Source organism: Arthrobacter tumbae (assembly GCF_016907495.1).
GTDB classification, from domain to species: Bacteria; Actinomycetota; Actinomycetes; order Actinomycetales; family Micrococcaceae; genus Arthrobacter_D; species Arthrobacter_D tumbae.
The window spans coordinates 459,813-516,443 of record NZ_JAFBCC010000001.1 but is presented as its reverse complement, the minus strand read 5'-3'; the positions used below and the strand labels follow the sequence as shown (position 1 = coordinate 516,443).

Genomic DNA, 56,631 nt, shown 5'->3' with positions numbered 1-56,631 from the left:
CTTCAATGCTGCTCCTGACCGGTACCGGACGGTGGGGAATGTGTGCCTCGGTATCGCGCCATCGCGGGTGAGAACTGACCCCAATAGTAGTGCAGAGCCCTGCCCTGCATTCGAATGGACAGCTTCGCGACCTAGTGTGAAGGTCAGGCGATTTTGAGCACGCATCATCCGAACCGGAGAAGGAGCAGGACATGAGCCACCACAAACAAGACGGGAACCAGTATGTGGTTCGATAACTGGTCAGACGTTCTTCGGGTTCTGCTGGTTGGCTCTGCCGCCTACGCCCTCCTGGTCGTCGTCCTTCGTCTGTCGGGTAAGAGGACACTCAGCCAGCTCAATGTCTTCGACTTCGTGGTTACCGTTGCGTTCGGATCCACGCTCGCGACCATCCTGCTCAGCACGGACGTCTCCTGGACGGAAGGAGCCTTCGCGCTCGGGCTGCTGGCCGGGCTGCAGTTCCTGGTTGCGCTGGTCTCCTCACGCTGGCCACGGTCCAGGAAGGCAATCGCATCCCGTCCTGCCCTTCTGTTCAGCAATGGCCGGATCCGGGAAACAGAGCTCCGGCGGAACCGGCTCACGGAATCTGAACTACTCCAGGCGGTCCGCATGCAGGGCAGCGGTGATCTTTCGCAGATCGCCGCCATCGTCCTCGAAACCAACGGAAAGATCAGCATCATCTCCGGGAGCAAGTACGGCAACGGATCTGCGCTGGAGGACGTCCTGGGGTCAGCGCATAATTGACAGGTGCCGATCCTGAACAAAGACATGGTCCTGTGTATCTCCCTGGCCGCGAGGCCCAGCAACATTGGAACCCGCTTCCACAACTGGCTGTATGACCAGCTCAACTTGAACTACATCTACAAGGCATTCACCACTACTGACCTGCCGGCAGCCATCGGCGGCGTCCGGGCGCTGAGGATTCGTGGATGTGCCGTGTCGATGCCGTTCAAGGAAGACGTCATCCCGCTTGTGGACCGCATGGACCCCTCCGCGCTGGCGATCGATTCGGTCAACACCATCGTGAACGACGGCGGCGTCCTGACCGCCTATAACACTGACTACCTTGCGGTCGCAGAACTGATTGGACAGCGCTCGGAGGTGTCGCCGTCGTCGTCGGTTTTGTTGCGTGGATCCGGAGGAATGGCCAAAGCCGTTGCGGCAGCGGTACGGGATGCAGGCTTCACGCAGGTGACGATCGTCGCGCGGAACGAGGAGGCCGGCAGGCGCCTGGCGGGGCTGTACGGGTTCGAGTGGCAGGCCGAGCCGGGAGACTCCACCGCGGACCTGCTCATCAACGTGACACCGCTTGGTATGGCCGGGCATGACGAGGATGTCCAGTCGTTCAGCGACGAGGCGATTGCCGCGGCGTCGCTGGTGTTCGACGTGGTTGCCTTGCCGTCGGAGACGCCGCTCATCCAGGCCGCCCGGCGCGCCGGCAAGCCCGTGGTCAGCGGTGCTGAAGTGATTGCGCTCCAGGCGGCCGAACAGTTTGTCCTCTACACGGGCGTGCGTCCATCGGCTGAACAGATCCGCGAGGCGGGGGAGTTCTCGCGGCTGCCTGCGTAGGCTTCGTAGTCAGCCCAGTACCGGGTCCAGCCCAAGTCTGGATTAGCCCAGTACCGGATCGACAACGACGGCGACGCGCTCCTCGCCGATCCGCGTCAGTACCAGCGTGGCCTTGTTCGTTGCCTTCTTCGAGCCGGCGAGAAGCTGCTTGCGCAGCTCTTCGGGCGTGACGGAGGTTCCGCGTTTCTTGATGTCGAGGACGCCGATGTCACTGGCTTTGACCCACGCTTTCAGCGCTTTGACGTTGTAGGGCATCACCTCAAGGATGCGGTATGGCCGGGCGAACGGGGTTTCCACCAGGGTCGGTGCGCAGATGTAGGCGATGTGCGGGTCAACCAGATGCCCGCCGACGGAGTGGGCGACGTCGGCCACCAAACCGGCCCGAATCACGGCGCCGTCCGGCTCGTACAGGTACCCTTCGACCGCGCCTACGGGGGCGCCGTCGTCCCCGCCGAAGTCGGTGTGGCTGGTCAGCTCCGTGGCGCCGTCGGTGCCGATGAGCAGTGCGCTGCGGCGAACATTGTTCCGGCGGAGGGCGTTGAACCAGAGCACTACTTCGGCGACGTCGCCGTCAACGCTCACCCACTGGGCCTCACAGTTGGGCGGGATCGCGTCATGCGGAATCCCGGGCCCCAGCTTCACACCGACCGGCATGCCGGTGTCGGCGAGGCTTTCCACGAAGGACAGGGGAGGCGAGAAAGCTTCCGGGTCGAAGAGGCGCTTCGTGCCTGAGCTGGAAGTGGTGCGTCGGGCGGGGTCCAGCCACACGCCGTCGTACTCTGTCAGGTCAAGGGAGGAGGCATCCGCGCTGACCACAGTCGCGTTTGCCCACGGCAGCAGGTTCATGGTGGCGGCGGCGGCGGTGGTTTCGTCGAGTTCGACGGCGGTGACGTCGCGTTCCAGGGTGGCGAGGGCCATCGAGTCCGCGCCGATTCCGCAGCCAAGGTCTGCGACCTTCTGAACGTTGGCAGTGACATAGCGCTGGGCGTGGCGCGCGGCGACGTTGAGGCGGGTGGCCTGTTCGAGGCCGGCGGGCGTGAAGAGCATCCGGGCGGCGAACGGACCGAACTTCACCTGTGCCTTGGCGCGGAGCCGGGACTGGGTGAGGGCCGCGTTGACGACATCGGGGGAATGTCCTGCCGCGCGAAGCTGTTCGTTGAGCCGGAGGCTGTCTGCTTCGGAGTAGGGTCCGAGCGAGTTGAGCAGCTCCCAGCCCTCGGGAGTCAGGATGGGCTCAAGGAGGTTCTGGGTCACGGTGTCGCTTTCAACTGGAGCTTTCGGCGAGGGGCTGTCGGCCAGAGCAGTCGGTCAGGGGCTGGGCCGGGCTCTCCAGTCTAAGGGCTCCGTGGCATCAGGGGCGTTTTCCTCGCGTGGACATCCGCGGTTGAATCGTTTGATGATCAGTGGAACGGGCTTCGACTCGGTTGACGTTCAGGGTGCCCTCGCTTCAGCGCTGCCGTATGGCACCGTCCTTTTCGGGATCGACGGCGTGGACGGCTCAGGCAAGACGACGTTCGCGGACTCGCTCGCGCGGTACCTGCGTGGAACGGGGAGATCGGTCATCCGGATAGGTCTGGACGATTTCCATAACCCGCGGTCGGTTCGCTATCGACGGGGGCGCACTTCTCCCGAAGGTTTCTGGCTCGACTCGTACGACTACGAACGCTTTCGCGAGTGGGTGGTGGAGCCGCTTTCCCTGGGCGGCAATGGCCGTATCAGGACGGCCTGCCACAACGTTGAGACAGATCGCAGGATCAGCCCCGCTGAGGTGGAGGCGCCGCCCGATTGCGTCGTCATTGTGGACGGCATGTTCCTGCACCGTGCCGAGCTCGATGGGGTGTGGGCGCGCTCTGTCTTCCTCGACGTGCCGTTTGCTGAGACAGCTCGACGCATGGCTTCCCGAGATGGATCGCCTCCCGATCCGGATCATTCGAGTCTTCGACGGTACGTGAACGGCCAGCGGCTGTACATCGCGGAGCGCGACCCGGCGCGGAAAGCGGCCTTTGTTGTCGATAACTCCGACTTCCACCGGCCCCGGTTGATCAACGCTGATTCGGTTTCCTACCGTCGCTGACCGAAATCCCGACGATTCCGTGCAGGTTTCGTTCCAACAACGACCCTTTGCTCGGCGTGTTGGAACCGACACGCCGCCGGCGCGTGCCAAACCTGCACGGAATCGCCGCGGAAAGCCCAGCAAGGACTGCGAAGGCGCCCGCCTCTGGCACTCACCTTGACCGAGTGCTAACCGTTGCATAAAGTCAGACTTGGCACTCTCACTATGAGGGTGCTAATCCTTCGAGGATGCGCCAACCGGCACCGCGACGACGGTCAGCGCCTGCTCGATACCCAAAGATTCATTCAAACCAAGTGAAGGAGAGGTCCGAGTGTCGGTCTCTATCAAGCCTCTTGAAGATCGTATTGTCGTCCGCCCGCTGGAAGGCGAGCAGACCACCGCATCCGGTCTGGTCATCCCGGACACCGCCAAGGAAAAGCCCCAGGAGGGCGAAGTCGTCGCAGTAGGCCCCGGCCGCGTTGACGACAATGGCAACCGCGTTCCCGTCGATGTTGCCGAAGGCGACGTCGTCATCTACTCCAAGTACGGCGGAACCGAAGTCAAGCACGGTGGCCAGGAATACCTGGTTCTTTCCGCCCGCGACGTTCTGGCGATCATCGTCAAGTAGTTGTGCAGAAGAACCCCGGTCATTTCAGGCCGGGGTTCTTTCCTGTCAGTACACATCCCTGCACAAGCCTGAAAGGAACGAAACAACATGGCAAAGCAGTTGGAATTCAACGACGCCGCCCGACGCAAGCTCGAAGCCGGCGTTGACAAGCTGGCCGACACCGTCAAGGTGACGCTCGGCCCCCGCGGACGCAATGTCGTCCTCGACAAGAAGTGGGGCGCCCCCACCATCACGAACGATGGCGTGACCATCGCCCGTGAGGTTGAGCTGGACGATCCCTACGAGAACCTTGGCGCACAGCTGGCCAAGGAAGTTGCCACCAAGACCAACGACGTCGCCGGTGACGGCACGACGACGGCTACCGTCCTCGCGCAGGCACTGGTCAAGGAAGGCCTGCGGAACGTTGCGGCAGGTGCTGCCCCCGGCGCACTGAAGCGCGGCATCGAAGTCTCCATCGAGGCTGTTGCTGCCCGCCTGCTGGAAAACGCCCGTGAAGTCGTCGGAAAGCAGACCGCAAACGTTGCAGCCATCTCCGCCCAGAGCCAGGAAGTCGGCGACCTGCTCGCCGAAGCTTTCGAGCGGGTCGGCAAGGACGGCGTAATCACGATCGAGGAATCCTCGACCACCCAGACCGAACTCGTCCTCACTGAAGGAATGCAGTTCGACAAGGGCTTCCTGAGCCCCTACTTCGTCACCGATGCAGAGCGTCAGGAAGCCGTCCTCGAAGACGCGCTCATCCTGATCAACTCCGGCAAGATCTCCGCCCTGCAGGAGTTTCTGCCGCTGCTCGAGAAGGCGCTGCAGGCAGGCAAGCCGCTGTTCATCATCGCCGAAGATATCGAAGGTGAAGCACTGTCCACCCTGGTGGTCAACAAGATCCGCGGCACCATCAACGTCGTGGCAGTCAAGGCTCCCGGGTTCGGTGACCGCCGCAAGGCCATGCTCCAGGACATCGCCACCCTCACCGGTGCGCAGGTTGTTTCCCCGGATCTCGGCCTGAAGCTTGACCAGGTCGGCCTTGAAGTTCTGGGCTCTGCCCGCCGCATCACCGTGACGAAGGACAACACCACCATCGTTGACGGCGCAGGCAGCGAGCAGGATGTTGCGGACCGCATTTCGCAGATCCGCGCTGAAGTTGAGCGCACCGACTCCGACTGGGACCGCGAGAAGCTCCAGGAGCGCCTCGCGAAGCTGGCCGGCGGCGTCGGCGTCATCAAGGTCGGTGCAGCCACCGAAGTTGAGCTCAAGGAAAAGAAGCACCGCATCGAGGACGCAGTGTCCTCCACCCGCGCAGCCCTCGAAGAGGGCATCGTGGCAGGCGGCGGGTCCGCACTGATCCACGCTGCGAAGGTCCTCGACGAGGATCCGAGCGTCCTCAAGCTCGAGGGCGACGCCGCTACCGCTGTCGGCCTCGTCCGCCGCGCTCTGGTCCAGCCGCTGCGCTGGATCGCCGAGAACGCGGGCTACGAGGGTTACGTTGTCATCGACAAGGTGAGCCAGCTTGAGGTCGGCCACGGCTTCAACGCGATCACCGGTGACTATGAAAACCTGGTCGACGCCGGCATCATCGACCCCGTCAAGGTCACCCGGTCGGCACTGCGCAACGCAGCGTCGATCGCCGCACTGGTTCTCACCACCGAAACCCTCGTGGTTGAGAAGCCGGCTGAGGAAGAAGAGCACCACGGCCACAGCCACTAGCGACACAGGGCGGGCGAGGACGGTGACCCACAAGAGGTCACAATCACGCCAGCCCTGAGGCTGATGTCCCACCAGCGCCCCGGTCCACGCGGACCGGGGCGCTGGTGCGTCAATGGCTCCCGGCGCACGGTAGGGATAACCCCACCCGAAGGATGACGAATCTGGGGGCCCGCACCAGAGACGCCGAGGTATGCACAAGGGAAGCATTGAGGTATCACTTTCAGTAGGACCGAAAGGCACTTCACAATGATCGAGCGCAACGCTCAACCCCGCAGCTGGTTCGGCCAGCTTGCCTCCGACACCGCCTACAACCTGGGGGGCTTCCTTCTCGGCCTGCCGGCCTTTGTGCTGGCTGTCAGCCTATTCAGCTTCGGGCTCTCCACGGCCATCATCTATATCGGCGTCTTCATCCTGGTCGGCGCGCTGTTGGTGGCCCGCTTCTTCGCCTCCGCGGAGCGGCAGCTCACGGAGTGGAACAGCGGCGCACTCCCGCCCGTGTACTACAGGCACGCAAACGCCCACTCACGGCTCAGGTCGGTGCTCGGACCGCTGTCCGATCTCCAGGCGTGGAAGGACCTCATCCACGCGTTCGTCAGCTTTCCGGTCCGCGTAGCAGCCTTCTCGATCACGCTCGCGTGGGTTGCGGGGGCACTCGGCGGAATGACCGAGTGGTTCTGGATACGTTTCATTCCAGGCGCCTCGACCGATGTGTGGGACCTGCTCGGTATCGATCCCGAATTCCACTGGCTCCTTCAATTCGGAGCCGGACTGATTCTCCTCCTCACGCTCCCGCCTCTCATGAAGGGCCTCGCCCGTATCCAACGCGCGCTCACCGTCGGCCTTCTCACCAATGAACGCCGCCAGCTTCGTGAAAGGACCGAGTACCTGACGAACTCCCGCAGCTCGGCAGTGGCCGCTGAAGCCGGGACACTTCGCAGGATCGAGCGGGACATTCATGACGGCCCGCAGCAGCGGATCGTTCGAATGGCCATGGACCTCGAATCTGCGAAACGACGGCTGCAGCCCGGCGATTCTGAGACCCGCGAGCTGATTGAAGGTGCGATCAACCAGTCCCGCGAGGCGCTGGCCGAACTGCGCTCGCTCTCGCGTGGTATCGCTCCGCCGGTCCTCGTTGAACGCGGACTCCCGGCCGCGCTCGACGCCGCGGCGGCACGCTGCCCGGTTCCCGTCACGCTCAACACCAACGGGATTGGAAGTGGCCGCTTCACTCCGGCCGCTGAGAGCGCGGCCTACTTCGCCGCCGTCGAAGCGTTGACCAATGTAGCCAAACACTCGAACGCCACCGAATGCCGCCTCAGCGCACGCGCGGAAGAAGGTGTCCTCACGGTGGAGGTAGAGGACAACGGCAGGGGCGGCGCACACGTCGGCAAGGGAACCGGGCTGGCCGGCCTGCAGGACCGGCTCGCCGGCGTCGATGGCGCACTGGAGATTGACTCTCCGGTTGACGGAGGTACCACAGTGCGGATCAGCATCCCGGTCCCGGTCAGCCAACCGGTGTGACCGGAGCCGGCGCCCCGACCGAACGAACCCGTAGGAAACCGGGCGGTAGAGTCCAAAGGTGCGAGTAGTTCTGGCAGAAGATTCCGTCCTCCTGCGGGAGGGCCTCATCCGGCTCCTGGCTGAGGGCGGCGCGGAGGTGGTGGCGGCAGTGGAGGACGGCGACGCCCTCACCGCCGCCGTCTCAACCCACCAGCCCGACGTCGTTATCACCGATGTGCGGATGCCGCCGTCGTTCTCTGATGAAGGTTTGCGCGCCGCGGCAGCAATTCGGCAAAGCCACCCGGGAATCGGCATCCTCGTCCTGTCGCAGTATGTGGAGCTGACCTACGCGTCGGATCTGATGGCGGGGGCGTCAGCGGTCGGAGCCGGTGGAGTCGGTTACCTGCTCAAGGACCGCATCTCACGGCTGGAAGACATGATGGACGCGCTGGTCCGGGTGAAGGACGGCGGGATGGTGCTGGATCCGGAAGTGGTGGCGGCGGCGTTCAACCGGAGGGACGGCAATACGGTGAGTTTGCTCACGCCGCGGGAGCGGGAAGTGCTGCAGCTCATGGCAGAGGGCCGCACCAACGCGGCCATCGCACGGCAGCTCACGCTCTCCGCAGGCGGCGTGGAGAAGAACATCTCGTCGATTTTCACGAAGATGGACCTCCCGCCCCACCTGGATGACCATCGCCGCGTGCTTGCTGTGTTGAGCTGGATCCGGAACGGACGCTGACGCTACGGAATAGGGTGCACCCTCCTTTCGTTTTACGATAGAAGACCGCACAACCGGCAGAAGTGAAGCCGGTGGTTCCTTCCTCCACATCCCCCGAAAGAGGCGCCGCGTTGAGCGAACTGTCGAACCATGACCCCTTCGGCTTCATCGGCCTGACGTACGACGACGTCCTGCTGCTTCCCGGGCACACGGACGTCATCCCGTCAGAAGCAGATACCAGCTCGCGGGTCTCCCGGCGGATCACCGTCCAGACCCCCCTGCTGTCCTCCGCCATGGACACCGTCACTGAAGCGCGCATGGCCGTCGCCATGGCACGCCAGGGCGGTCTCGGCGTCATTCACCGCAACCTGTCCATCGCGGATCAGGCCGAGCAGGTGGATCGCGTCAAGCGCAGCGAGTCCGGCATGATCACCAACCCGGTCACCATCGGACCTGACGCCACCCTGCGTGAGCTCGACGACCTCTGCGGCCACTACCGCGTCTCCGGCCTTCCCGTGGTCGACGGCGGAGGCAAGCTCCTCGGCATCGTCACCAACCGCGACACCCGCTTCGTGTCGGAATCCGAGTTCCCGAAGCGCCTGGTCCGCGAAGTGATGACCCAGATGCCGTTGGTCACCGGTCACGTGGGCATCAGCGGCGAGGACGCCATCGGCCTCCTCGGCAAGAACAAGATCGAGAAGCTTCCGCTGGTCGACGACGACGGCATTCTCCGCGGCCTCATCACCGTCAAGGACTTCACGAAGGCGGAGCAGTATCCGCTCTCCACAAAGGACGACGACGGCCGTCTCCGTGTGGGGGCAGCCATCGGTTTCTTCGGTGACGGCTGGGAACGCGCCATGGCGCTGGTCGACGCCGGTGTGGACGCGTTGTTCGTAGACACCGCCAACGGCCACAGCGCCGGAGTACTCGACATGATTGCCCGGCTCAAGGCCGAGAAGTCCGCCGCCCATGTGGACATCATCGGCGGTCAGGCCGCAACCCGCGAGGGTGCGCAGGCGCTGATCGATGCCGGGGCAGACGGCATCAAGGTGGGTGTTGGCCCGGGGTCCATCTGCACCACGCGTGTAGTGGCCGGCGTCGGTGTTCCTCAGGTGACGGCGATCTACGAGTCCGCGAAGGCAGCGATCCCCGCAGGCGTTCCGCTGATTGCCGACGGCGGACTGCAGTATTCCGGTGATATCGGCAAGGCCCTGGTGGCCGGTGCCGACACCGTCATGCTCGGTTCCCTCCTGGCCGGCTCGGCTGAAGCGCCGGGTGAGCTGGTCTTCGTCAACGGCAAGCAGTACAAGACCTACCGCGGCATGGGTTCACTCGGTGCCATGCAGACCCGCGGGAAGAACACGTCGTACTCCAAGGACCGCTACTTCCAGGCGGACGTGACGGGCGACGACAAGCTCATTCCCGAGGGGATCGAGGGGCGCGTGGCGTACCGGGGACCGCTCGCATCCGTGGCCTACCAGCTCGTCGGCGGCCTGCGGCAGACCATGTTCTACACCGGCGCACGCACCATCGAAGAGCTGAAGGCCAAGGGCAAGTTTGTGCGCATCACCTCGGCGGGGCTCAAGGAATCGCATCCCCATGACATCCAGATGACGGTGGAAGCCCCCAACTACGGATCGAAGTAACGAGCCGGACGTCAGAGCGGCCCGAACTGCGTTCTGCCGTTCGGGTCCCGGTGGGTTCGGGACATCTCCTCGAGCGTCTGCCTCAGGCCGGGCTCCTTCCCGATCCGGGCGCGGAAGAGGTGCGCCGCGTTCTCGATGTGCCAGGCCGGGATGAGGAGCGTCCCGGCGAAGAACGCTATAAGGAAGAACACTCCCAGCACGGCTCCGGCGATGGACCCCGGGCTGAGGCTCGCATCCCCGGAGAGGGCAAGCGCCAGCATCAGGCCGCAGGACCCGACCGCCACGAGGGTGATTCCGGTCCACGCGCCGCGGACGGTGCGCGGGGCCCGTGACGACGCCGGGTGCCGGGATGAAGGAACGGTCCGGCGGCGCCGTCGTGAATGAAGGACGCCTGCAGCTCCACCGGTGAGCACAGCCCCGGCAGCTGCGTAGACAACCGCACCGGGCGCGGTGAATGCCAGCGCAAGGGCCACCAGCGCCAGCCAGGCGCACCAGAAGTACAGCATGAGAAACGTTGCCCGGCTTTGCGCGTCGTTGAGCGCCATGCGCCTGAGAATGCTGCCGGCGCCAGCTCCTGCCTCACTGAGTTGAGGCGACATCCAGTAGTCGAGTGGACGGGCTTCCTGGCTCACTCGGAACCGATCGTCCCGTTATCCAGGTCCAGGGCTTTCTCAAATAACTCCAGCGCAACGGACTCGTCCACTTCGCGCTTCACGAGCTGATCACCCTCGCCCGTGGCCAGCTGCCATGTGCCGGACTGATCGACCATGAGGTTGGCAGTCTTCGGCTGCACGCCCAGGCCGTGGTGCTTGATCTGCGCGGCAACCGGACGGCGCACATCCGGGCCGCTCTCAACCGACTCCGGCCCGGAACCCCGCAGGTAGTGCGCGGCCGCATCCAACCCGAACTTCAGGACGGGGCTGTCGTTCTTCAGGGGAGTGAACCCGTGTGTGCCGTTTCCGTTGGCGTTTGCCACGAAAACCCCGCCGGCGGATGCCACCGCGAACATGACGTGGTTCCGGTCAGGCGTCAGCAGGGCGACCTCGAGCCACTCTGCCGCAGTCGCCATGACGGCGGCAAGAAACTCTGTCGGCCCCTTGAGGACCAGGTCATCCTCGTTCATCTCGGCCAGGCCACGCACGAGGAGAGTCGTCATGCCGGCTTTGGTCAGTTGCTCATTGGCCGCCTGCGGGGTGAGTCGGAAGATTTCACGCGTCAGCGCAGTGGACTCACCATCGTTGAAGGCAAGCAGTGCCAGAATCTCGTGTTCGGTCAGTTGCAGCGAATCCGTGGTGGTCAATGCTCTCTCCGGGATCGGGGGTGTTTAGCGGGGTCCTGGAATGACGCTACTAGCCGAAGGCCCAGTTCCATGCATCTTCCGCTCCGTCTGCGATGGCGTCAGCGCCATCAGAGATGGCATCACCCGCATCGGATGCGAAATCGGTAATCCGTTCGGTGACCGGCACATCACCGGACAGGAACTGCGCGCCCGCCCAGACAAGTGAGGCCGCCGCAAAGAACGGAGCAGCCGGCGTAGGCGTGAGGCTGCCCGCGGCGAGGATGGTGGTGATTGCACCGTCGGCCACAACGTGACCGTCCCCTGACTGGATGCCCTGGTAGGTCTGACCCAGCCCGGTGATGATGCTGAGCCCGCCGGCGAACTTGCCGGCCAGGTTCAGGGCGTTGAGGGTCTGCGTTCCGCGGAGGTAGCCCACTTCCGGCGCCGTGCCGAAGTTGGGAGTCAGCAGGTCCGCCCGCGCCATCGCATTCAGGAGGCGCTCGGCTCCCAACCCGCCGGCAGAAGTGACCCAGTTCGCTATCTGGAACGGCGGCCATCCACCCAGATCTCCCAGCCCGTTGCCAAAGAGATCGAGGAGGTCATTGTCCGCGGAAGCCGGTGCGCTTTCTCCCGGTGCCCTTCCGTCCTGTGCGCTCGCGGGCACACCATCGAAGCCGCCGCCGCCGCCGTCGTTGCTTGTCTGTTCCTGCTGGGCGGCCTGATCGGCCAGCGCGTGCGAGTGCGTCTCCAGCATGGCCGCCGTCTGGTTGAGCTGCACCCGTACGGACGTGTGCCAGCGGGTACGGAACTGGGCGGCGTCCGGCCCGTTCCAGGGGATTCCGTTCAGCAGCGCAGTGATGGTTTGGTCCGCCGTCGTAATGGCGGCACTGGAACTCCCCATGGAACGGGCGAGATCGCGCAACTGTTGGGGGTTGGCCCCGATTGTTTCCCCAGACATGGTTCTGACTGTACGCAACGGTACCCACATGGGCGATGGGCAGGTCTCCCCGCTGGGATAACCTAGACCGGTGACTTACGAGATTGAGATCGGCCGAAGCAAGCGCGGACGCAGGGCATATTCCCTCGATGACCTTGCGGTGGTCCCGTCCCGCCGTACCCGGGACCCGCTGGACGTCTCGGTGCAATGGCAGATCGACGCCTACCAGTTCGAGATGCCGGTCATCGCCGCGCCCATGGATTCCACCATGTCACCCGCGACTGCGATCGCCATGGGCAAGCTGGGCGGGCTCGGTGTCCTCAATCTCGAAGGCCTCTGGACCCGCTATGAGGACCCAACGCCGGTCCTCGAGGAAATCGCGGGTCTGTCCACCGGGAACTTCAGTCCCGCAGCCACCCGCCGCATGCAGGAGCTGTACGAGGCCCCCATCCAGGCTGAACTGATCACCAGCCGGCTGGCCGAAATGCGCGACGCCGGCGTGACCGTTGCCGGGTCCCTCACACCGCAGCGCACCCAGGAGTTCTACAAGACTGTCCTGGCCGCCGGCGTCGACATCTTCGTTATCCGCGGCACCACGGTCTCGGCCGAACACGTGTCCAAGAACGAGGAACCGCTCAATCTCAAGCAGTTCATCTACGAACTCGATGTCCCAGTCATTGTTGGCGGCGCGGCCGGCTACACGCCCGCGCTGCACCTCATGCGCACCGGCGCGGCCGGCGTGCTGGTCGGCTTCGGTGGTGGAGCAACGACGACGACGCGGCGCGCCCTCGGCATCCACTCACCGATGGCGTCGGCCATCTCGGACGTCGCTGCGGCCCGCCGCGACTACCTGGATGAATCCGGCGGCCGGTACGTCCACGTCATCGCCGACGGCGGGATGGGCACCAGCGGGGATATCGTGAAGGCCATCGCGGTCGGTGCGGACGCCGTCATGCTCGGCTCAGCACTCGCGCGTGCAGAGGAAGCCCCCGGCAAGGGATGGCACTGGGGGCAGGAAGCGCACCACAGCGAACTTCCCCGCGGAGACCGGGTGAACGTCGGCACGGTGGGGCCGCTTGAGGAAGTGCTCTGGGGGCCCTCGCACCACACCAACGGCACCTCGAACATGGTCGGTGCCCTGCGCCGCGCCATGGCAACCACCGGGTACTCGGACCTGAAGGAATTCCAGCGGGTGGAGGTAGTCCTCTCGCCCTACCTTTCCAACGGCTGATTGCCTAAGGTTGGGGGACCAGTCCGCAACGATGAAGGTGGATCACGGCCATGACCAAAGGCGCCCTCAGCCCCCAGCAGCGTGAAGATGCACTTGCCGCTCTGAAGTCCACCAACCAACCCGGCAAGGAACTGGACATCCTGATCGTGGGAGGCGGCGTCGTCGGCGTCGGTTCTGCCCTGGATGCGGTGACGAGGGGTCTTGACGTCGGGATCGTTGAGGCACGGGACTGGGCTGCGGGCACATCCTCGCGTTCATCGAAGCTGATCCACGGCGGACTGCGCTACCTCGAGATGCTGGATTTTGCCCTCGTACAGGAGGCACTCAAGGAACGCGGACTGCTGATCCAGCGGATCGCACCGCACCTCGTCCGGCCGGTGCCGTTCCTGTATCCGCTGACCAAGCGCTTCGTTGAGCGGCCGTATGTGGGCGCGGGCATCCTGCTCTACGACACGATGGGAATGACTTCCGGCAACTCCCGGGGCGTCCCCATGCATAAGCACCTCACGCGCAGGGGTACCCTCCGGGCCGCCCCCAGCCTCAAGGATGACGCCATGGTGGGGTCAATCCGCTACTACGACGCCCAGGTGGATGACGCGCGCTACGTCGTCAATATGATGCGCACCGCGGCATCCTACGGAGCCAAGGCAGCAAACCGGGTCTCGGTCGAGAACTTCCTGCGGGAAGGTGAGCGCGTTGTCGGCGCACGTGTGAAGGACCAGGAGACCGGCGAGGAATTCAGCATCCGCGCCAAACAGGTTGTCAACGCTACCGGCGTCTGGACGGATGAAACCCAGGCCATGGTCACGGACCGCGGCCAATTGAAGGTCCGGGCATCGAAGGGCATCCACCTCGTGGTGCCGCGGGACCGTTTCCAGTCCACCGTAGGGCTCATCCTGCGTACCGAGAAGTCCGTCCTGTTCGTCATTCCCTGGGGACGGCACTGGATAATCGGCACCACGGACACCGACTGGGACCTGGACAAGGCGCATCCCGCAGCGTCGTCGTCGGACATCGACTACATCCTTGAGCACGTGAACAAGGTGGTGAAGCGGCCGCTCACGCGTGAGGATGTGGAGGGCGTCTACGCCGGCCTGCGTCCATTGCTGGCCGGGGAGAACGACTCCACGGCCAAGCTCTCCCGCGAACATGTGGTCGCCCACCCCGTTCCGGGGCTGGTCGTTGTCGCCGGCGGCAAGTGGACAACCTACCGCGTGATGGCCAAGGACGCCGTGGATGAAGCTTCGCGCGCCCTCGACGAGCGGGTCCCGGCCAGCTGTACCGAGACCGTTCCGCTGCTCGGCGCCGAGGGTTACAGGGCAGCCTGGAACAAGCGCGCCCGCATGGCCGAGGACGCCGGAGTCCATGTTGCCCGCGTCGAGCATCTGCTGCAGCGGTATGGCACCGATGCCGAGCTGGTGCTTGCCCTGATCCGCGGGGACGCTTCGCTCGCAGAGCCGCTTCCCGGCGCTGACGACTACCTGCGTGCCGAGGTTGTGTTCGCCGCCACGCACGAGGACGCCCGCCACGTCGATGACGTGCTGACCCGCCGCACCCGCATCTCGATCGAGTCCTGGGACCGCGGCGTTTCGGCGGCTCCAGTCGTGGCAAATCTCATGGCACCGCACCTCAACTGGAGCGACGCGCAGATTGACCGTGAGGTTAAGCACTACCTCGCCCGGGTGGAAGCTGAAAGACTCAGTCAACAGCAGCCCGATGACGTGTCAGCCGACAGCGCACGCATGGGAGTCGAAGACATCGTGCCGCTAAGCTAGAGCCGGATCGGTGCACCGGTCAGGCAGAGGCGCCCGGCGCACCCGTCCTCCGCACACGTTCCCGATTCTCCCGTGAGAGGCCGGTTGTGACACCCCTCGACCTGCATGACGCCGAACTGACCACACCACAGCTGGTAATCCTCGACATGGTGGCTGAGGACAAGTCCGACGCCGCTGCCCAGCTGGCTGCCCGCCTGCACCAGGCGGGGCGCATTACAGACCTTGAGGGCTTCCTTGCGCAGGTCAACTCCCGCGAGCACCAGATGGCCACCGGCCTGCCGGGAGGCGTGGGGGTGCCCCACGCCAGGAGTGAGTTCGTCGAGCAGACGTCAATCGCCGTCGGTGTCACGCGGTACGGCCACAGCCTCGATTTCGGCGCCCAGGACGGCCCCGCAACACTGGTGCTCCTGATCGCGACACCCGCCGAGTCCTTCTCCGAGCACCTTGAGGTCCTCGCAACGCTGGCCCGTTCCCTGTTCAAGGAGAATTTTCGGGAGTCGCTGCGCCGTGCGCATGACGCCGAGGTGATCAGCGAACTCATCAATTCATCGCTGGTGTTCTTCGACCACTAGTACCTGGGAAGTTTTGCGCAGCTCCGGCGACTTCGACGCCGTCGGAGCCCACCGGAGCTGCGCAAAACTTCCGGGTTTGCCTTCCGGGTTTACTCCGTCCGCCACGACCGCCACAGCGACGCGTACGAGCCGCCGAGTGCAAGCAGTTCGTCATGGGAGCCGAGTTCGGTGATGTTGCCGTTCTCCACGACGGCCACGCGGTCGGCGTCGTGAGCTGTATGCAGGCGGTGCGCAATTGCCACAACCGTGCGCCCCTCCAGTACCGCGCTGAGTGAACGCTCCAAATCCCGTGCTGCCTGCGGATCGATCAGCGACGTCGCCTCATCGAGCACCAGCGTGTGCGGATCGGCCAGGACAAGCCGGGCCAGGGCGACTTCCTGCGCCTGGGCAGGGGTCACTTCGTACGCACCTGAGCCAACCTCCGTTTCCAGCCCCTCAGGCAGGGCGCGCGCCCAACCCAGCGCACCGACGTCGTCCAGTGCCTTTTCAATCTCGGCGGATGTCGCGTCCGCCTTACCGAGCCGGATGTTGTCGGCGAGGGAGCCCACGAACACGTGATGCTCCTGCGTCACCAGGGCAACCTCGCGGCGCAGCGCATCGAGCGGGCGATCCACCAGCGGCACCCCTCCCACCGTCACCGATCCGCCGGTGGGTGGATGGATGCCCGCGATCAACCGTCCAAGCGTCGATTTGCCGGCACCGGACGGTCCCACCATCGCGAGGCGCTCACCCCGCCGCAGCTGAAGGTCGACGCCGTGCAGCACATCGTGGCCCGGCCGGTAAGCGTAGCGGGCGGCGGAGACCGTGATGTCATCGGACGAAGGCTGGACGTCGGTCGCAGTCCGGTCCGCCGGGACGTTCTTGATCCCGATGATGCGGGCCAGTGACGCCGCGCCCACCTGGATCTCATCCGTCCACATGATGAGCAGGTCCACCGGGTCGATCAGGCGGACGGCGAACAGTGCCACCGTAGCGACCGCTCCCGGAGTGACCAGGTCCGTCGAAGCAAGCCAGCCGCCCCACAGCAGCACACCGGCCACCGGGAGCCAGAATGCGGTGTCCGCAGCCGGAAACAGCACCGACCGCAGCCACAGCGTGTAGCGCTCGGCGGCGAAACTGCCGGAGAGCGACTCATCCATCCGCTTGCGGCGCAGTCCTCCGAGGCCCAGCGCATCAACCGTGCGTGCACCCTCGATGGTCTCGGTGATGGCTCCGTTCACCACCGCGTAGCTCTCCCGCTCGGCCTTGTAACCGGCGGAGCTGCGCTTGAGATACCAGCGGGTGGCCGGATACAGCAGGGGAACACCTACCAGGAGGGCAAGCGAAAGCAGGGGAGAGGTGAGGATCGCCGCGGCCAGCGTGATGATGATGGTCACCACCGAGACCACCACCTGCGGCACGCCGAAGCGGACGGTGTGGGAGACGGACTCGACATCGTTGGTGGTGCGGGAGACTAGGTCGCCCGTGCCGGCCTTTTCCACCGTGGACAGCGGCAGTGAGGTGACCTGCGCCATGAAGTCCTCACGCAGTTCAGCGAACACCGTTTCACCGAAGATCATGCCGGCCCGGACAGCGAGCTTGCGCAAAACCGCCTGGACCACCAGGAACCCCAGCATCAGCAGCGACATGGCGGCAATGAACCCGCTGGTGGTGCCCGCTACCACGGCGTCGACAACCTGGCCGAGGATGAACGGTCCCACCAGTCCGGCAGCTGCCGAGCCGACGTAGAGCAGCACAACCCTGGCCAGCCCGCCCCGGTGGTGGCGGATCAGGCGCAGTGATTCCGCCTTCACGGCGCGCGCATCAGCAACCGGCAGCTTCGTCGATACAGCTGCAGCCGGATCGGTCGTCGGCTCTGATATCTGGGTATCACTCACTGCGGATCACCACATTTCGGTAGGCAGGGACGGCCGACATCAGTTCCTGATGCGTTCCTTGCGCGCTCAGGCGGCCATCTTCGAGGAAGACAACATGGTCCATGGCACCGAGCATCAGCGGGCTGGCAGTCACGACGACGGTGGTACCGCCTTCACTGCTCCGCGCCCGTCCCAGCCGCTCGGCGATCCGGGATTCGGTATGTGCATCGACTGCGCTGGTCGGCTCGATGAGCACGAGGGTCTCGGCGTCTGTCAGCAGCGCCCGGGCAAGGACCAGGCGCTGGCGCTGACCGCCCGAGAACCCGCGTCCCCGTTCGGTGACCTCGGAATCCAGGGCCGCTTCAAGGCCGTCGAGAATATCCAGTGCGCTGGCGGCTTCAAGCGCGGCAAGGATCTCCGCGTCACTGTGCCGCCCGTGCGGGTCGAGCTGGCTGCGCAGGGTGCCGGTGAACAGCTGCGGGTTGGCTTCGCTCACCACAATCCGGCGCCGGACGTCATCGAGGGGAACCTCGTGCAGGGCGGCCTCACCCCACCGAACCACAGCTTCCCGGAGTACCGCGTCATCGAAGCGGCCCAGCCGGGTGGCGAGGTCCGCCGACGTAGCGGGGTCAGCTGAGACCAGTGCGGTCAGTCCGCCGGGCTGGAGCGCCACACCGCTTGAGGTATCCACGAGCGGAGCGGTACCGGCAGGTGCGGTGGCGGTGGCGTTGTCAGTGATGTTCGCGTCAACGGACAGCACGTTGATGATCTTGCGGGCTCCCACGAGCGCCCGGATCGAGTGTGAGACCCCGTCGGCGGCACTTCGGATGGGGGTCATCAGGAAGACGGAATAGCCAAACAACGCCACCAGCTGGCCGGGTTCTACCTCGCCGTTCAGCACCAGGGTGGCACCCACCCAGGTGAAGACCACACTGAAGGCACCGGCGATGAAGACCTGGGAGGCTTCCAGTGTGGCTAGCGAGCGCGCAACCTTGATGCCGGCGTCGCGCGTTTCCGCTGACCGCTCACGGTACCGGTTGACGAAGATGTGCTCCCCGCCGATCCCGCGCAGCACGCGAAGGCCGGCGACAGTGTCGGCGCCGACGGCGGTCATCTTCCCCGAAGCATCACGCTGTTCGCGCTGACGGGCCTGCAACGGACGCACCACAAACAGGAGCAGCGCGCAGCACGCCGGAACACCGATCAGCACAACAACCGCGAGCATGACCGAACTCAGCGCAATGAGCGCGCACACCACGAGCCAGGAAACCAGCGCACCCGCGAGGCGGGCGGCGACGTAGAAGATCTCGCCCAGGCGGGTAGCATCGGACGCCGCCGTGGACACCACCTCGCCGGTTGAAAGCTTCTGCGGCAGTGCGTCACCCGTGCGGGTGATCTTGTAGCCCACGAGACGGATCGACTTGAAGGCCGCCTGCATCCAGTTGCTGATCGCCGCGCGGTGCGCCAGCATGCCCGCGAACGCCTGCCCCACGGTGAGGGCAACGAGGATGAGGACCCACCACAGCAGCGCGTCCCAGCTGCGGCCGATGATTCCCTGATCGATGGCGCGGCCCAGTGCGAAGGGAACAACTGCCTGCGCCACCATGAGGAGCGTTTCCAGCACGACGGCGGCAGCCAGGGTGCCTTTCTGTCTGGACGCGAGCCACAACAGATAGCGGGACGGCGACCTGAGGTCAGGGCGGCCTGGATCGGGGTAGGGGTACGAGCGCACGAGAAACAATCGTAGTAGCAAATCCCGCAAAGTGATAGATGATTCCCAATCACTTTTTGGGGGAGTGATCTCCGTCTCCTGGAGGGGGCCGCAATTCGTTCGCTTCCAACGGCACGAAGTACCGTTAAGGGGTGTTGAAAACCGCGCTCAAGCCGCGATGGATCCTTTCGCTGATCCTCGCCATGGCTATTGCCGCGCTTTTCGTCCTCCTGAGTCAGTGGCAGTTCTCGCGCTCGCAGGATTCCGCCCCACCTCCTCCCAGTACCACCGAGCAGATCCAGCCCCTTCCCGAGGTCTTTCAGCCGGGCATCCCCATGACTGCCGGCGTCGCAGACCAGATGGTCAGGATGGAAGGCCGCTTCCTGCCGGACACCCGGGTTCTGGTGCAGACGCGTCTGCAGGGTGACCGCGACGGCCTGTGGGTGGTCTCCGCATTCGAGGTGGCCGGGTCCGGCCGGCCCGCAGCCGTCCTGCCCGTGGTTCACGGCTGGGTCCCTGAGGCTGAAGCCGCATCAGAGGTGCCCGAGCGCGCGGGTGCGGCCGTCGTGGAAGGAAGGCTGCTCCCAACGGAAGCCCCAGCGGTTCAGCTGCCCGTTCCCGGGCAGGTTCCCACCCTGTCCGTTGCGCAGCTCATCAACGTGTGGGATGTACCCCTGGTGTATTCCGGATTCGTTGTCTCCTTCGAGACCGTTCTGGACGGCAGCACCGTCCAGCCTGAGGCGCCGCTGGAGGCAGTGGAAATAGGTCCGCAGCCGCAGGAGACGCCGCTCAACTGGCTCAACATCTTCTATGCCGTGGAGTGGTTCGTCTTCGCCGGATTTGCCTTCTTCCTCTGGTGGCGGCTCGTTGCCGACGATCACCGCCGCACGCTGGAAGAGGAACAGGATCAGGACATCACGGCCGATCTGCACTCCCCACAACAGACCGAACCCACAACCGACGAGGTAAGAACGTGACCGACTCCGCACCAGCAAAGAGCCCCACCGGTAAACGCCGCTTCGGGGGAACACACGCCCAGATCCGATCGGCGCTCAGCTTCTACAAGGTGCTGGCCTACGCGACCGGCGTCATGCTGCTGCTCGTCGTGGTGGAGATGATTGCGAAGTACGGCTTCGGTGCGGAAATCATCGCCGGAGGGTCGGCCGGCGCACTCGGTCTGGTTGACGAGGCACAGGTGGACGGCGCGGGTGGGTTCAACCTGTCAACCGCCGTGCTCATCGTCCATGGCTGGCTGTACGTGGTGTACCTGATCGCTGATTTCCGGCTCTGGCAGTTCATGCGCTGGCCGTTCTCCCAGTTCGTGATCATTGCCCTGGGCGGCGTGGTCCCGCTGCTCTCCTTCATCGTGGAGAAGCGCGTCCACCGCCGCGTGGAGGAAGAACTCGCGGCCCATCCCGAAGCGAAGGCCCGGTACTGACTCAATGATGTGCAGCCTCACCCGCGCTACCACTATTGTTGACGCGTGACTACGCCCGCTTCTGCTCCAGAACACCAGCCGGTACTCGTCGTCGATTACGGCGCCCAGTACGCCCAGCTGATCGCCCGCCGCGTTCGGGAAGCGGACGTCTACTCCGAGATCGTTCCGCACACGATCAGCACCCAGGAGATGCTCGCACGCAACCCGGTGGCGATCATCCTCTCCGGCGGTCCTTCCAGCGTGTATGCCGAAGGCGCGCCGCGCGTGGATCCTGAACTCTTCGACGCAGGCGTCCCCGTCCTCGGCATCTGCTACGGCTTCCAGGCCATGGCATCTGCGCTTGGCGGTACGGTCGCGAAAACAGGCCTGCGTGAATACGGATCCACTGACGTCGCCGTTTCCCCCGGTGCCCGGTCCATCCTCGAGGGAACCCCGGACCACCAGAATGCCTGGATGAGCCACGGTGACTCCGTCCAGGCCGCCCCGGCCGGCTTTGAGGTCCTGGCCAGCACAGCCGGTGCGCCCGTAGCCGCGTTCGCCCACGAGGGCAAGCAGCTCTACGGTGTGCAATGGCATCCCGAGGTCAAGCATTCGGCGCACGGGCAGCAGGTACTGGAAAACTTCCTGTTCAAGGGCGCCCGCCTGCATCCCAACTGGACCACCGGCAACATCGTCGAGGAACAGGTCGAACGCATCCGCCAGCAGGTGGGGGACGCGCGCGTGATCTGCGGGCTGTCAGGCGGCGTGGACTCCGCCGTCGCTGCGGCCCTGGTGCAGCGTGCGGTGGGCGATCAGCTCACCTGCGTCTTCGTTGACCACGGACTGCTCCGCGAGGGTGAAGCCGAACAGGTGGAACGGGATTTCGTTGCTGCTACCGGCGTCAACCTCTACATCGCGAACGAGGAGAAGCGGTTCCTTGATGCCCTTGAGGGCGTCGAAGACCCTGAAACCAAGCGCAAGATCATCGGGCGGGAGTTCATCCGCGCCTTCGAGGAAGCCGAACGGGCCATCATGGCTGACGCCGAAGCTCACGGCGAGAAGATCCGGTTCCTCGTGCAGGGCACGCTGTATCCGGACGTCGTCGAATCCGGCGGTGGCGAGGGCGCAGCCAACATCAAGAGCCACCACAACGTGGGCGGGCTCCCGGAGGACCTGCAGTTCGAGCTCGTCGAGCCGCTGCGCACCCTGTTCAAGGACGAGGTACGCGCAGTCGGCGCCCAGTTGGGCCTTCCGGCGGAAATCGTCGGGCGCCAACCGTTCCCCGGCCCGGGTCTCGGAATCCGCATTGTCGGCTCCGTCAACGCTGAACGTCTCGAACTGCTCCGCAAGGCAGACGCCATCGCCCGTGCCGAACTCACGGCGGCAGGCCTCGACAACGAGGTCTGGCAGATGCCTGTGGTCCTGCTGGCCGATGTGCGCAGCGTCGGCGTTCAGGGCGACGGACGCACTTACGGGCACCCGATCGTGCTGCGTCCGGTATCCAGCGAAGACGCCATGACCGCTGACTGGTCCCGGCTGCCGTATGAGCTTCTGGCACGGATCTCCAACCGCATCACCAACGAGGTCGACGGCGTCAACCGCGTGGTCCTCGACGTCACCAGCAAGCCGCCGGGAACCATCGAGTGGGAGTAGCGCTCCGCCGGCAGCCGTTGCCGGCGGCGGAGGACGAACAGCAGATCACTGGGTGAAAATCCGACGCCGGTCCGCGTTGCTTGCAGCTTCCGTGGGGCAGCGTCGGCTAGCTTGTAAGACATGCCTATCTGGTCAAGATCAGGCCGTGAGGCCGCAGGGAAGAGGACAACCGTGCCAGTGCAGGATGCCGGGGACTCCGCCGAGGATTTCCTGATTCCGTGGCTTCGCAGGCTGGGTCCGCACGCGGGAACAGATACGCTGCTGCATTTCACGCCGTCGCGCTCCAACAGCATCGATCTCACGCACGCGCATCCGTCCGGCCTTGCGCAGCTTCTGGCCGGCCGCCGCACGCGCCTGTCCACCCTGCTGCGTGATCCCGACCAGTACGCCGCAGCCATGAAGGCCGCGCGGCTGCTGCGCGCCAAGGTGTATGAACTCGCCACTGAACGCGGAATCGATGTCGGCTACCTTGCTGCGGGCACCGCTTCCTGGCGGACCATGGACGACGGCGGCCGCACGGACTCACTGACCGCACCGGTCCTGCTCACCTCCGTTGCATTGACTGTCCACGGCTCCCAGGACGACTACGAACTCCAGCTCACAGAGCAGGCACGGCTCAACCCGGCGCTGGTGCGAACGCTGCAGGCAGACCACGGGATCGACTTCGACGCCGACGCCGTCGCGCAGCTTGCCTACAGCACGGCCCGGTTCGATCCGCATCCCGTGCTCGACCGCCTCCGTGCGTTGACTGACAACGTGCGCGGTATGACCGTCGAGCACCACATCCTGGTGTCGACCTTTGCTGACCTCGCCGATGTTGGAGCGGACTCAGCCGTCCGCCCGGAGCATCCGTTGCTGTCAGCGCTCATGGACGCTGCACGGGAGGGCATCGATGCCCCCTCGGGTGCTGACGTGGCGTCGCGGGATATGCCGTTGGATGACAGGCACCCGTCCACCGAGTTCCTGATCCTCGATGCGGACCCCGGGCAGCAGCGGGTCCTTGACGCCGTCAGCGCCGGCGGTTCAGTGGTTGTATCCGCACCTCCCGGAACAGGCCAGACGCAAACGGCGCTGAACGCGGCCGCCGCCCTGGCGGAGCAGGGCAAGAGCGTGCTCGTGGTCGCCGAGCGCCGCGGGACCCTGAACCAGTTCGTCCGGGAACTCGATGCAGTGAACCTTGGCTCACTCGTGCTGCAACTGAACGCCAACAGCAACTCCGCACAGCTGAAGGATCAGCTGGTTCGGGCCATCGTCCGCAACGAGAAGGCAGTGCAGCCGAAGCTCGCCTCCCTGCATGAAACACTCGTTTCCCACCGGCACAAACTGCTCGACCACGTCCGCTCGCTGCACAACGTCCGTTCGCGCTGGGGGTGCTCGCCCTACCAGGCGATGCAGTCCCTCGCCGAACTGACATCACTGAACCCTGCGCCGGCCACCACCGTGCGGTTGAAGCGCAGCGTCATGGACAGCATTCCGAACCGCACGGAACTGACCACGCGGCTCCGCCGTGCCGCCGAGTTGGGCGGCTTCAGCAAGGAGGCAACCCAGAGCCCCTGGTACGGGGCGAAGCTGCGCAACCGCAAGGAAACCGAGCACGCCCATAGCCTCGCGGTGGACCTGGCCCGGGATATTCCGCTGCTGCGTGAGAAGGTTGGGGCGGTTGCGGCGCACTCGCACATTGAACTGGGAACCACGTTCGAGGAGTGGGGCGGGCAGCTTGATCTGCTGGTTGCCGTGCGCGCCAGCCTCGACAAGTTCACGCCTGACATCTTCGACCGGCCGGTCACCGACCTCATCTCGGCGACGGCGTCCTCGTCCTGGCGGCGGGAGCGGACCATCGAGATGAGTTCAATGACGCGGTCGCGCCTGCGCCGGGTCGCCAAGGAGTACGTTCGCCCCGGCGTTCATATTGCAGACCTGCACCAGTCCCTCGTGGAGGTGCAGGAACAGCGCACACTGTGGACGAAGTACGCGACCACGGAACGACACCCCGCAGTGCCGACCGGACTGGCGGAGATCAACAGCTTCTACCGGGCCATCGATTCCAAACTTCATGAACTCACAGCCACCCTGGCCGGAACCGCCGGCGAACCGCAGCTTTCCGCGATGCCGCTGGGCGAGCTGGCAACCCGCCTCTCCGACCTCGCCCGTGACAGGCAGAGCCTCGCGACGCTTCCTGAGCGCACCCTGCTACTCGATGAGATGCGGGACAACGGCCTGGGTGAGCTGCTCGATGACCTTGCAGCGCGTGAAGTCGGTCCCCGCCAGGTAGGGGCGGAACTTGAGCTGGCCTGGTGGCAGTCAGCTCTCGAGGCGATGATCAGCGGAGATGACTACCTGGCCATGTCCGACGGGGCCAGCCTCCGCACGCTCGAAGCCGAGTACCGGCTAGCAGACAACGCGCATGTCGCCTCCGGCGCCGGCCGGATCCGGTGGGCCCTCGCCGAGCGGTGGCGGGCGGCTCTGGAAACCATGCCTGCCGAAGCCGATCAGCTCCGCGCCCTGCTGCGGGAGAGCGAACCCGGGCTGGATGCCCTCAGCGGCCAGGCGGACGAACTTGTCACCGCGCTGATGCCGGTCTGGGCGGCCAGCCCGCTGGTTTTGCCGTTGGTCTTGCCGCAGGGCAAGACATTCGACGCCGTCATCGTGCTTGACGCCGAATCGATCTCCCTGCAGTCGGTGGTTCCCGCTCTGGCGCGCTCGCGTCAGGTCATCGCCTTCGGCGATGATCGCCTCGGCGGTCCGCGCAGCTTCACGGTGTCGGTCGAGGACGAGCGCCGTAACACGACTGAGCACCTTCCGAGCGCTTACCGGGCGCTGGCGGCAGTTCTCCCGTCACTGACGCTCCGGGACGTCTACCGGGGCGTGGACAAGGATCTGGCGACTTTCCTCAGCGAACGTTTCTACGACAATGAGCTGACCCGCCTGCCCTCTGCCGCTGAAGTCACCGCGATGGAACGCGCGTTCACCGTCGAGTACCTTCCTGACGGAACCGGCATGCCGAGCTCGGATCACGACGGCGTGGAAAGCGTTGCAGCCGAAGTGACCCGGGTTGTGGACCTGGTCTTCGAACACATACGTAAGCGGCCGAGCTATTCCCTCGCGGTGGTCACTGCAAGCGCACGGCACGCCCAGCGGGTTGGCGAGGCTGTCCGGCTTTCCATGGCTGACGCTCCCTGGGCAACTGACTTCTTCCTACCCGGCAATGAGTCCTTCCGTGTTGTCCCGATTGATCGGGCAGCCGGCCTCACCCGGGACGCCGTCATCTTCTCGCTGGGCTTCGGCCGGACGCCGCACGGGCGTGCGCTGCACAATTTCGGGCCGCTCTCGGCGCCGGGCGGCCGCGGCAAGTTCGTCGCCGCGATGACCCGTGCCCGCTACCGGTTGCACGTTCTCACATGCTTCCGCCCCGAGGATCTGGATCCTGAACGGTTGGGACACGGCGCACTCGACTTCTACGAACTCCTGCGTCGGGAACTCAGTGAGGACCGGGAGCAGGGCCGCGCAGTCCCGGTGGAAGCAGCCAATGAAGACCCGCTGGTTGCGGACCTGGTGGAACGGTTGCGTCACCGCGGCGCCTCCGTCCGCAGCAATCACGGAGGGGTCCTGGACATCGTTGCAGCACCCGGTGCGGATGCTGCAACCAGCGACGATTCTGCTGCGCCTTTCGTTCCACCCGTTGCCATCGAGTCCGATGGCTCCGACCGCTACCGGGGCATGACGGTGAGGGAAAGAAGCCGGCTCCGGCCGCAGCTTCTCGAGCGGATGGGCTGGCGCTACCTGCCGCTGTGGACCATCGAGGTGTTCACTGACCCGGAAGGCTGCGCGGACCGTGTCTCGGGATATCTTGGTCTGGAGCAGGCTGCCCGTCAGCGCCCACGCCGGTCAGCACAGGAGCCACCGCCAGCAAACGGGGAGTCAATGGAAATCGGAGAGGCCACGGGGACCGGAGCCGACAGCAACCCGTCCAAGGACAATAGCGACGCAGCTGTCGGTGACGCAGCGGTCCGCAAGGCTGAACACGCGGCCAAGGACGAGCCCGCCAACGCTTCCGGGACCGCGCAGCCAGCCACCGGCGCGTCGCCCTCAGCCCAGCCGAGTTCCGAGGCAACAACGAGTACCGCACCGCACGGAGACGTTATCCCGCAGCGCGCCGGTGAGGATGATCCACGCTCGTGGAATGACGACGACGGCAACCATGACGAGTGGCTGAAGGAGCAGAAACCTCCGCACTGGAGTTAGCGGCCTGCTCGCGGGGCTCGGACCGCGGCGACTATTCACCCGGCGGTAGCCGTCCTGGAATTCACTCACGGGCCGCTGCTCGCCGCCGTAAGAACCAGGTGAACCTGGCCGGTGCTGGACGCACCGGCCAGCGCCGCAGCCTCATCAGGATTCGCGGCGACCACCACGAGCCCGTCTTCGTTTCCCGACGGCGCCGCGAACGGCCCTGCTCCTGACTCGTCGGACGTCCACAGTACCGGCAGCCCACGCGCCAGGACGGTGTTCTTCGCCGACGTTTCAAAGCCATTGCCCGTACTGAGCACCACATCGACCCGCTGCCCGGCCGCCAACAGCTGCACGGTTGATGCGTCTGCCGGCCGGAGGGGGACGGCCACGGTGCCCTCGGGGCTGCCGACAAGAAGGCCCGCTCCGACCAGAAAGTTCTGGGCAAGTATGTCGCCCGCGTAAACAGGTGTCGCCAGTTGCTGTCCGGCGACCAGGTCCGGGGATTTGAACGAATGTTCCGGGACGGCAGCCTCGGGAAGCTGGACAACGGCGAGCTGTTCCGCGGTGAGCACGGTGCCCACGGGGAGATCCGCTGACGCAGCAACCACCTGCACGGTGGCCGGATCCGGGGGTAGGAGTACTTCAACAGCGACGCCCGCTGCGGCGCAGAGAATGCCGGCAGCCAGCAGGCGCCGTTTCCGGAAGGTGAAGGCGCGGAGCCGGTTCCGCGTCCGAGTGGGTGCGCTGGCGGATTTACTCATGGACAAACGTTAGGCAGGCGGCCGTTCAGGCGGTGGGGAAAGAGCCCCTATGTGGAAAAACCGCCCCAGGAGTAGCGGTTGTGCAGGACAACCGGAACTCCCGACGCGGGAAGTACTCGCAGCGCGATCCGAGTTACGCCGAAGCCGCCGTGGCAGCCGTCGCGGATCCCTTCGCCGACGATGACGACGACGATGAAGTACCGGATGATTTCGCTGGGGTCGAAGGGGCCTTGCCCTCGGAACCCGACGAAGTTCCAGCCGGCTTGGCTGCCGGGCTGTTGCCCGTCTCGACTGATGAGGAGCTGGCGCGGGAGTCCGTGCGGTAGAACCCCGAGCCCTTGAAGACAACACCCACGCTGTTGAACTTCTTGCGCAGCCTACCTTCGCACTCGGGGCAGACGGTCAGGGAGTCATCCGAAAAGGACTGCTGCACGTCGAAGGCATGGCCGCAGTCCCTGCAAGCGTAAGCGTATGTAGGCATGGACAATCCTCCTGGAGAAAGTTGTTCGGGGACGGTCCGGCTGCGCTGGTGAGCCAGAACTTTGGCACTCGACCCGCCCGAGTGCCAATTCTACACTGTTTAGCCGGCTGGTGAGGAATGACGCCGGGCGGCCTGGTAGAGGCCGGAGGGCGTGAAAGCGCCGTGGAGGGGCATGTCGAGCGGCGTCGCTTCGACACTGCCGGCAGGTAGTACTTCCTCGTCGTACAGATAGCCCAGCCGGGTGGCATCCGGCTGTTCCAGTACCAGTTGCGCGAGGAACCGGTCGTAGTACCCGCCGCCCTGGCCAATCCTGTTTCCCAGTTCATCCATGCCCAGTCCGGGCACAAGCACCAGGCGCAGCGGCATCAGAGCCGTGAAATGCCGGCGCTCGCCCACTGGCTCCCACAGGGGTGCGCGCGGGCTCCTGGCAAGCTCGATACCGGCTTCCCAGTGCACCCAGCTCAACTGATACTGCGGTTCACACACGGGAACGACGACGTCGTAGCCCGCCTCAACGAGGGCAGGCAACAGCATCCCGGTGCCGGGCTCCGGAGTAGCTGACAGGTACGACGCGATGTACCCGGTGCCCCGAACGTCGCCAGCCTCCAGCCACGTGAGCACGTGCTTGGCCAGCGCGGTCGCCGCTGTTTCCTGCTCCGGGTGTGACACCCGGAGACGCCGCCCGCGCAGAGTGCGGCGCAGCTCCTCCTTGACCTGGGAGGACGGCGTCGGGCGCGGAGATGACGTCGCCCCGTAAGCAGATGAGTCCATGCTGGCACTGTACAGCGGGTGCCGGACGCAGCACGTGCATCGAAGGAGCGGCCAATTCTGTAGTGTTGTGGCATGACTGAGCGACCAAGAGTGAACAAGGCCGTCATTCCTGCAGCTGGGCTGGGTACCAGGTTCCTGCCGGCCACCAAGGCGATGCCCAAGGAAATGCTGCCGGTTGTGGACCGACCCGCCATTCAGTACGTGGTCGAGGAAGCGGTCGGCGCCGGTATCAATGACATCCTCATGATCACCGGGCGCAACAAGAGGTCGCTTGAGGACCACTTCGACCGGGTGCCGTTCATCGAGCAGACCCTCGAAGCAAAGGGCGATTTCGAGAAGCTCGCCAGTGTGCGCCGTGCCTCGGAGCTCGGCGACATCCACTATCTGCGCCAGGGGGATCCCAAGGGCCTCGGGCATGCGGTGCTGCGGGCCAAGCTCCATGTCGGGAACGAGCCCTTCGCCGTGCTGCTCGGCGATGACCTGATCGATGAGCGCGATGAACTGCTTGAAACCATGATTGATGTCCAGGCCAGAACCGGCGGTTCAGTGATCGCTCTGATCGAGGTTGATCCTGACCAGATCAGCGCTTACGGCTGCGCTGACATCTCTGCGCTCGACGGTGAGGAATACGTCCGCGTCAACGAGCTGGTTGAGAAGCCGGCTGCAGACGAGGCGCCCTCCAACCTGGCCGTCATCGGCCGTTATGTCCTGCATCCCCGGGTCTTCGGTGTCCTGGAGGAGACCGGGCCGGGGCGTGGTGGCGAGATTCAGCTGACTGACGCGCTACAGACCCTTGCAGCGGCGGAGGGAGAGGGATCCGGCGTCTATGGTGTTGTCTTCCGCGGCCGCCGGTATGACACGGGGGACAAGCTGAGCTACCTCAAGGCAGTGGTCACCCTGTCCTCGGAACGCGAGGACCTTGGCCCTGACCTGAGGAAGTGGCTGCAGGAGTTCACTGGCTCCTTCGACGGCTAACAACTGACATGTGGGGTCGGTTCACCTGGCCGGTCACCCTTGAAACCGGCAATCTCGTCCTACGTCCGCTCCGGCACCGCGACAAACGCGAATGGCTGGAACTGCGTCAGCGCAATGTCGACTGGCTCTCGCCGTGGGAAGCGTCCAATCCGGCACCGGGCGGATACCTGCCCACCTACCACGAGATGGTACGGGCCCTGAACTCGCAGGTGCGCTCCGCCAGTGCGCTGCCGTTCGTGATCGCCGAGCGGCCCGATGGGGGAAGCCGGCCAGCCATGGCAGGGCAGCTCACGGTGTCCGGAATTGTCTGGGGTTCCGCCCTGACCGCAACACTCGGCTACTGGGTGGACAGGGAGCGGGCGGGCCGCGGAGTCGCCCCGACAGCAGTGGCTCTTGCGACGGACTACTGCTTCTGGGAACTCGGTCTGCACCGCATGGAGATCAACATCCGGCCGGAAAACGCAGCCAGTCTCCGGGTGGTCCGCAAACTGGGTTTCAGGGATGAGGGTATGCGCCGGTCCTACCTGCACATCGCGGGTTCCTGGGCCGACCATCGTTCCTTTGCGCTCACTGCCGACGAGGTTCCTGGCGGCCTTTTGCGCAGGTGGCAGGAAATAGCACCGCGGCTTTGACGAAGTTCCTGATTTGCCCTCGGACACACCGCGGTGAATGAGAGACCGAAGGGGCAACTGCTCCTAACGTTTTGTAAGTGGACTTCTCTCTGAACAGCTCAGTCGTACTGGCGGCAATCGTCGGGCTCTGGCTCATTTGGGTAGCTCCTTTTCTGATGCGGCGCCGGCAGCCACTCCCCGTTACCGGCCTCGCACCCATTGCATTTCCAGGCACCGCACACGGGGACGCCGGTTTCCAAAGGAGCGTCATGACAATGTCCGCCGCCGACGATTCTCGGCCCACAACCGGACCCGCGACCACCGGGCGCGCAGGCTCCGGGTCTTCGAAGGTAGTCGGCCGGGGGCCGAGCCTCCGGATTCACTGGGGCAGGCTTTCGATTGCGCTTGTCGGTGCGGTTGCGCTCTCCGCAGCGCTAATCACCTCTGTGCTGGCTGTCATCGGGCTGGTCTCTTCAGTTCTTCCGGTGGTGGCGCTCCTGACGGCAATTGCGAGCGTCGTGGTGCTTCGCACGCTCGCCGTGCGCGGTCGCCGTCGCAGTGCTGGGCGGGTTCCAGCTGCTTCCCAGGAGCCGGCAGCAGAACCGACACCGGAAAGGCACACAGCGCAGCGGCCCACCACACTGTTCAACGCCGAGGATCCGGGAAACCGCAACGCAGCGGAGAAGAACACAAACAACGACGACGCCGACACCGCGGTTGATGCCCCTGTCCAGTTCACCGCGGCTGAACTGCGCGCCGCAGCGCTGGCCGTCGCCGCAGAGTCCGGGGAGAATCCCGCCGGCGCAGGGACGCCCTGGCAGCCTGTGCAGGTACCGAAGCCCACCTACATTGAGGCCCCGAAGGCGGAGCGCGAAGACCCGGCTCCGCTGGACCTGCCCGAGGCGCCGAAGCCCCAGGCCAAGACTCCGATCAAGAACGGTGCCGTCGCTCCCAAGACCGCTGCCGCGCCCCAGGCCGAGGCACCCGCCACGCCCAAGATGAACCTGGACGACATCCTGCAGCGTCGCCGCGCCTAGTCCCCGTCCGGAAGCGGGCGCCCGGTGACGGAGGCGGACGAGCTTGCGCTACTGGAAGGACGGGCCATCGGGCCGGCGCTCGAGGCAGCGGCAGCCGCGCTGACCGGTTCGCTCGACCAGTGGTCCCTGCGGGGCATCCATCACCGGCCAGGTGCCGGGGTCACCGGCATCTACGCGCTCCGGTGTAAGACGCCGGGCGGCCCACTGAACGGATTTCTCTGCGTCACCACCCGCCCGGTAGCCGGTACGTTTCCCCGCTCGGTGCGGTTGCGCGGGCCGGCAGGCATGGCGCTCCTGGCCTGGAGCCATCCCAACGATCCGCTGCTTCCTGATTTGGGCTGGGCGTGCGATGCCCGCTCCGTTGGTCCTGCACTTTTCGGCGTCCCCACAGCCACGCTCACCACACTGGGCTATCGGCCCATGAGGCGGGCAGTGCTGCGAGCCGAAGGTGCGGGCCAGACCCGCTTCCTGAAGGTGCTGCCGCATGACCGTGCCGCGGCGCTTCACGAGCGGCACCGGCTGCTGCTCGGTGCGGGCATTCCTGTCCCGCAGCCTGCGGATTCCCCGCGCAGGGATGTGCTGGTCACGAGGCCGTCCGCCGGAACACCACTCGCGCAGCGGCTCTTGGCGGACGGCGCAACCGGTCTTGAGCCGGAGGTCCTGGTCGACCTGCTGAAACGGTTGCCCCGCACCGTGTGCAGCCTGCCGGCACGGCGGCCGTGGTCCGCAGGGGTCCGGAGCTACGCGAGCGCTGCCACCGCCGTCCTGCCTTCGGAATCGGAGCGGATCAGCGTGCTTGCTTCGCGGGTGGAATCGGTCATCCGCACCGCGTCCGCGGGGCCGGTGGTTGCAACCCACGGCGATTTCTATGAGGGGAATCTTCTGGTCGAAGGCGGAAGCATCACCGCTCTTCTCGATCTCGACGGTGTGGGCCCGGGCCACCTGGTGGACGATCTGGCGTGCTTCCTTGCGCACCTTGCCGTTCTGCCCTGCGTAGATGAGCGCTACACCGAGGTTCCCGCAGCGCAGTCGCGGTTCCAGCGGGCCTTCGAAGAGTACGTTGATCCGACAGCGCTTCGGGCGAGGGCGGCTGGCGTCGCACTGACGCTCGTCGCCGGTGCGAGGAATTCAGGCGAAGACCAGGCGGGCGGCGGTTGGCGGGCAGGCGCGCTGCGCCGGTTAGGGGTGGCTGAGAACTTCCTGTGATCCGGGGCCCTTCCCGGGTTCAGGCGCTTCGTGAGAGTTTTCTCATCTGGGATTCCTCCGGCTCTCACAATCGACGGTCATGATTGAGCAACCGGACCCGTGGCCGTTCGGGACAGCAACTGTACCGGCCGGTCACTTCCGAAGGACCCGGGTGCGTTCCCCCAACCGCGCCCGGGTCCGCCCCTGTCTGAAGCACGAGTGGAAAGCAGGTACGTCAGGAATCGTCGGCGACGAGGCGGTAGCCCATCCCGCGCACTGTGGCGAAACGTTCGACGCCCAGCTTGTTTCGCAGGTAGCGCACATAGACGTCCACCACGTTGGATCCGGGATCGAAGTCGTAGCCCCAGACCCGGGAGAGTAGCTGCTCCCGGCTGAGCACCTGGCCGGGATTGCGCAGGAATGCCTCTGCAAGAGCGAACTCCCGTGCCGAGAGATCCACTTCCTTCCCGTTCACTAGTGCCCTGCGGGATCTGAGGTCCAGCTGCAGATCGCCGTGTGAGAGCACGGAATTGTCCGCGGACGGTGCTTCCTGGCGGAGCCGCAGGCGCACCCGTGCCAGCAGTTCCTCGAACCGGAACGGCTTTGACATGTAGTCGTCCGCGCCGCCTTCCAGCCCTGCAACGGTGTCATCCACCGAGCTGCGTGCCGAGAGGATGATGACAGGAATGCTGTTCCTGGACTCGCGCAGCCGCCGCAGCACGGTGAAGCCGTCCTGGTCGGGCAGCCCGAGGTCCAGCACAATGAGCTCGAAGTCCCCGGTCTGCGCGAGATGGTAGCCGTCCCGCCCGTTGTCGGCGACGGTGGGCACGTAACCGGCGGCGCGCAGGCCCTTGGCCACGAATGAGCTGATACGGTCTTCATCCTCAACGATCAGGATCTGGCTCACGGGCGTTCTTCCTCAGTAGTGGCGGGGGAGGAGCCCAGGGGCAGGGACGGGATCGCCATGGTGAACGTCGAGCCCTGTCCGGGTGCGGACCGAAGCTCAACCTCACCCCCGTGCGCCTCCGTAATAGCGCTGACGATCGTGAGGCCGAGACCGGCGCCCTCGGTGCGCTTGCTGCTCGGCCCGCGCTCGAAGCGATCGAAGATCCTCTTCTGGTCCTCGCGGGCAATGCCGGTGCCTTCGTCGCGCACCCAGAGCCACGCGCCGTCGTCGTCCTTGCGGGAGCCGATCGCGATCGTGGTTCCTTCCTCGGTGAATTTCACCGAGTTGGCGACCAGTTGCAGCCATGCCTGGGTGATGCGGCGGGGATCCAGCACAGCGATCGCCTCCGCCCGCGAGTCGATGATCCAACGGCGGGCACCCAGCGTCCGTGCCTTGTCCATGACATCGTCGGTCAGCCTGCCGAGATTCACCGGTTCAGGGCGAACGAAGTTCGGCCCCGCTATGCCGGCCAGGGTCACCAGGTCATCCACGAGCAGGCGCATCCGGTCGAGCTCATCCAGGGCGATGTCACGCACTGCCTGGACGTCGCGCGGATCTGTTGAGTCCTGCAGCTCCAGATGGCCCTGCACAATGGTGATCGGCGTGCGCAACTCATGACCGACGTCGTCGAGCAGCTGGCGCTGTGACGTGAAGGATCCCTCCAGCCGGTCAAGCATCGCGTTGACCGTGCGGGTCAGGTCAGAGAGATCATCGTTGCCGGTCACCTCGATCCGCTGCGACAGGTCCGTGTCGGTGATGCGCTGTGCAGTGGTGCGGACCCTGCGGATGGGATCGAGCAGCTTGCCCACGAGAAGGAAGCCGACGACGCCGATGAGAGCCAGCGTGGCAAAGCTGATCAGTGCGTAGGTGCCGAAGGTCCGGTTCAGCTGGCGGTGCTCCGCTTCGGCATCAAACCCCAGAACGAAGAAGGTGGGCTGGGCGTCGTTGGCAAGCATGACCGGGGCCACCAGAACCCGGTAGTCGGTGAAGGCGGTACTCACCGACTGGACGGTCACCTGATCCGACGGCGCCACATCAGTCACATAGTTGACCAGCGCCGGATCATCCTCGAGCCGGACTTCGACCTCCTCGTTCGCGAAGAAAATCACCTGGTCATCGCGTACCGCCATCATTCCCTCGTTGGGCTGGGTCAGCGTCCGCTGCATCACCAGATAGACCAGCTGGTCGGCCTCCACGAACGGCTCCAGCGTGTCGGGATCAATACCGGTGGCCAGTAGGGTTTCCAGCTCCTGGAAACTGCGCGTCAGCGATTCATCCATGTCGCTGTTGAGATCGTTGCGCTGGAGTGCATAGGCAGTGGCACCGGCAAGCAGCAGCCCGAGCGCGCTGAGGACCAGCATGGCGGCCAGAACCCGGGTGCGCACCGATGAGTATCCGCGCAGCGACGCCAGGAGACGGGTTCCAAGGCCGGGCCTGCCTTCCTGTTGGGCCGCCGCGACGGGGGTGTCTGCGTCCGCGCGCGGCACCTTCACGAGGATGGTCGGCTCGGAGGCCGGGGGAGGGCCCAGGGGAATGCGCTCCGTGGGTGGTGCTTCCCTCGGTGGTGGTGAGTCCGCACCGGTCCCGGGACGGGTGGAGGAGTCGGCGTCGGGCCTAGTCATCGTCCACCTCGCCGTCGTCGTCAATGCCGTCATCTCCGCCGCGTCCCCGACCGCTGTCGTCATCGTCGTCCTGGATGACGGGCGGCGGAGCGGGAACAACGGCGGGGGGCGCCGAAGCCGCTTCCGTGGGTTCAGGAGTCGGCTCAGCTGAGGGCTCCGGCGCGGGAGGCGCAGGCACATCGGAGGGCGAAACTGACGGCGTCGGAGTGCTCGTTGGGGTCGGGGTAGGTGAGGGAGTGCCGGGAGGCGCCGGGGGCTGCGTATCGGTCACGCCCACCGCGGGGCCCAGGTTCTCCGGGGCCGGCCCCCGCAGCGAGCCGATCATCGCAACGCCAACCGCAACAACAGCCCCCGCGCTGGCTGCGGTGATGAGCCACGTGTGCATCTGCGACCGTTTCATAGGTCAAGTATCCCCACACATCATGAGATGCAGATGAGAACGGAATCAACTCTTTCCCGAGCGCGGCTCAGGAGTCGGAAGACGGCCTGGTCTGTGACTTCTTCTCGGCAAGCAGCCGGTCAAGGAGCGGCTCCACGCGGTACGGGATGTGTTCATGGAGGGCCAGTACCGTCTCGGTGCGGATCACGCCCTTGATGCGCAAGACCGACCGCAGCGCCGACTGCAGATGATGCGTGTCCTTCGCCGCGACGCGGCACCATACATCGCCCCGGCCCGAGATCTCATGGACTTCGAGCACCTGTTCCAGTGTGCGCAACGCCGAGATGACACCGTCCAGTTCCCTGTGCGTCACCTCGATCGTGATAAAAGCGACGACGTCGTACTCCAGGCGTGCGAGGTCCAGTTCCCTTCCGCTCCGGCGCAGGATGCCGGATCGGAACAGCCGCTGCATCCTCGCCTGGGCGGTGTTGCGGGCCATGCCGAGAGTCTCGCTGAGCTGACTGACCTGCGAGCGCGGTTCGTGGACCAGTTCGCGAAGGAGGCGGATGTCCGTTCGGTCCAGCATGCACAACTCCTCGTTCAGCCCACCGGGGAGCCGGATCTCCCACGAATTTTGAGCACGATGATCAGAGTATGCCCAATCCAGCTGCCACGCTAACCCTCAGACCTCACCATCAATAGGAGGAATGGTAAGAATCGACGGAAGGTGTCCATGAGCGTCATCAGCGAATTGCGGATGCGTCCTGCACCTGCGCAGTCTCCCCGCTGGGACGCATCCGTGCGCACACGGCTCGGCCTCGCCGTCGTCGTTATGGCTACCCTGCTGGTGGGCGCGAATCTCGCGACGCCGCTCTACCCGCTGATCCGCGCCGACCTCGGCCTCAGCGCCTTCGATACGACAGTGGCGTTCTCCGCTTATGTTCTGACGCTTGTCGCGGGCCTGCTTCTGGTCGGTCACTGGTCGGACCATATCGGGCGCCGGGCCGCGCTGGTGCTCGCCGTCCTCACCGGTGTTGTGGGGGTCGTTGTGTTCGGCGGAGCCACATCGTTGCCCATGCTGGTCCTTGGCCGTTGCCTCCAGGGCGCGGCAGTGGCGTGCGCTACCGGGGCCAGTTCGGCCGCGCTGCGGGATCTGTTGCCGCACCGCCCGGAATGGGCTTCACGCTTCACACTGGTTGCGTCCGCGGGGGGAGTGGCCGCAGGGCCGATCACGGGCGGCCTGCTGTCCCTCTTCCCCGAACCGACCAGGCTTCCGTTCGGGATCTACGCCGTCTTCCTCGCGTTGCTTCTGATCCCACTGGTGCGGCTTGAGGCCCGCCCGGCGATCAAGCCCGCGTTGCCTGCCCGCCCGTTGTCCGCGCTGAAGCCGAGGCGCCCCGCAGTGTCCCGGACCGCACGCAGGGCGTTCTGGTCTGCTGCCGCCGTCGGATTCCTCAGTTTCGCTGTCTTCGGCTTTTCGCTCAGCCTGGCGCCGACGTATGTCACTGCCATGGCCGGAGAGGTCAGCAGGCCGCTGGTGGGCCTGCTTGCCGGACTGGTCCTGGCCGTCTCCGCTGCGACCCAACTCTTCCCGCAGGGGGCCGCGAAGCCCGCTCAGGCCGGCGTGGTCGGCCTGCTCGTCATGGCGGGCGGGGTAGCGCTTGTTCCGGTCGCGGGCAGTGTGGGAAGCGTTGCCCTCCTTGTTGCTGCGCTCGTTTGTGCCGGAGCGGGACAGGGGGTTGCCTTCCGGATTCTCTTCAACGCGGTTGCACAGCAGGTCGAGGGATCCCAGCATGCCCAGATCATCAGCACCGTCTACGTGATCACCTACCTCGGAAGCGCGGTGCCGGTACTCGGCCTGGGCCTCGCGGTGGATGCAGTGGGGCTCATGACGGCGGTTGGGTTCTTCTCCGCGGCGATCGCAGCCGCCTGCGTCGGGATGGCGATTTTCCTTCGCCGGAGCGCCGCATCAGTGACGTAGGAACTGCAAAGAAGTATTTGCAAATAAACCATTGCAAAGGAATCTTTGCGCGCGTATCGTCCATGTATGGAGTCCGCACAACCGAACGATCGCACAGTCGATTTCAACGCATTGAAGGCGCTGACGCATCCGCTGAGGATCCAGCTTCTCAACGCGTTGTCCCAGTTCGGCCCGCAGACTGCCAGTGCGCTCGCAGCCCGGCTCGGGGAGTCGAGCGGGTCCACCAGCTACCACCTCAGGCAGCTGGCGCGGCACGAGCTTGTCCGTGAAGTGGAAGGTAGAGGATCAGCGCGCGAGCGCTGGTGGGAGCGCCCACCCGGGGCCCTCAACCTCTATTCCAGTGACATGGCACATGATCCCGGCACCCGGGACGTAGCCGCAATCGTCACCCGGGAGTTCAGCCACAACAGGGCCGGACTGCTCGAGGACTACCTGGAACGCGGTCCCTTCGTTCTGCCGGAGGAGTGGCTCGATGCCTCGGTCATCTCCACCATCAACGCCCGGCTCACCGCTGCTCAACTGGCAGAGCTCTCGGATGAGCTGATGCGGCTCGCACGCGACCTCTTCGAAAAGTACCGCCCGGACGGCAACGCCTCGCCGGATGCCAAGGCCGTACAGATCCACCTCAACACCTTTCCGATCGTCCAGGGCCAGTTCCCTGAGCCTCCTTCCCGAAAAGAGCACACGCCATGACCACGCTTGCCGGTCTCTACCCACCAGCACAACCCTCCGGATTCGAAGCCCTGCTCATCACTGTTGGCCGCTGGCTCGTCAGCACAGGCGAACGGCTCGCTGCGCAGGAACACACCATGGTTGACCACCGTACACACGAGGACCGTCTCCGCGACGGAACGGCCATCCGCCACTCAGGGCTTTGGATTTAGCCGGGCCTTTGGCCAGCGCCTCTAGCCGGGCCAGGCCCTAGCCAGGTCCGGGCAGCAGGCCCGCGTTGCCCTCCATGCGGTTGAAGATCAGGGTGGTCTCCGTATGTCCCACCACCGGATCCGTGGTGAGGTAGTCCAGTACCCAGTCCCTCAGGGCGTCCGTGTCCGCAACCGCGAGGTGGATGAGGTAGTCCACCGAACCTGAAACATGGAACGTGGCGACCACCTCGGGCAGGGCGTGCACCCGGGAGGTGAACCTGTCGATCTCCTCGCGGTTGTGCCCGTTGAGCTGGACGGAGATCAGGGCCTGCACCGCACGGCCGATTGCGGCCAGATTCACCTCGGCGTGATAGCCGGTGATGACTCCGCGCTCCGTCAGCTGGCGGGTTCGCAGCAGCGCGGTGGACGGTGCAACGCCCACTTTCTCGGCGAGCTGCGCATTAGTGATCCGCGCGTCCGCCAGCAATTCCTGCACGATTCGACGGTCCACCGGATCCAGTCCGTCCGGTCTGCGACTGTTCGTCATGCGGGTGCTCCTGCTTCGCCTGTGGTCCTGCCTGCGGGAATTCCTTCAGCCTACCGGCGGGTGCGTAACCTTGTGCTCATGCCAGAACACAAGCACGAGAATCCAGCTGCCGACGTCGTCGGTCTTGATATCGGCGGCACCAAAACGCACGGAGTGCGCTGGAGCGCGGGTGTTGTGGTCGCCGAAGGGAAAAGCGGGAGCGCCAATGTCCAGAACGTCACCGCGGAGGAAGCGGCCGCGAACCTGGCCGAGCTGTTCACTGCGCTGGGCGGGCAGGTCGGTCAGGTGGTGGCCGGCTCCGGAGGCGTGGATACCGACGAGGACGCCGGCGCCCTCCGACAGCTGATCGCAGGGCAGGTGCCGCGCGCCCGGATCGACGTTGTCCACGACACCCGCCTTATCCTCGCCGCGGGGGAGGCCTCCACCGGCATCGCGGTCATCGCCGGCACGGGTTCCGTCGCGTGGGGGCTGGACTCCGGCGGACGGCAGGCGCGTTCAGGCGGCTGGGGATACCTGCTCGGTGACGAGGGCAGCGGCTACTGGGTGGGCAGGGAAGCTGTGCGCGCAACGCTCCACCGCTTCAACCGCGCGGAACCGCTCGGCGTGCTGGGCGCATCGCTCCTTCAAGCCACCGGCGTGCAGGAGCCCGAAGAACTCATCGCCCTGTTCCACCGGCCGTCGGGAAGGCGCTACTGGGCAGGCCACGCGCACCTGGTCTTCGAGGCGGCCGAGGCCGGCGACAGCGCCGCCCAAAAGATCATCGACGACGGCGCACGTTACCTGTGCGGGCTGGTCACCGACGTCGCCTCAGTTCTCGAGGCACACAGCCCGGTCATCATCGGCGGCGGCCTTGCCGTGCACCAGCCGAAGCTGCAGGCGCTGATCCGCGCCGGGCTGGAGAAGGACGGGTTCAGTGACGTGCGGTTCCTCAGCGCCGACCCCGTGCACGGCGTGGACTACCTCCTGCGAACGGGCGCCCTGTAGCGGGCGGGACACCATTCGTCGCTGATCCCGGTGCAGGTGAGCGGAACGGACGCGCTCTAGACCACGGCAGTCCGGGGTGAGCGTTATTCCGCTAACCTCGGACCGGATTGCTCCCCGCGATGAGCAGATGGCAGGTTTACACTGGCGTTCATGGCGCAGGAATGGGACACCCGGGTAGGTGCGTATGCCGTCGTCGTGCGGGATGGAATGATCCTGCTGGCGCACTGGAATGAGCTCGGCAGGCAGGGGTGGACGCTGCCGGGAGGCGGGCTGGAACTTGGCGAGGACGCACCAACCGCCGCCGTCCGCGAGGTGCTGGAGGAGACCGGCTACGTCGTCGAACTCGACGAGCTCCTGGGGGTTGACAGCCTCCACATCCGGCCGGAAGACCGGCTGAACGGCTCCGGGCGGCCGATGCACGCGCTGCGCATTGTCTACCGCGCGCACCCGGTTGCCGGCGAGCTCGTCCACGAACTGGACGGGTCCACCGATGAAGCGGCCTGGGTGCCCCTCGCCGATGTGCCCGAACTGGCACGCGTCGAACTCGTTGACACAGCAATCCGGCTCTCTTACCAAAGTCAGGGCCGGGCGCTACTATAAAACTCTTCCGCTTGGTATCCGGCGGGAACACGCACGCGATCGATTGCCCCCGGGGCTGAAGCCCGGGGCTGAAGGAGGTGACGTTATGAATCTGGTTTCCGTTGCTGCATCCTGCCTGACAGCTGCACGCACCACCATCGTCATAACCCTCGCCTCCCGCCCGCAATCGCACTGATTCTTTCCTTGGTGGAAGGCTCCTGAAGAAGGACTTTCCTTGAACACGCTTTCCGAGTACGGCTTCACCGACCGCATCCGCGGCCTCTTCTCCTTCACTTTCCCGTCCGCCCTTCCATTACCGGGCCACCCCGCCCTCGAACCGGCGCGCGCAATCCGTGCCGACCGCGGACGGGTTCTGCTCATCACCAACCACGGCCCGCTGCAGGTGGAAACCGACGGCACAGTGGTGACCGGTGACTGGGTGGCGCTTGCACGAAACAACGACGACGACGGCGCGGTGCCACCCGCCGTCGTCGGCATCCTTCCGCGTTACTCGACCCTGCAGCGCAAGAAAGCGCATGATCCGCTGTCCGAGGCGCAGGTACTTGGAGCCAATATCGATCTGGTCGGCGTGGTGGTGCCGATCGACCGTCCGCTCTCCGCCAACAGGCTCGAGCGGACCCTCGTTGCAGCCTGGGACTCGGGCGCGGTGCCCCTGGTCATCCTGACCAAAGCCGATCTGAGCAGCCGGTTCGATGCCGTGGTGTCCCAGACCGTCGAGCGTGCCCGGGGCGTGGAGGTTTTCACCACCTCCGCCGAGGCCGGTGACGGCCTTGATGCACTTCACGTCCGGATCGGTGCGGGAAGCACGCTGGCACTGATCGGTCCCTCGGGCGCAGGCAAGTCGACGCTGATCAACGCGCTGGTGGGGTTTCATGCCCAGGATACGGGGGAAGTGCGCGCGGGTGACGGAAAGGGACGGCATACCACCACGGCGCGGGAGCTCATCCCGCTGGGATCCGGTTCGGTCCTCATGGATACTCCGGGCGTGCGGGGCTTCGCCCTGTGGGACGCCGAGGACGGACTCGAGGCGGTCTTCGGTGATATTGAGGAACTCTTTCTGCACTGCAGGTTCACGGATTGTGCGCACGGTTCCGAGCCGGGGTGTGCCGTCCAAACGGCACTTGGCACGGGCGAACTGGAGGAGCGCCGCTGGCTGAGCTACGGGAAGATGCAGCGGGAGCTTGCCAGCCTTCACCGCCGCCAGAGCATCGCCGAGCAGCGCCGGCACGGCCGGTCCTTCCACCGCACGGCGAAGGAGGCGGCCATGGCGAAGGACTTCCGCAATCGCTTCCGGGAAGGATGATGCCCCCCGATTTGCCGGTTTACACCAGCGCCCGCTAACAGGGAACCGGTTCCCTGTTAACGATTCGAGACAAAGTTTACGCACCGGCCATACAAGCGCTTGTGTGCAACGAACGCCTAGCTAGACTCAACAAGACGATGCCTCCGCTGAGCCTTTTTACTTGTGGCGGGTGCGCAGAATCGCTAGGGAGCGGCTAAGAGCCGGGCCTGACGTCGATGAAAGGTATTGCTTCATGACTGGCAAGACTTCGGGCCCCGGCGCGGGCAACTCCGGATCCACGGCAATGATCCAGTTCCGTAACGTCTCCAAAAGCTACGGCGGGGGAGCGGCGGCGGTGGAGAACCTCAGTATGGACATCGATCGGGGCACCGTCACTGTCCTTGTGGGGCCTTCGGGCTGCGGCAAGACCACCTCCCTGCGCATGATCAACCGGATGGTGGAACCTACCTCCGGGAGCATCCTGGTCGACGGCCAGGACATCGGCCAGCAGCGGGCCTCCGAGCTGCGGCGGTCCATGGGGTACGTCATGCAGTCTTCGGGCCTGCTGCCGCACCGGACGGTACTGGACAACATCATGACCGTGCCGCGGCTGAACGGGGTGCCGCGAACAACTGCACGGAAACGGGCGGCTGAATTGCTCGACGTCGTCGGCCTCGCACCCGCGCTCGGCAAGAGGTACCCCGGCCAACTGTCGGGCGGTCAGCAGCAGCGTGTCGGTGTTGCACGCGCTCTTGCTGCAGACCCGCCGATCCTCCTGATGGACGAGCCCTTCAGCGCGGTTGACCCGGTGGTGCGCCACGAGCTCCAGGAAGAGCTGCTTCGGCTCCAGCGGGACCTCGCCAAGACCATCGTCTTCGTCACCCATGACATCGATGAGGCAACCATCCTCGGTGACAAGGTTGCGGTTTTCGCCACCGGCGGCCGGCTGGCCCAGTATGCGGCTCCGGAAGAGATCCTGCGCGCGCCCGTAGATGATTTCGTGGCCGGGTTCGTGGGCAGGGACCGCGGGTTCCGCCGCCTGTCTTTCCAGGATGGCGACGGCGTACAGGTCCACCCCGTCGAGACCGTGAGGGTGAGCCGGCTCGCCGATCCGAGCGTTTCCGTCGATTCCTCCTGGACTCTGGCGGTCGACGACGACGGGCGCCCCCAGGGATGGGTGCCGCGGGCGATGCGGGACAGCGTTCGTTCCGTCAACGACCTCGTGCCCGGCGGTTCCCTGTACCGCCGTGGTGATTCGCTCCGCCGCGCGCTCGATGCGGCGTTGTCTGCGCCGTCCGGTCTGGGTGTCACGGTCGACGATGATGGGCAGGTCCTCGGTGTGGTCCAAGCGGCCGAGGTACTCGAGCTCATCGAGGAGGCACGCCTGAACCGCGGCCGTACCGATCACAACACGGCGGTCTGACATGCAGTGGTTCATCGACAACTTCTCCTACATCGCGGAGCTCACGGGATACCACCTTGTGCAGGCGATTCTTCCCCTGGTCCTCGGCGTCATCATTGCGGTTCCGGTCGCGCAGGCGGCACGACTCAGCAAGCCGCTCGGGGGAGTAATCCTCACGACGTCGGCACTGCTGTACACGGTGCCCTCGCTTGCCATGTTCGTGCTGCTTCCGCTCATTCTCGGAACGCAGGTCCTAGACATGATCAACGTCATCGTCGCGCTGACCATCTACGCGGTGGCGCTGCTGGTCCGGTCAACTTTGGACGCGCTGAATTCCATTGACGACGGCGTCCGCCAGGCAGCGGTAGCGATGGGCTTCACCCCGCTGCGCCGTTTCCTGACCGTGGACCTGCCGCTATCCATCCCCGTGCTGTTCGCGGGCCTTCGGGTGATCTCGGTGACCAACATTTCGCTGGTCTCCGTAGGCGCGCTGATCGGTATTCCGAGCCTCGGCACCCTGTTCACCGACGGTCTGTTCAGGTCCTTCCCCACCGTGATCGTGATCGGGATCATCGTGACGCTCGTCCTTGCCCTCGTCATGGACCTGATGCTGGTGCTACTCGAACGGCTGCTCACACCCTGGTCGCGCGCGGCGAAGGTCACCGCTGCCCCGGACCAGACCGATCCGGTGCGCGCGCTGTCGACTGACGTCCCGAATGCGGGGGGCGTCTGATGGATTACTCAAGCAGCAACCTGCTGGTCCAGATGTTCGAGTGGCTCACGTTCGGGCCGAACTGGAGCGGACTCGGTGGAATTCCGGTCCGGATCATCGAGCACCTGGGGTACACAGCGCTCACCATCCTTATCGCGGCTGCCATTGCGGTGCCGGTCGGACTCCTCGTGGGGCACACGGGAAAGGGCCGCATCATCATCGTGTCCGGTGTCGGAATCCTGCGCGCCCTTCCCACGCTGGGCGTGCTCATCCTGTTCGTGCTGCTGGCAGGCCTTGGACTGATGCCGCCGATCTGGGCCCTCGTGCTCCTGGCCGTCCCGCCCATCCTCGCGGGCGTCTACGCAGGAATCTCATCCGTGAACCCCGCAGTCGTGGACGCCGCCCGAAGCATGGGGATGAACGAAGCGCAGGTGCTGTTCCGGGTGGAGATTCCCAACGGGCTGCAGGTGATTCTTGGCGGCTTCCGCGCAGCAGTCCTTCAGGTGGTGGCGACGGCCGCCGTCGTCGCCTTCATCAATCTGGGAGGGCTGGGAGTCTTCCTGATCGAAGGCACCCAACTGCGGGACAACGGGCGCCTTTTCGGTGGTGCCGTGGTGATCGCCGTCGTCGCCATTGCGGTAGACAGCGTCATGGCACTGCTTCAACGATTTGCTGTCTCGCCGGGCCTGCGGACTTCCCGCGTACCGGCGGAATCGTCAAAGACCAGTGGGCAGGAAGTCCACGTCAGTTCACAAGGAGGAACACCATGATCAAATCATCCACGCGCGGCTTCCGCCGCAGCCTGCTCGGGCTGACCGCAGGGCTCACCGCGGCGCTTGCCATGACTGCCTGCGGGGCCAATTCGGATCCCCAGGGCGGAACGGAGAGCGAAGGCGCAGAGGGCAGCAGCGGTCCGTTGACCGTCGGCTCCGCTGATTTCCCCGAGAGCCAGATCATCGCCGAGGTCTACGCAGGCGCGCTCAACGCCGCGGGCATCGAGGCTGACACCCAGCTCAACATCGGATCGCGTGAGATCTACTACCAGGCGCTCGTCGACGGATCCGTTGACATCATCCCCGACTACAGCGGCAACCTGCTCCTCTTCCTGGACGCTGAAGCCACCGCGGAGTCCGCGGAGGACATCGTTGGAGCGCTGCCCGACGCCTTGGAAGCCGAGTCTCCCGATATGAATCTCGGGATCCTGGAGGCGTCTGAAGCTGAGAACAAGGACGCCATGGTTGTCACCGCTGCAACGGCTGAGGAATACGGTCTGACGTCGATAGAAGACATGGCCGAGGTCTGCGACGAGTTGGTGATCGGTGCGCCGAGCACCTTCTCCGAACGCGCTTACGGGTTGCCGGGCCTGGAGGAGAACTACGGCTGTGTGCCGGAGTCCTTCGAAGCAATCAACGACGGCGGCGGTGCAGTGACGCTGGAAGCGCTGCTGAATGACACGGTCCAGGTTGCGGACATCTACACCACGACGCCGTCAATTGCCGACAACGATCTTGTGGTGTTGGAAGACCCGGCCAACAACTTCATCGCCCAGCAGGTGCTGCCCCTGGTGAACCTGGACACGGTCGGCGAGGAAGCGCAGTCGGTCCTGAATGAAGTCTCCAGCATGCTCACCACTGAGGATCTCATCGACCTCAACCGCGAGGTAAGCGGCGACGAAAAGCGCAACCCCGCAGACGCTGCCGCTGACTGGCTCGAGGAAAAGGGTCTGGCCGGCGAGTAACGCCGTTCGCCCGGGCATGCCCCAGTTGCCTTCATCACAATGCGGTGGGGCAGGCCCGGGCTATGGCATTCTGTGTTAATGGCCGATTTCAAGCAATCCAACAAGCTGCACAACGTCCTCTATGACATTCGGGGGCCGCTGCTTGAGCACGCCAAGTACATGGAGGCGGAAGGCCACCGCATCCTCAAGCTGAACATCGGCAATCCCGCACCCTTCGGGTTCGAAGCGCCGGACGCGATCCTCGTCGACATGATCCGCCACCTGCCCAATGCGCAGGGCTACAGCGATTCCCGCGGAATCTTCTCCGCCCGGACGGCAGTGGTCCAGTACTACCAGGGCCGCGGGATCCAGAACATCGATGTGGATGACGTCTATCTGGGCAACGGAGTCAGCGAACTCATCACGCTCTCTTTGCAAGCCCTGTTGAACAACGGCGATGAAGTGCTGGTGCCAACGCCGGACTATCCGCTGTGGACCGCTTCTGTCAGCCTCGCGGGCGGAACAGCCGTTCACTACCTCTGCGACGAAAGCAACTCGTGGTGGCCCGACGTCGAGGACATCGAGTCGAAGATTACCCCGCAGACCAGGGGGATTGTTCTGATCAACCCGAACAATCCCACCGGCGCTGTCTACCCCCGTTCAGTGATCAAGCAGATCGTTGACCTTGCGCGGCGTCATGACCTCATCATCTTTGCCGACGAGATCTACGAGAAGATCCTGTATGACGACGCCGTGCATGTGAACGCTGCGTCCGTCACCGGCGACGACGTCCTGTGCCTGACCTTCAGCGGTCTGTCCAAGGCCTACCGCATCGCCGGTTTCCGGAGCGGCTGGATGGCCATTTCGGGACCGAAGCATCGCGCTGCCGACTACATCGAGGGCATTAACCTGCTCGCTAACATGCGGCTGTGCGCCAACGTGCCCGCTCAGCACGCTATCCAGACTGCCCTTGGCGGATACCAGAGCATCAATGACCTGATTCTGCCGGGCGGCCGTCTTCGCCAGCAGCGGGACAAGGCACACGAGCTGCTCAACGCGATTCCTGGTGTTTCCTGCGAATTGGCACAGGGCGCCCTGTATCTGTTCCCGCGGCTTGATCCCGAGGTCTATCCGATCAAGAGCGACGAGCAGTTCGCACTGGACCTGCTGAAACAGCAGAAAATCCTGATCTCGCACGGAACCGCGTTCAACTGGATCAATCCGGATCACTTCCGGATGGTCACCCTGCCGAGTGTCGAAGACATCGAAGACGCGATCGGTCGGCTGGCGGAGTTCCTCAGTACATACAAGCCCTGATCCGTGCGCCCGGCGGGCGCCTCAACGAGGAGGTTCCATGCACGTTGTTCCCGATTTCAGTGTGTCCCCCACCCAGGCCCTGCTCGCGGGGCCGGACGTGGATCTCGCCCAGATCGATCCTCACTCAACACCGGGTTTCGACGGCGATAAGCAGGCAGGGAAGGCGCGTCTCGAAGCCGGCAAGAAGGGCCTGTCCGAACTGCAGGAGAGGCTGTTCGCCGAGAGCCGGTTCGGCAGCTCGATTTCCGTCTTGCTGATTCTGCAGGCCATGGACACCGCGGGCAAGGGCGGTATTGTCCGGCATGTGGTGGGGGCAGTGGACCCGCAGGGTGTGGAACACCATGCCTTCAAGGCGCCCACGCCGACGGAGAAGAGGCACCACTTCCTATGGCGGATCCGAAAGGAGCTTCCCGGTCCGGGAATGATCGGTGTTTTCGACCGGTCCCACTATGAGGATGTCCTGATCCACCGGGTGCGCAAGCTTGCCAAGCCGGAGGTCCTTGAAGGGCGGTATAGCGAGATCCGTGAGTTCGAGGCGGGTCTGGTGGATTCCGGCACCCGGGTCATCAAGGTGATGCTGCACCTGAGCAAGGACGAGCAGAAGGAACGCATGGCAGAGCGGCTGGAACGCAAGGACAAGCACTGGAAGTACAACCCGGGGGATCTGGCCGAGCGGGCACTCTGGGATGAGTACCAGCACGCCTACCAGATTGCCATTGAACGGACCAGCAGGCCGGACGCGCCCTGGTTTGTCGTGCCGGCTGACCGGAAGTGGTATGCCCGGATTGCCGTCCAACAGTTGCTGACTGATGCGCTTGCAGGGATGCAGCTCAGTTGGCCGAAAGCCACCTTCGACGTTGCCGCTGAGAAAGCAAAGCTGGCCGCTACGTGACGTCAGCCCTTGGCTGCACCAGGTGCATCGGTTTGATCGCGTGCCGCAGCGAGCCGCTTGCGCGCACCTTCAAGCCATTGTTCGCAGTGGTCGGCGAGAGCCTCGCCGCGTTCCCATAACGCAAGGGACTGTTCGAGGCTCACTCCGCCCGCCTCGAGTTGGCTGACCACCTTCACCAGTTGCTCACGGGCTTCTTCATAGCTCAGCTGGGACACGTCGGCGGGTGTTTCTGCAGCTTTCGCGGGAGATTCGGTCATTTCTGGTCCTCGCTTGTGGGAGATTCGATGGCGGGCTCATTCGGAGTTTCAGAGCGGGCACTGATGCGTCCGCCGGCCACCCTGATTGCGAGCAGGGAATCCAGCGGTGCCTGACCGGGGGTCCGGACCACTTCGCCGTCCTCGTTCTGCACCACTGCGTAGCCCCGGTCCAGGGTGTTCTGCGGGGAAAGCGACCTCACGTGGGCGCGAAGGTGGGAAACGCGGTCTGCTTCGCGTGCCACTGCGCTTTCGATCGCCATGGTGCTGCGGTCACGAAGCCGTACAAGATCATCATGGCGGACACTCACCATTCCGGAGGGTTGGGCCAGCACAGGGCGGGAGCGTAAATGCACCAGCCGCTCAGTCTCACGGGACATCAGCTGGTCCACGCAGCGCGAAAGCTGTGTCCGCGCCTGGCGGATGCGCTGCAGTTCCTCGTTGACATCGGGGACAACGCGTTTTGCCGCATCTGTTGGCGTTGACGCCCGAACATCTGCCACATCGTCCAGCAGCGGATGATCGGCTTCATGACCGATAGCGCTGACAATGGGGGTGGTGGCCGCTGAGACGGCCCGGACCAGGTCCTCATTGCTGAACGCCAAAAGATCCTCCAAGGACCCGCCGCCACGGGCGATGATGATGACATCGACCTCCGGCATCCGGTCAAGCTCCACCAGCGCCGAACGAATCTGCGAGACGGCGTTCACGCCCTGGACAGCGACCTCGCGTATTTCAAACTCCACTGCAGGCCAGCGCAGGCGCGCATTCTTGAGAACGTCTTTTTCGGCATCGGAATCGCGTCCGGTGATGAGACCGATCCGGTGGGGGAGAGCCGGCAGTGCACGCTTCCGGTGTGCTGCGAAGAGTCCTTCGGCCGAAAGAGCCTGGCGGAGCCGTTCAATCCGCGCAAGCAGATCGCCCAGACCGACCGGCCGAATGTCCCACGCCTGCATGGACAGGCGGCCCGTCTTCACCCAGAAGTCCGCTTTGAGCCTGGCTACAACCCGGGAGCCACGCTCCAGCGGCATGGTCAGCCGATCCAGAACTGTGCCCCACACAGTGAGCGACAGGGAAATTTCAGCGTCAACATCACGGAGCGTGACGAAGCACATGGAACCCCGTTTGTTGAGTTCGATAACCTGCCCTTCGACCCAGGCGGCGGGGGCACGCTCAATGTGGGCTTTCAGCTTTTCGGAGAGCACATGGAGCGGCCAGGGGTGATCAGCCGAGGTCTCACCCGCCGTCTCGGGAAGGGTTGTTGGATCCGCTGGCACGGAGGAGTCAGCTGTGACCACGGTGCCTACCGGCGCGCCGTCGTGGTTCATCAAATACCGCATCCTCCCAAGTCGAAACCCGCCTTCTGGATCTTCCGGCAATCGTCATCCGCCACCCTCGCGCCGCATGGAGGGGCAGGCAGACGCCGTGCCGTTGGTTAATGTTTATCAGGTGCTCCTGACATCGGCTGCACCCGCAGTAGCCATGTGCAGGAGGAGAGTCCCCGGCCGCCGGCCCCACGGAGCAACTGCATCCAGGGCGGACGCAGGCATAATCGTATGATCGTCAATCAACGGAACGGGAGCTCATGAGAACAGCCGGATCGGCCTTCTTTGTCCTGTTTGCCCTGGTGCTCGGTGTGGTGGCGTTGCCCAGTGCCTGGCTCGCTGCCAATGTCGTCGCCGAAGACGGGTTCGTGCAACTCGCCGCGCCACTGGCCGACGATGCCGAATTTACGGGGACGCTCGCCGCGGCGCTTGCCGAGGAGGCAACAGCCAGTGTCGAGGTGCCTCCTGAAGTAGCGGATGCCGTTGAGCCAGTGGTGAGGGACGTCGCGCAAGGCATTGCGCAGTTACCGGACTTTGATCGGGCCTGGCAGGACACACTGCGGCGCTCACACACCCGCACCTTCGGAGGGCAGGGGCAACCTTCGGCAGACACCGGTGGGTCAGCGATGTTCACCCTCGACGTCGCACCGCTCGTGGGGCTGGTGACAGCGCAGCTCGGCAACCAGTTCGGAGTCGACGTACCGGCACCCGAGCAGACTCTCGTTCATATCGGCGGTGCGGATCAGTTTGATGTCGTGGAGAGGGCAGAAGTGGCTGCCGGGCTCTGGCCCGCGCTGGCCATAGCGGCTGGTGTTGGAGCCGTCCTAGCCCTTGCACTCGCTCGCCGTCGCAGCACCACACTCGCTCTCCTTGGACTGGGAGTCCTGCTTGTTGGCGCCGCGCTGTGGCTCGGCGCCGGCTTTGCGCCCAGCCTGCTGAACCAGGTTGCTGATGAGAATACGGTGGCTGACGTTTTCAGGGACGCGCTTGCCGAGCGCGCAGCAGGTGGCTTCCAGGAATGGTGCCTCGCAGCGTTGGCAGCGGGGATCCTGCTGATGGTCGCGGGCTTCGTTGGCCGGCTGCTCAGCGGGTCGCGCCGCTAGCACCGCAGCTCGCACCGTGCTCACCGAGCCGCTTGGCTCTGAGCGGACAGCACGCATGCTCTGCCGGACGGACACGTGTGGGCCGTTAGCATGGAGACATGTCCTCCACAGCTGTATCGGTACCCATGCCCATGGTGCCCCGTAACCGTCGCTCCCCGGAAGAAGTCCATGCCGCTGCGCCGGTTGCCGGACCACGCAAGGTACTCCTTGCGGCACCGCGCGGATACTGCGCGGGAGTGGACCGCGCCGTCATCGCCGTCGAGAAGGCGCTGGCACACTACGGGCCACCGGTGTATGTCCGGAAGCAGATCGTCCATAACCTTCACGTGGTGTCCACGCTGGAGGAGAAGGGTGCCATCTTCGTTGAGGAGAACGACGAGGTTCCGGAAGGAGCTCTGGTTGTGTTTTCAGCACACGGTGTATCACCCGCGGTGATCCGGTCGGCGGAAGAGCGCAACCTCCGGACCATCGACGCAACCTGCCCGTTGGTCACCAAGGTCCACCGCGAGGCCGTGCGCTTCGCGCGGGATGACTTCGACATCCTGCTGATCGGTCACGACGGGCATGAAGAGGTCGAGGGAACCGCAGGCGAGGCACCCGAACATATCCAGATCGTGAACGGACCTGAAGACGTGGACAGCGTGACCGTCCGCGACCCCAGCAAGGTGATTTGGCTCTCTCAGACCACGCTCAGCGTGGACGAGACCATGGAGACGGTGGCGCTGCTGAAGAAGCGGATTCCAACGCTTCAGGATCCTCCCAGCGACGACATCTGTTACGCCACGTCGAACCGACAGGCAGCGATCAAGAAAATTGCGCCGGACGCAGACCTCGTCATCGTGGTGGGCTCGGCAAACTCCTCCAACTCCGTGCGGCTGGTCGAGGTGGCACTTGAGTACGGAGCCAAGGCTTCACACCGCGTGGACTTCGCCAATGAAGTGGATGAATCCTGGTTCGAAGGAGTCTCCACGGTTGGAGTGACGTCAGGCGCTTCCGTGCCCGAGAATCTGGTGCAGGACGTCCTTCGGTTGCTCGCCGATTATGGTTACGCGGACGTCGAAGAAGTGGTCACTGCTGAAGAGGACATCATCTTCTCGTTGCCCAAGGAGATACGGGCAGCGCTGAAGGCCATGGGAGACCCATCGAGCGGACTCGGCGGCCGGGGGCAGCGCCCCACTTCCTGACGCGTCTTCGGGGAGGCCGCGGGTTACGCCGTTTTCTCCGCCGGCCCGCCCCCCGATTCCGTGTCGATGAGTTCCGGCGCGCTCAACAGACGGGGAGTGGTCTCCACCGGCTTGGTGGTCAGCCCTGGGGCATTCCCGTCCGTCTCGAACGTGTGAATCCGGCGCGCGGTGGGAAGCACACGGGACTCCAGCGTGCCCACGAACGAGTTGTACTTCTCGACTGAGCTCTTGAGTGAACTGCCAAGGCGGGTGATGTGCGAACCCATGGTGCCCAGCCGCTCATACAGCTCCCTCGAGAGGTCATACAACTCCTTGGCGTTCTCCGTGAGGACGTCCTGACGCCAGCTGAACGCCACGCCCTTCAGAATCGCAAGCAGTGTCACGGGGGAGGCCAGCACCACGTTCCGCGCGAAGGCGTAGTCCAGCAATGCCGGATCCGTTTGCAGCGCGCTGGACAGCACCGACTCGAGTGGAATGAAGCACACCACCAGGTCGGGGGAGTTGTCGGTTCCCTCCCAGTACTTTTTCCGTGCAAGCGCATCCACATGGGAGCGAACTGCCTTGACGTGCTGGCTGAGGAGCTCGCTGCGGCGCGATTCCGCTGAACCGCTGCGCTCCTGGTCCGTGCCGGCCGGTTGGGATTGGGCTTCCAGATAGGCGTCCAGCGGGACCTTCGAATCGACGACGATCTGCTTGTTGCCCGGCAGTTGGATGACCATGTCGGGGCGGACGAGGTTGGATGATCCCTCCCGGGAGGCGACGGTGAGGGTGGCCTGCTCGGAGAAGTCCACCCGGGCGAGCATGCCCGCGGCTTCCACGATGCGCCTCAGCTGCACTTCACCCCAATGTCCGCGCGCCGTGGTGCTGCGCAGCGCGGACGCCAAGGAGTGGGTCGTGGACAGCAGCTTCGAATCCGACAGCTGCGCCTCCTGCAACTGCTGGGCGAGCTGACCGAACTGGTGCGCGCGCTCCCGCTCCAGATGACCCACATGCGCCTGCACCTGCCCGAGCTTGTCGGCCAGCGGCGCAATGGCACGCAGGACCGACTGGTCCTGGCCGGACTGTTCAAGAAGCTGCCGGTTCTGTGCGTGCAGGATCCGGTTTTCCGCTTCTGCAGCGGCACGGGCAGACACCTCCGCGCCAAGACGGGTACCGGCGTCGTCCATGTCATTTCGCAGCCCGGCGAGGGCCGGGCGCAACAGCACGACGGCGATACCCGCACCGGCGACCAGCCCCAGCACTGCGGTGAGAACTACGAGGAGAAGTGTGTTTCCGTCCATTCCTCCACCATGGCAGGTGCCTCCGACAATTTCGGGAAGAGGGAATCTGCCGGGCTCCCGTGCCGAGGCTGCGTTGACGACGGTAGACTGTTTTCCCGTGGCTCTTACTATTGGCATCGTCGGACTGCCCAACGTCGGCAAATCAACTCTCTTCAACGCTCTCACCAGGAATACTGTCCTGGCCGCGAACTATCCGTTCGCCACGATCGAGCCCAACGTCGGTGTTGTCAGTCTTCCGGATCCGCGTCTCGGACAGCTGGCCGAACTGTTCAGCTCCCAGCGCGTGCTGCCGGCCGCGGTCTCATTCGTGGATATTGCAGGCATCGTCAAGGGAGCCTCCGAGGGTGAAGGCCTCGGCAACCAGTTCCTCGCGAACATCCGCGAAGCAGAAGCCATTGCGCAGGTAGTGCGCGTTTTCGACGACCCGGACGTGGTGCACGTGGATGGCGCCGTGAACCCGGTGTCCGACATGGAGACGATCAACACCGAACTCATCCTCGCGGATCTCCAGACATTGGAGAAGGCAATCCCGCGCGTTGAGAAGGAAGTGAAGATCAAGAAGCGCGAGGCTGCGCAGCTGGCTGCGATGCAGGCAGCGCAGGGCGTCCTGGAGCGGGGTGACACCATCTTCTCTTCGGTTGCAAGCGACAAGCTCGAGATGGAGCATCTGCGGGAGCTGAGCCTGCTCACGGCCAAGCCGTTCATCTACGTTTTTAATGCCGATGATGCCGTTCTGGGCAGCGTCGAGCGTCAGAAGGAGCTGCGTGCACTGGTTGAACCTGCGGACAGCATTTTCCTCGATGCCAAGCTTGAAGCGGATCTGGTCGAGCTGGATCCTGAGGAAGCGCGGGAGATGCTGGAGATGAACGGCCAGGATGAATCCGGTCTGGACCAGCTTGCCCGCGTCGGCTTCCATACCCTCGGGCTGCAGACCTACCTCACGGCCGGTCCCAAGGAAGCGCGCGCGTGGACCATCCGCAAGGGCGCTACCGCTCCCGAGGCCGCCGGAGTCATCCACTCGGACTTCCAGCGCGGATTCATCAAGGCCGAAGTGGTCTCCTTCGATGACCTGGTGGCAGCGGGATCCATGGCGGAAGCCAAGTCCCGCGGCAAGGTCCGTATCGAAGGCAAGGAATACGTCATGGTCGACGGCGACGTGGTGGAGTTCCGCTTCAACGTGTAGTCCGCCGCCTCCGTCAATGGTCACCTCGGTCTGCTCCCAGGCCTGCGGAGCGAGGACCACGCTGTCGGTCAGCGCCACCCGGATGCAAGCAATCGATGTCAGGTCAGTGTGACAACGATCTTGCCGGCGCCGCCCGCGGAGAGCTCGTGCGCTTCCCGAATGGAGCCGAGGGGCAGCACGTGGTCGACTCGCGGGCTATACAGTCCAAGCCGGCCGAGGTAGGCGGCGTGGTCGAGAAGGGAGGAGTCGTTGACGGCGTCCACTTTGCGGAGGCCCAGACGTGCGGCTCCCTCTGCGTCGATGACGGTGATGACCCGGGAGGTGTCTCCGACGATGTCCACCAGGTCCGGCAGTGACGCCGACGGCGCCGAATGCAGGGCGGCATGGATCCCCTCCGGAGCCAGCGCTTTGACACGGTAGGCGAGCCCCGGGCCGTACGTGGTCGCTGCTACTCCGAGCTTGTCGAGGTATTCGTGGTTCTCCTGCCGTGCCGTGCCAATCACGCGGGCACCGGCGGCCAACGCGAAGGCCGCTGCAGCGCTTCCCACGGCACCTGATGCGCCCTCGATGAGGAACGTCTTACCTGACAGGTCCCCGAGCGCGTTGAGCACCCCTGCAGCCGTGGCGGAGGCGAGCCCCGCGGCGGCCGCCTGTTCCACCGACCAGTTGGAAGGAACCTTGCTCCAGGCCGTGAGCGCCGCGAACTCCGCAGTGGTATCACTCACGCCCCCAAGTCCGAAAACGAGGTCCCCGACACGTGCGTTCGAGACTCCCTCTCCGACCTCGTCGATGACTCCAACGGCATCGCGTCCAGGTATTGCAGGCAGCCCGGTGGGAAGCACCTCCTGCATAACGCCAGAACGAAGCAGATAATCGATCGGATTGACGCTCACCGCCTGCACCTTGATTCGGACGGAACCCGTTGTGGCGTGGGGTTCGGTGGTTTCCTCGATGATCATCACGTCCGGGTTCCCGTACTCGTGATAGCGCGCAGCCCGCATGGGGTCTCCTTGACTTCCCGTGCAGGGCGTTTCCCTGCAGCAGTGCCAGCCTAGAACCTGACGCTAACGTCAGGTGCAAGTGGAGGGTGGACGCTGCGCAGGGCGACAGGCAGCCGAACGGGCAGCCCTGAGGTTAGACAGCCTCGAGGGAGCGGGCGTTCGAGGCGGTGATGAGGTCATCGAGCCGTTCACGCGCCTCGTGCAGTTTTGAGATGCGATGCGCCAGCGCCTCGCGTTCGGCCTGCAGCATCGCTTGCTGTTCCTTGGTGGTGCCGCCTGTGTCGATGCACGGCAGCAGCTCCGCGATGCGGCGGCTGCTCAGTCCCGCCGCATACAGGGTCTGGAAAAATCTGACGCGGTCCACGGTGCTGCTTTCGAACTCGCGCTGGCCGCCGGAGGTGCGCGTGCTCACCAGCAGTCCCTGCTCCTCGTAGTACCGCAGCGCCCGCACACTCACTCCAGACTGCCGAGCCAGTTCACCGATCCGCATTGACGCTCCCTTCGCATGGCGTCTTCATTCAGCGCCGCGTTAGATTTGCACCTGACGTTAGCGTCAGGTTCTAGTCTCATTATATGACTTCTCTTTTCGACACCGTGCCCCTCGGTGGACTGCGCCTCCCGAACCGGATCGTCATGTCTCCCATGACGCGAATACGCTCCGACGTGGAGGCCCTTGCCACGGCATCCATGGCAACCTACTACGCGCAGCGGGCGACCGCGGGACTGATCATCACGGAGGGCATCCACCCCAGCCCCGAAGGACAGTCGAATCCACTGAGCCCGGGCTTGTACAACGCGGCGCAGATCGATTCCTGGAGGCAGGTCACATCAGCCGTACACGTCAACGGCGGCCGGATCTTTGCCCAGATCATGCACGCCGGCAGAATCAGTCACCCCGACACCACCGGCCACCAGGCTGTGGCGCCCTCGGCGGTTGCAGCCCGTGACGCCTATGTCTTCACCCCCTCCGGCCCGCAGCCGGCACCCGTGCCACGCGCTCTGGCAACCAGCGAAGTGCGCGGTGTGGCGGAGTTGCACGCGACGGCGGCGCAGGGGGCTATGGAGGCAGGTTTCGACGGCGTGGAAATTCATGGCGCAAACGGTTATCTGATCGGGCAGTTCCTGTCGAGCAATGCCAATCTCCGCACCGATCGCTACGGCGGAACGGTCACCGGCCGCATCCGCTTCGCGGTGGAAGCCGTCACCGCGACGGCCGATGCAATCGGCGCGGACCGCGTTGGCCTGCGCGTATCGCCGGGCGCGGGCATCTGGGACGTAAGCGAGTCGGACATTGCCGAGTTGTACGGGGCGCTGCTAGACGAACTGGCCCCACTCGGGCTGGCCTATCTCCACGTGGCAGCAAGTCCGGATGAAGACGTGATCCGCGGTCTGCGCCGGGCATGGGAGGGCACTCTCATCGTCAATCCGTCGAAGCCCGGCAGTGCAGTTCCTTCGACAGGCGAGGATGCTGACCGTTGGCTACATGAGGGCGCTGATCTGATCTCGTTCGGGCGGGCCTTCCTGGCCAATCCCGACCTTGTCGAACGCCTGCGCGCGGACCATCCTCTCGCCGTGGCCGATACTGAAAGTTATTACAAGGGCGGCGACGAGGGCTATATCACCTACCAGCCCTTCTCTCACGAACAATCCGCTTTGATGACATCGCAGGGGTGAGTGCGCTTCCGCCAACGTCCATCCTCAAGGCTATTTTGCTAAGGAACGTGGTGGAGTTCCGCTTCAACGTGTAGTCGGATTGCCGGAAGCGGCCG

The 56,631-nt window shown here is 64.9% G+C and carries 56 protein-coding genes and 1 pseudogene (2 of these 57 running past the window's edge); 36 read left to right on the top strand and 21 right to left on the bottom strand.

All coding sequences use genetic code 11. The annotated features are described in order from the left end of the window. On the bottom strand, positions 1-6 hold the beginning of the coding sequence (locus tag JOD47_RS02410; RefSeq protein ID WP_204531588.1) for a glutamate--cysteine ligase. 1,134 nt of this gene lie to the left of the window's left edge; only the first 6 of its 1,140 coding nucleotides appear in the window; the start codon lies at positions 4-6; its stop codon lies off the left edge, out of view. Between the two features lie 216 nt (positions 7-222). Here JOD47_RS02410 and JOD47_RS02405 point away from each other — a divergent pair, with 216 nt between their 5' ends. Both JOD47_RS02405 and JOD47_RS02400 read left to right on the top strand, forming a co-directional pair. Further along, a complete protein-coding gene (locus JOD47_RS02405) occupies positions 223-741 on the top strand; it encodes a DUF421 domain-containing protein (RefSeq protein WP_204531586.1) in 519 nt (172 codons plus the stop codon). Positions 742-744: 3 nt separating this feature from the next. After that, on the top strand, positions 745-1,566 hold the full coding sequence (locus JOD47_RS02400; RefSeq protein WP_204531584.1) for a shikimate 5-dehydrogenase: 822 nt from the start codon (positions 745-747) through the stop codon (positions 1,564-1,566). A gap of 42 nt (positions 1,567-1,608) precedes the next feature. On the opposite strand, the gene JOD47_RS02395 is transcribed toward JOD47_RS02400, so the two are convergent. Next, complete coding sequence (locus tag JOD47_RS02395; RefSeq protein ID WP_204531576.1) at positions 1,609-2,820, bottom strand: class I SAM-dependent methyltransferase; 1,212 nt, start codon at positions 2,818-2,820, stop codon at positions 1,609-1,611. A 142-nt stretch (positions 2,821-2,962) separates the two neighbouring features. Here JOD47_RS02395 and JOD47_RS02390 point away from each other — a divergent pair, with 142 nt between their 5' ends. From JOD47_RS02390 to guaB, 6 genes are all read left to right on the top strand, one after another. Continuing rightward, on the top strand, positions 2,963-3,640 hold the full coding sequence (locus JOD47_RS02390) for a nucleoside/nucleotide kinase family protein (RefSeq protein WP_204531575.1): 678 nt from the start codon (positions 2,963-2,965) through the stop codon (positions 3,638-3,640). 310 nt (positions 3,641-3,950) lie between these two features. Beyond that, positions 3,951-4,247 (top strand): co-chaperone GroES, encoded by a 297-nt coding sequence (gene groES / locus JOD47_RS02385; protein ID WP_204531574.1) that lies wholly within the window; start codon positions 3,951-3,953, stop codon positions 4,245-4,247. An 87-nt stretch (positions 4,248-4,334) separates the two neighbouring features. Next, positions 4,335-5,945 carry a chaperonin GroEL gene (gene groL / locus JOD47_RS02380; protein ID WP_204531573.1) on the top strand — a complete coding sequence of 537 codons (1,611 nt, stop codon included), beginning with the start codon at positions 4,335-4,337 and terminating at the stop codon, positions 5,943-5,945. A 246-nt stretch (positions 5,946-6,191) separates the two neighbouring features. Beyond that, complete coding sequence (locus tag JOD47_RS02375) at positions 6,192-7,466, top strand: sensor histidine kinase (protein ID WP_204531572.1); 1,275 nt, start codon at positions 6,192-6,194, stop codon at positions 7,464-7,466. A 58-nt stretch (positions 7,467-7,524) separates the two neighbouring features. Further along, the gene (locus tag JOD47_RS02370; RefSeq protein ID WP_204531571.1) at positions 7,525-8,184 is read left to right on the top strand and encodes a response regulator transcription factor; all 660 of its coding nucleotides are present in this window, start codon (positions 7,525-7,527) and stop codon (positions 8,182-8,184) included. 119 nt (positions 8,185-8,303) lie between these two features. After that, complete coding sequence (gene guaB, locus JOD47_RS02365; RefSeq protein WP_372432839.1) at positions 8,304-9,809, top strand: IMP dehydrogenase; 1,506 nt, start codon at positions 8,304-8,306, stop codon at positions 9,807-9,809. Positions 9,810-9,820: 11 nt separating this feature from the next. Here guaB and JOD47_RS02360 read toward each other — a convergent pair whose 3' ends face one another. From JOD47_RS02360 to JOD47_RS02350, 3 genes are read right to left on the bottom strand one after another with little or no spacing between them, the layout of a single operon-like run. After that, positions 9,821-10,441: a hypothetical protein gene (locus JOD47_RS02360; protein WP_204531563.1), complete on the bottom strand. Its 621-nt coding sequence runs from the start codon at positions 10,439-10,441 to the stop codon at positions 9,821-9,823. Continuing rightward, entirely contained in the window at positions 10,438-11,109 is a 672-nt protein-coding gene (locus JOD47_RS02355) for a hypothetical protein (RefSeq protein ID WP_204531562.1), read from the bottom strand. The genes JOD47_RS02360 and JOD47_RS02355 overlap by 4 nt, the downstream gene beginning before the upstream one ends. A gap of 49 nt (positions 11,110-11,158) precedes the next feature. Continuing rightward, on the bottom strand, positions 11,159-12,046 hold the full coding sequence (locus JOD47_RS02350) for a hypothetical protein (RefSeq protein ID WP_204531561.1): 888 nt from the start codon (positions 12,044-12,046) through the stop codon (positions 11,159-11,161). A gap of 70 nt (positions 12,047-12,116) precedes the next feature. On the opposite strand from JOD47_RS02350, the gene JOD47_RS02345 reads away from it, so the two are divergent. From JOD47_RS02345 to JOD47_RS02335, 3 genes are all read left to right on the top strand, one after another. Next, positions 12,117-13,256 carry a GuaB3 family IMP dehydrogenase-related protein gene (locus tag JOD47_RS02345; RefSeq protein WP_204531557.1) on the top strand — a complete coding sequence of 380 codons (1,140 nt, stop codon included), beginning with the start codon at positions 12,117-12,119 and terminating at the stop codon, positions 13,254-13,256. Positions 13,257-13,306: 50 nt separating this feature from the next. Beyond that, positions 13,307-15,031: a glycerol-3-phosphate dehydrogenase/oxidase gene (locus tag JOD47_RS02340; RefSeq protein ID WP_204531555.1), complete on the top strand. Its 1,725-nt coding sequence runs from the start codon at positions 13,307-13,309 to the stop codon at positions 15,029-15,031. Between the two features lie 86 nt (positions 15,032-15,117). Next, positions 15,118-15,603: a PTS sugar transporter subunit IIA gene (locus JOD47_RS02335; RefSeq protein WP_204531553.1), complete on the top strand. Its 486-nt coding sequence runs from the start codon at positions 15,118-15,120 to the stop codon at positions 15,601-15,603. A gap of 89 nt (positions 15,604-15,692) precedes the next feature. Here the strand turns inward: JOD47_RS02335 and JOD47_RS02330 are convergent, their stop codons facing one another. Together JOD47_RS02330 and JOD47_RS02325 are read right to left on the bottom strand one after the other, a co-directional pair. Then, the gene (locus tag JOD47_RS02330; RefSeq protein ID WP_307836181.1) at positions 15,693-17,480 is read right to left on the bottom strand and encodes an ABC transporter ATP-binding protein; all 1,788 of its coding nucleotides are present in this window, start codon (positions 17,478-17,480) and stop codon (positions 15,693-15,695) included. Beyond that, a complete protein-coding gene (locus JOD47_RS02325) occupies positions 17,473-19,191 on the bottom strand; it encodes an ABC transporter transmembrane domain-containing protein (RefSeq protein ID WP_204531551.1) in 1,719 nt (572 codons plus the stop codon). The genes JOD47_RS02330 and JOD47_RS02325 overlap by 8 nt, the downstream gene beginning before the upstream one ends. 131 nt (positions 19,192-19,322) lie before the next feature. Between JOD47_RS02325 and JOD47_RS02320 the strand changes: the two genes are divergently transcribed. The 4 genes from JOD47_RS02320 (at position 19,323) to JOD47_RS02305 (ending at position 26,482) form a co-directional block, all read left to right on the top strand. Beyond that, complete coding sequence (locus tag JOD47_RS02320) at positions 19,323-20,147, top strand: SURF1 family protein (protein WP_204531549.1); 825 nt, start codon at positions 19,323-19,325, stop codon at positions 20,145-20,147. Continuing rightward, entirely contained in the window at positions 20,144-20,608 is a 465-nt protein-coding gene (locus JOD47_RS02315; protein WP_204531547.1) for a DUF3817 domain-containing protein, read from the top strand. Before JOD47_RS02320 ends, JOD47_RS02315 begins: the two co-directional genes overlap by 4 nt. A 45-nt stretch (positions 20,609-20,653) precedes the next feature. Continuing rightward, on the top strand, positions 20,654-22,240 hold the full coding sequence (gene guaA, locus JOD47_RS02310; protein WP_204531546.1) for a glutamine-hydrolyzing GMP synthase: 1,587 nt from the start codon (positions 20,654-20,656) through the stop codon (positions 22,238-22,240). 120 nt (positions 22,241-22,360) lie between these two features. Continuing rightward, positions 22,361-26,482: a DUF4011 domain-containing protein gene (locus JOD47_RS02305; RefSeq protein WP_204531545.1), complete on the top strand. Its 4,122-nt coding sequence runs from the start codon at positions 22,361-22,363 to the stop codon at positions 26,480-26,482. A 65-nt stretch (positions 26,483-26,547) separates the two neighbouring features. Here JOD47_RS02305 and cpaB read toward each other — a convergent pair whose 3' ends face one another. Continuing rightward, positions 26,548-27,228 carry a Flp pilus assembly protein CpaB gene (gene cpaB / locus JOD47_RS02300; protein WP_204531544.1) on the bottom strand — a complete coding sequence of 227 codons (681 nt, stop codon included), beginning with the start codon at positions 27,226-27,228 and terminating at the stop codon, positions 26,548-26,550. An 80-nt stretch (positions 27,229-27,308) separates the two neighbouring features. Here cpaB and JOD47_RS17735 point away from each other — a divergent pair, with 80 nt between their 5' ends. Then, complete coding sequence (locus JOD47_RS17735; protein WP_307836415.1) at positions 27,309-27,554, top strand: hypothetical protein; 246 nt, start codon at positions 27,309-27,311, stop codon at positions 27,552-27,554. Between the two features lie 14 nt (positions 27,555-27,568). On the opposite strand, the pseudogene JOD47_RS17730 reads toward JOD47_RS17735, so the two are convergent. After that, positions 27,569-27,709: pseudogene (locus JOD47_RS17730) on the bottom strand (FmdB family zinc ribbon protein); the annotation flags it as partial. 99 nt (positions 27,710-27,808) lie between these two features. Further along, positions 27,809-28,480: a 5-formyltetrahydrofolate cyclo-ligase gene (locus JOD47_RS02290; protein WP_204531542.1), complete on the bottom strand. Its 672-nt coding sequence runs from the start codon at positions 28,478-28,480 to the stop codon at positions 27,809-27,811. 72 nt (positions 28,481-28,552) lie between these two features. Here JOD47_RS02290 and galU point away from each other — a divergent pair, with 72 nt between their 5' ends. The 4 genes from galU (at position 28,553) to JOD47_RS02270 (ending at position 32,309) form a co-directional block, all read left to right on the top strand. Continuing rightward, a complete protein-coding gene (gene galU, locus JOD47_RS02285; protein ID WP_204531541.1) occupies positions 28,553-29,455 on the top strand; it encodes a UTP--glucose-1-phosphate uridylyltransferase GalU in 903 nt (300 codons plus the stop codon). 8 nt (positions 29,456-29,463) lie between these two features. After that, a complete protein-coding gene (locus tag JOD47_RS02280; RefSeq protein WP_204536363.1) occupies positions 29,464-30,087 on the top strand; it encodes a GNAT family N-acetyltransferase in 624 nt (207 codons plus the stop codon). 248 nt (positions 30,088-30,335) lie between these two features. Continuing rightward, positions 30,336-31,103, top strand: a complete 768-nt coding sequence (locus JOD47_RS02275; RefSeq protein WP_204531540.1) for a hypothetical protein — start codon at positions 30,336-30,338, stop codon at positions 31,101-31,103. 24 nt (positions 31,104-31,127) lie between these two features. Then, positions 31,128-32,309, top strand: coding sequence for a phosphotransferase (locus JOD47_RS02270; RefSeq protein ID WP_307836180.1), 1,182 nt, complete (start codon positions 31,128-31,130; stop codon positions 32,307-32,309). A 214-nt stretch (positions 32,310-32,523) separates the two neighbouring features. Here JOD47_RS02270 and JOD47_RS02265 read toward each other — a convergent pair whose 3' ends face one another. The 4 genes from JOD47_RS02265 to JOD47_RS02250 all read right to left on the bottom strand — a co-directional run bounded on the left by JOD47_RS02265 (position 32,524) and on the right by JOD47_RS02250 (position 35,821). Next, positions 32,524-33,195, bottom strand: a complete 672-nt coding sequence (locus tag JOD47_RS02265) for a response regulator transcription factor (RefSeq protein ID WP_204531538.1) — start codon at positions 33,193-33,195, stop codon at positions 32,524-32,526. Then, complete coding sequence (locus JOD47_RS02260) at positions 33,192-34,856, bottom strand: sensor histidine kinase (protein ID WP_239547979.1); 1,665 nt, start codon at positions 34,854-34,856, stop codon at positions 33,192-33,194. Before JOD47_RS02260 ends, JOD47_RS02265 begins: the two co-directional genes overlap by 4 nt. Beyond that, entirely contained in the window at positions 34,849-35,256 is a 408-nt protein-coding gene (locus JOD47_RS02255) for a hypothetical protein (RefSeq protein ID WP_204531536.1), read from the bottom strand. The genes JOD47_RS02260 and JOD47_RS02255 overlap by 8 nt, the downstream gene beginning before the upstream one ends. A 67-nt stretch (positions 35,257-35,323) precedes the next feature. Continuing rightward, entirely contained in the window at positions 35,324-35,821 is a 498-nt protein-coding gene (locus tag JOD47_RS02250; protein ID WP_372432780.1) for an Lrp/AsnC family transcriptional regulator, read from the bottom strand. Positions 35,822-35,968: 147 nt separating this feature from the next. On the opposite strand from JOD47_RS02250, the gene JOD47_RS02245 reads away from it, so the two are divergent. The 3 genes from JOD47_RS02245 (at position 35,969) to JOD47_RS02235 (ending at position 38,100) form a co-directional block, all read left to right on the top strand. Continuing rightward, positions 35,969-37,216 carry an MFS transporter gene (locus JOD47_RS02245; protein ID WP_204531532.1) on the top strand — a complete coding sequence of 416 codons (1,248 nt, stop codon included), beginning with the start codon at positions 35,969-35,971 and terminating at the stop codon, positions 37,214-37,216. A gap of 66 nt (positions 37,217-37,282) precedes the next feature. Further along, positions 37,283-37,909 (top strand): ArsR/SmtB family transcription factor, encoded by a 627-nt coding sequence (locus JOD47_RS02240; protein ID WP_204531530.1) that lies wholly within the window; start codon positions 37,283-37,285, stop codon positions 37,907-37,909. Then, entirely contained in the window at positions 37,906-38,100 is a 195-nt protein-coding gene (locus JOD47_RS02235) for a hypothetical protein (protein WP_204531528.1), read from the top strand. The genes JOD47_RS02240 and JOD47_RS02235 overlap by 4 nt, the downstream gene beginning before the upstream one ends. Before the next feature lie 37 nt (positions 38,101-38,137). Here JOD47_RS02235 and JOD47_RS02230 read toward each other — a convergent pair whose 3' ends face one another. Beyond that, positions 38,138-38,626, bottom strand: a complete 489-nt coding sequence (locus tag JOD47_RS02230; RefSeq protein ID WP_204531526.1) for an Lrp/AsnC family transcriptional regulator — start codon at positions 38,624-38,626, stop codon at positions 38,138-38,140. A 78-nt stretch (positions 38,627-38,704) separates the two neighbouring features. On the opposite strand from JOD47_RS02230, the gene JOD47_RS02225 reads away from it, so the two are divergent. The 9 genes from JOD47_RS02225 (at position 38,705) to JOD47_RS02185 (ending at position 47,532) form a co-directional block, all read left to right on the top strand. Continuing rightward, positions 38,705-39,610 (top strand): N-acetylglucosamine kinase, encoded by a 906-nt coding sequence (locus JOD47_RS02225; RefSeq protein WP_204531524.1) that lies wholly within the window; start codon positions 38,705-38,707, stop codon positions 39,608-39,610. A 150-nt stretch (positions 39,611-39,760) separates the two neighbouring features. Next, positions 39,761-40,210, top strand: a complete 450-nt coding sequence (locus tag JOD47_RS02220) for an NUDIX hydrolase (RefSeq protein WP_204531522.1) — start codon at positions 39,761-39,763, stop codon at positions 40,208-40,210. Positions 40,211-40,424: 214 nt separating this feature from the next. Then, positions 40,425-41,513 (top strand): ribosome small subunit-dependent GTPase A, encoded by a 1,089-nt coding sequence (gene rsgA, locus JOD47_RS02215; protein WP_204531520.1) that lies wholly within the window; start codon positions 40,425-40,427, stop codon positions 41,511-41,513. A 283-nt stretch (positions 41,514-41,796) separates the two neighbouring features. After that, positions 41,797-42,915 (top strand): ABC transporter ATP-binding protein, encoded by a 1,119-nt coding sequence (locus tag JOD47_RS02210; protein ID WP_204536357.1) that lies wholly within the window; start codon positions 41,797-41,799, stop codon positions 42,913-42,915. 1 nt (position 42,916) lies between these two features. Next, complete coding sequence (locus JOD47_RS02205; protein WP_204531512.1) at positions 42,917-43,627, top strand: ABC transporter permease; 711 nt, start codon at positions 42,917-42,919, stop codon at positions 43,625-43,627. Continuing rightward, entirely contained in the window at positions 43,627-44,376 is a 750-nt protein-coding gene (locus JOD47_RS02200; RefSeq protein WP_239547978.1) for an ABC transporter permease, read from the top strand. Before JOD47_RS02205 ends, JOD47_RS02200 begins: the two co-directional genes overlap by 1 nt. Continuing rightward, on the top strand, positions 44,373-45,344 hold the full coding sequence (locus JOD47_RS02195) for an ABC transporter substrate-binding protein (protein ID WP_204531510.1): 972 nt from the start codon (positions 44,373-44,375) through the stop codon (positions 45,342-45,344). The genes JOD47_RS02200 and JOD47_RS02195 overlap by 4 nt, the downstream gene beginning before the upstream one ends. A gap of 78 nt (positions 45,345-45,422) precedes the next feature. After that, positions 45,423-46,640 (top strand): pyridoxal phosphate-dependent aminotransferase, encoded by a 1,218-nt coding sequence (locus JOD47_RS02190; RefSeq protein ID WP_204531508.1) that lies wholly within the window; start codon positions 45,423-45,425, stop codon positions 46,638-46,640. A gap of 37 nt (positions 46,641-46,677) precedes the next feature. Next, entirely contained in the window at positions 46,678-47,532 is an 855-nt protein-coding gene (locus tag JOD47_RS02185) for a PPK2 family polyphosphate kinase (RefSeq protein ID WP_204531507.1), read from the top strand. A 2-nt stretch (positions 47,533-47,534) separates the two neighbouring features. On the opposite strand, the gene JOD47_RS02180 is transcribed toward JOD47_RS02185, so the two are convergent. Together JOD47_RS02180 and xseA are read right to left on the bottom strand one after the other, a co-directional pair. Beyond that, a complete protein-coding gene (locus JOD47_RS02180) occupies positions 47,535-47,789 on the bottom strand; it encodes an exodeoxyribonuclease VII small subunit (RefSeq protein ID WP_204531506.1) in 255 nt (84 codons plus the stop codon). Next, entirely contained in the window at positions 47,786-49,114 is a 1,329-nt protein-coding gene (gene xseA / locus JOD47_RS02175; protein ID WP_204531505.1) for an exodeoxyribonuclease VII large subunit, read from the bottom strand. The genes JOD47_RS02180 and xseA overlap by 4 nt, the downstream gene beginning before the upstream one ends. 257 nt (positions 49,115-49,371) lie before the next feature. Between xseA and JOD47_RS02170 the strand changes: the two genes are divergently transcribed. Both JOD47_RS02170 and JOD47_RS02165 read left to right on the top strand, forming a co-directional pair. Beyond that, on the top strand, positions 49,372-50,214 hold the full coding sequence (locus JOD47_RS02170) for a hypothetical protein (RefSeq protein WP_204531504.1): 843 nt from the start codon (positions 49,372-49,374) through the stop codon (positions 50,212-50,214). 98 nt (positions 50,215-50,312) lie between these two features. Next, positions 50,313-51,398 carry a 4-hydroxy-3-methylbut-2-enyl diphosphate reductase gene (locus JOD47_RS02165; protein WP_204531503.1) on the top strand — a complete coding sequence of 362 codons (1,086 nt, stop codon included), beginning with the start codon at positions 50,313-50,315 and terminating at the stop codon, positions 51,396-51,398. A gap of 23 nt (positions 51,399-51,421) precedes the next feature. Here JOD47_RS02165 and JOD47_RS02160 read toward each other — a convergent pair whose 3' ends face one another. Continuing rightward, positions 51,422-52,678 (bottom strand): DNA recombination protein RmuC, encoded by a 1,257-nt coding sequence (locus JOD47_RS02160; protein ID WP_204531501.1) that lies wholly within the window; start codon positions 52,676-52,678, stop codon positions 51,422-51,424. 97 nt (positions 52,679-52,775) lie between these two features. Here JOD47_RS02160 and ychF point away from each other — a divergent pair, with 97 nt between their 5' ends. Beyond that, a complete protein-coding gene (gene ychF / locus JOD47_RS02155) occupies positions 52,776-53,861 on the top strand; it encodes a redox-regulated ATPase YchF (RefSeq protein WP_204531500.1) in 1,086 nt (361 codons plus the stop codon). A gap of 98 nt (positions 53,862-53,959) precedes the next feature. Here ychF and JOD47_RS02150 read toward each other — a convergent pair whose 3' ends face one another. Together JOD47_RS02150 and JOD47_RS02145 are read right to left on the bottom strand one after the other, a co-directional pair. Continuing rightward, entirely contained in the window at positions 53,960-54,862 is a 903-nt protein-coding gene (locus tag JOD47_RS02150) for an alcohol dehydrogenase catalytic domain-containing protein (protein WP_204531499.1), read from the bottom strand. 133 nt (positions 54,863-54,995) lie between these two features. Beyond that, on the bottom strand, positions 54,996-55,352 hold the full coding sequence (locus tag JOD47_RS02145) for a MerR family transcriptional regulator (protein WP_204531498.1): 357 nt from the start codon (positions 55,350-55,352) through the stop codon (positions 54,996-54,998). Between the two features lie 83 nt (positions 55,353-55,435). On the opposite strand from JOD47_RS02145, the gene JOD47_RS02140 reads away from it, so the two are divergent. Further along, positions 55,436-56,536, top strand: a complete 1,101-nt coding sequence (locus JOD47_RS02140) for an alkene reductase (protein ID WP_204531497.1) — start codon at positions 55,436-55,438, stop codon at positions 56,534-56,536. Between the two features lie 63 nt (positions 56,537-56,599). Here the strand turns inward: JOD47_RS02140 and JOD47_RS02135 are convergent, their stop codons facing one another. Continuing rightward, positions 56,600-56,631, bottom strand: the end of a protein-coding gene (locus JOD47_RS02135) for a tetratricopeptide repeat protein (RefSeq protein WP_204531496.1). Its footprint extends 148 nt past the window's final position; only the last 32 of its 180 coding nucleotides appear in the window; its start codon lies off the right edge, out of view; its stop codon occupies positions 56,600-56,602.

Coding starts and splice junctions, on each gene's coding strand:
- JOD47_RS02405 (WP_204531586.1), top strand. CDS start 223: ATGTGGTTCGATAACTGGTCAGACGTTCTTCGGGTTCTGCTGGTTGGC.
- JOD47_RS02390 (WP_204531575.1), top strand. CDS start 2,963: ATGATCAGTGGAACGGGCTTCGACTCGGTTGACGTTCAGGGTGCCCTC.
- groL (WP_204531573.1), top strand. CDS start 4,335: ATGGCAAAGCAGTTGGAATTCAACGACGCCGCCCGACGCAAGCTCGAA.
- JOD47_RS02375 (WP_204531572.1), top strand. CDS start 6,192: ATGATCGAGCGCAACGCTCAACCCCGCAGCTGGTTCGGCCAGCTTGCC.
- JOD47_RS02350 (WP_204531561.1), bottom strand. CDS start 12,046: ATGTCTGGGGAAACAATCGGGGCCAACCCCCAACAGTTGCGCGATCTC.
- JOD47_RS02340 (WP_204531555.1), top strand. CDS start 13,307: ATGACCAAAGGCGCCCTCAGCCCCCAGCAGCGTGAAGATGCACTTGCC.
- JOD47_RS02305 (WP_204531545.1), top strand. CDS start 22,361: ATGCCTATCTGGTCAAGATCAGGCCGTGAGGCCGCAGGGAAGAGGACA.
- cpaB (WP_204531544.1), bottom strand. CDS start 27,228: ATGAGTAAATCCGCCAGCGCACCCACTCGGACGCGGAACCGGCTCCGC.
- JOD47_RS02290 (WP_204531542.1), bottom strand. CDS start 28,480: ATGGACTCATCTGCTTACGGGGCGACGTCATCTCCGCGCCCGACGCCG.
- galU (WP_204531541.1), top strand. CDS start 28,553: ATGACTGAGCGACCAAGAGTGAACAAGGCCGTCATTCCTGCAGCTGGG.
- JOD47_RS02280 (WP_204536363.1), top strand. CDS start 29,464: ATGTGGGGTCGGTTCACCTGGCCGGTCACCCTTGAAACCGGCAATCTC.
- JOD47_RS02275 (WP_204531540.1), top strand. CDS start 30,336: ATGACAATGTCCGCCGCCGACGATTCTCGGCCCACAACCGGACCCGCG.
- JOD47_RS02260 (WP_239547979.1), bottom strand. CDS start 34,856: ATGACTAGGCCCGACGCCGACTCCTCCACCCGTCCCGGGACCGGTGCG.
- JOD47_RS02255 (WP_204531536.1), bottom strand. CDS start 35,256: ATGAAACGGTCGCAGATGCACACGTGGCTCATCACCGCAGCCAGCGCG.
- JOD47_RS02250 (WP_372432780.1), bottom strand. CDS start 35,821: ATGCTGGACCGAACGGACATCCGCCTCCTTCGCGAACTGGTCCACGAA.
- JOD47_RS02245 (WP_204531532.1), top strand. CDS start 35,969: ATGAGCGTCATCAGCGAATTGCGGATGCGTCCTGCACCTGCGCAGTCT.
- JOD47_RS02240 (WP_204531530.1), top strand. CDS start 37,283: ATGGAGTCCGCACAACCGAACGATCGCACAGTCGATTTCAACGCATTG.
- JOD47_RS02235 (WP_204531528.1), top strand. CDS start 37,906: ATGACCACGCTTGCCGGTCTCTACCCACCAGCACAACCCTCCGGATTC.
- JOD47_RS02230 (WP_204531526.1), bottom strand. CDS start 38,626: ATGACGAACAGTCGCAGACCGGACGGACTGGATCCGGTGGACCGTCGA.
- JOD47_RS02225 (WP_204531524.1), top strand. CDS start 38,705: ATGCCAGAACACAAGCACGAGAATCCAGCTGCCGACGTCGTCGGTCTT.
- JOD47_RS02220 (WP_204531522.1), top strand. CDS start 39,761: ATGGCGCAGGAATGGGACACCCGGGTAGGTGCGTATGCCGTCGTCGTG.
- JOD47_RS02210 (WP_204536357.1), top strand. CDS start 41,797: ATGATCCAGTTCCGTAACGTCTCCAAAAGCTACGGCGGGGGAGCGGCG.
- JOD47_RS02205 (WP_204531512.1), top strand. CDS start 42,917: ATGCAGTGGTTCATCGACAACTTCTCCTACATCGCGGAGCTCACGGGA.
- JOD47_RS02200 (WP_239547978.1), top strand. CDS start 43,627: ATGGATTACTCAAGCAGCAACCTGCTGGTCCAGATGTTCGAGTGGCTC.
- JOD47_RS02195 (WP_204531510.1), top strand. CDS start 44,373: ATGATCAAATCATCCACGCGCGGCTTCCGCCGCAGCCTGCTCGGGCTG.
- JOD47_RS02190 (WP_204531508.1), top strand. CDS start 45,423: ATGGCCGATTTCAAGCAATCCAACAAGCTGCACAACGTCCTCTATGAC.
- JOD47_RS02185 (WP_204531507.1), top strand. CDS start 46,678: ATGCACGTTGTTCCCGATTTCAGTGTGTCCCCCACCCAGGCCCTGCTC.
- JOD47_RS02180 (WP_204531506.1), bottom strand. CDS start 47,789: ATGACCGAATCTCCCGCGAAAGCTGCAGAAACACCCGCCGACGTGTCC.
- xseA (WP_204531505.1), bottom strand. CDS start 49,114: ATGAACCACGACGGCGCGCCGGTAGGCACCGTGGTCACAGCTGACTCC.
- JOD47_RS02170 (WP_204531504.1), top strand. CDS start 49,372: ATGAGAACAGCCGGATCGGCCTTCTTTGTCCTGTTTGCCCTGGTGCTC.
- JOD47_RS02165 (WP_204531503.1), top strand. CDS start 50,313: ATGTCCTCCACAGCTGTATCGGTACCCATGCCCATGGTGCCCCGTAAC.
- JOD47_RS02160 (WP_204531501.1), bottom strand. CDS start 52,678: ATGGACGGAAACACACTTCTCCTCGTAGTTCTCACCGCAGTGCTGGGG.
- JOD47_RS02150 (WP_204531499.1), bottom strand. CDS start 54,862: ATGCGGGCTGCGCGCTATCACGAGTACGGGAACCCGGACGTGATGATC.
- JOD47_RS02145 (WP_204531498.1), bottom strand. CDS start 55,352: ATGCGGATCGGTGAACTGGCTCGGCAGTCTGGAGTGAGTGTGCGGGCG.
- JOD47_RS02140 (WP_204531497.1), top strand. CDS start 55,436: ATGACTTCTCTTTTCGACACCGTGCCCCTCGGTGGACTGCGCCTCCCG.